Raw genomic sequence first — 54,874 nt, forward strand, 5'->3', positions numbered from 1 at the left:
AGCCCACCCCCGCCGTGCGCGAGCTCTTCGGCCGTACTCCGCTGCTCGCCGACGGAGCCCCCTTCGACCCGGTCTTCCTGCGCATCGAGCCGGAGTTCGTGACCATGCACTGCCTCACCGATGTGCCCGTCTTCCGCTATGCGCACTCCGCGTAAGGCTTTCCGGCTCACCCACTCCGACGGGCGCATTTGATCTAACATCTGGCGCGTGCTGCGCTCATCTGTAGTCCGGACGGCGGCAACGCCCGACAAAGACACCCTCGGATCCCTGCTCCGCCACTACGCCGGCGCCGGTGCGCCACTGTCGTGCGAACCCGTCGCCGAGGGCCTGCTCAACCACGGCTACTTCCTCGCCACCACCCGCGGCCGCTACTTCCTCAAACACCATCTCGACGGCGACCGCGCGGCCCTCACCCGCCAGCACCGCGCCACCCGCAGGCTCGCCGCGCTCGGCCTGCCGGTCGCCCCGCCCGTCGCCGACGAGGACGGCCGGACCGTCACCGTCCTCGACGGCCGCTGCTACGCCCTGCACCCGTGGGTCGAAGGCCGGCACCTGGGCGGCGCCGCACTGACCCGCGGCCAGTCCTGGCAGCTCGGCGCCCTCCTCGGGCTCGTCCACATGGCTCTGGAGCAGGTCATGGCCGACGAGCCGCACCCGCCCAGGCCGCCCTGCGCGGACGCCGGCGCCGACCCCGAGCGGACCTTCGAGACGATCGACGAGCTGCTGGCCCTGGCCCGCGGCGCCCGGCCGCGCACCAGCTTCGACGAACTCGCCGAACACCGTCTGCTGGAGCGCCGGGCCCTGCTGGCACAGCTGGCGCATCACCGTCCGGCCCCCGGCGCGGAGCCGCCGGCCGGCTGGGTGCACGGGGACTTCCATCCGCTGAATGTGCTCTACCGCGACACGGAGCCGACCGCGATCGTCGACTGGGACCGGCTGGGCGTCCACCCCCGCGCCGAGGAGGCGGTGCGCGCCGCCGCGATCTTCTTCGTCCGCCCGTGCGGCACGCTGGACCTGGCGAAGGTGGCGGCGTACGCGGGTGCCTACCGCAGCACCTGCAACGCCGGTGCCGATGAGCTCGCGGCGGCCGTCCACCGGGTGTGGTGGGAGCGGCTGAACGACTTCTGGATGCTCACCTGGCGTTACCAGTTGGGCGACCGCCGCACCGATCCGCAGTTCCCGGCGGCGGCCGCACTGGCCGTGTGGTGGACCCGCGAATACCGGGCCGTACGGAACGCCTTCACCGGCTGAACCGGGAAGGGTGCCGGTTCAGCCTGTCGCACCGAGCGTGGCCCCGCCGTCGGCGCCGTTGCCGGCGGTGGCCCCGCCGTCCGCGCCGGCACTCGCCCCGCCATCGGCGGTACCGCCGTCCGCGGCGCCCCCGTCAGCGGTGCCGTCCGTGGGACCACCGTCGGACGTCCCGCCGGTGTCGGTGGGCGGCGCGGATGTCGGCGGCTGAGACGTCGGCGGCTCCGAGGTGGGCGGCTGCGAGGTCTGCGGCGTGCTGGGCTGCTCGGGCGGCGGCTCGCTGTACGTGCTGTCGCCCTCGCCCGTGTCGCCGGGATAGGTCTCCGCGGTGCTCGGCTCCTCCGAAGGCTGCTCGCTCGCCTTGTCGTCCTTCGTCGGCTTCGGCGACTGCGACGAGGGCGTGTCGTGCTTCTTGCCCTGACCACCGGTGTTCTGCATCGCGAAGGCCACACCCATGGCGATGGCGATCACCGCGAGCGCCGCGATCAGCCAGATCTTGCCGCGACCGCCCTTGGCCGGACGGGGCCCGCCGTCGAAGCCGCCGTCGTCGGCCCGCATACCGGGCGTCAGAATCGGCTGCGCCGTGGTCTGCCCGGCGTCGGAGTGCGGCAGCGCGGTGGTGGCCGCGGCCCCCAGGGACGAGGTGTGACCACCCTCGTGCACCGCGACCGGGCCGGTGCTCCAGGTGCCGGTGTGACCGCCCTGCTCGTGCAGCATCTGCAGCGAGTACTGGACCAGGCCGCGCATCTCCTCGGCGGACTGGAACCGGTCGTCGGGGTCCTTCGCCAGCGACCGCATGACCAGGCCGTCCAGCTCCGGGGGCACCGCGTCGGCGACCTCGGACGGCGCCACCGGCATGTCCTGAACGTGCTGGTAGACGACCGACAGCGGGGTCTCGCCGGTGAACGGCGGCCGCAGGGTCAGGAGTTCGTAAAGCAGGCAGCCGGTGGCGTAGAGGTCGGAGCGGGTGTCGACGGTCTTGCCGAGCGCCTGCTCCGGGGAGAGGTACTGAGGGGTGCCCATGACCATGCCGGTCTGGGTCATGGTGGACGCGGCACCGTGCAGGGCACGGGCGATACCGAAGTCCATGACCTTGACGGCGCCGCTGTTCGTGATGATCACGTTCGCGGGCTTGATGTCACGGTGCACGATGCCGTGCTGGTGGCTGTAGGCCAGCGCCTCCAGCACACCGGAAACGATGATCAGCGCCTGGTCCGCCGGCGGGGCGTCGGCGTTGAGCAGCAGATCGCGGATGGTGTGGCCCTCGACCAGCTCCATCACGATGTACGGCACGGTGTTGCCGCCGACCAGGTCCTCGCCGGAGTCGTAGACCGCCACCACCGCGTGGTGGTTCAGCCCGGCCACGGACTGTGCCTCACGTGTGAAGCGGGCCTTGGAGACCGGGTCCTCGGCGAGGTCGGCGCGCAGCAGCTTCACGGCGACGGTCCGGCCGAGACGTACGTCCTCGGCCGCGAACACCTCCGCCATGCCGCCGCGGCCGAGCCGTCGCGTGAGCCGGTAGCGGCCATCGCCGACCAGCCCGCCGTTGCCCCACATCTCCGGTGCGTCGGGGATATTGGAGCCGGTGGCGTCAGGATCGGACGGGCCCTGGGGGCTCTGCGTCGGTGCCATCGGTCCTCGCCGTCGAATCAATCCGCATGAGAGCGGTAAGGTCATCGGTCTTCGCTAGAGCACGCTACAGGCTCCGCGGCACTCGCCGATCCGTCGCGGACCGGCCATCAAACCTGCCGCGCGCCACTTGCCGCAAGCTCACCTGGGGTAATGAGGCACGGAACAGTCATCGGGCCGTGACGGGATCTTGCACATCTGGTCACGGAACGGGCACACAGCTTGACGTGTCCGAGGCCTGGGGCAGACTTGGCTGCGGAATTCCAGATTTTGATCGCTATACATACGCGTATAGCGCCTAGGGGGAAGCGGAACGATGAGCCAGGACGGCACTCAGGGCCAATTCGAGGGCCGTTCGGTCGGCGGAGGACGTTACCAGCTTCGTGATCTTCTGGGCGCCGGTGGCATGGCCTCCGTGCACCTCGCTTATGACAGCGTGCTGGACCGCGAGGTCGCGATCAAGACGCTGCACACCGAGCTCGGCCGCGAGCAGGCCTTCCGTGAGCGCTTCCGGCGTGAGGCCCAGTCCGTGGCGAAACTCACGCACACCAATATCGTCTCGGTCTACGACTCCGGCGAGGACGAGCTCGACGGCGGCATGGTGCCGTACATCGTCATGGAGTACGTCGCGGGCCAGCCGCTGCGCTCCGATCTGGACAACGACATCGCCCAGCATGGCGCGATGCCGACGGAAAAAGCCTTGAAGATCACGGCCGATGTGCTGGCCGCGCTCGAGGTCAGCCATGAAATGAGCCTGGTCCACCGGGACATCAAGCCCGGGAACGTCATGCTGAACAAGCGTGGCGTGGTCAAGGTCATGGACTTCGGCATCGCCCGCGCCATGCAGTCCGGCGTGACGTCCATGACCCAGACCGGCATGGTCGTCGGCACTCCGCAGTACCTGTCGCCCGAGCAGGCCCTCGGACGGGCCGTGGACGCCCGCTCCGACCTCTACTCCGTCGGCATCATGCTCTTCGAGCTGCTGACCGGTCAGCTGCCGTTCGACGCGGACTCCCCGCTCGCCATCGCTTACGCCCACGTCCAGGAAGAGCCCCCGGTCCCGTCGAGCATCAACAGCTCGCTGCCTCCGGCCGTGGACGCGCTGGTGGCCCGTGCGCTGAAGAAGAACCCCAATGAGCGGTTCCCCACCTCCGAGGCGATGCGGGACGAGTGCCTGCGGATCGTCGGATCCGGGCAGTCCGGTGCGACGCCACTGATCATCGGAGAGGGCCCGCGGGCGCGCGCCAGCGGCGCGTCGGTCTCCTCCGCGGTGTTCCCCACCGCCTCCGGCACCCCGCACACCCCGGCCCCGCCGAGCGTGCAGCAGCCGTATCAGCCGACGCAGGCGGCCGGGTTCGGCCCGTCGACGCCCGCACCGCCGAACAACACCTACCCGACGCCCCCGCCGCCCAACAGCGGCTACCAGACGTCCCCGCTGCCGAACAACGGCTACCAGACGCCCGTGTCGGGTCCCGTTCCGGGGCCGGCGCCCTTCAACTCGGGTGGCTTCCAGCCGCCGTACAGCCCACCGCCCGTGACGGCCTCGATGCCGCCGGCCGGCGGCCCCGCCCCGCGCAAGAACAACAGCGCGGTGATCGTTGTCTCGGCGATAGTCGGCGTGATCGTGGTCACCGCGATCGCGATCGGCATCGGTCTGAGCGCCGGCTCGAGCGAGGTCAGCAGCGGTGACGTCGGCCCGTCCTCGGCCTACTCCGACGACAACGACATCACGACGGCCTCACCGCCCCAGGACGTCAAGCCGGAGGACAAGTCGGCGACGATCCTGATGTCCGAGTGCACCAACCCGAGCAAGAGCTACAGCGAGAAGGGCAAGATTCTCGTCCCTTCGTTCCGCTTCAAGAACCTGGGCTCGGTGAAGAAGTGCATCGAGGCCGCAGGCTGGAAGTACAAGATCGTCTCGCACGAGGACAGCGCGCTCTGGGGTAAGAACACCGTCACCAGTCAGACGCCGGCTGCCTTCAGCTACTGGCTCCCGAGCAAGACCGAGCCCATCGAGCTGACCGTCTCGACCGGCCGCAGCGGCTGACGGCGGTCGCAGTCGGCGACGGCCCGCCGGGGCGTCCCATGGACAGCAAAGGGGCCGGCACGCGCGCAGCGTGCCGGCCCCTTCTGTCTATTCCGCGCGTGGTGCACCGGCTCCGGCGTGGCGGTCCTGGGACAGCGTGAGAAGTACGGCCCGAGTGATGAGCAGTCGGGCACGGGTGAGAAGTGCGACCCGGGTCAGAGGTACGGGCCCGAGCGGGCGCCGCCCTGGCCCGGCTTGGCCTCTTCGCCGTCCATCGGAACGGCGCCGGGCGGCAGCGCGCGGCGCATCGACTCCAGCTGGGCACGGGCGGCCATCTGCTGGGCGAAGAGTGCGGTCTGGATGCCGTGGAAAAGGCCCTCCAGCCAGCCCACCAGCTGAGCCTGGGCGATCCGCAGCTCCGCATCCGTCGGCACCGATTCATCGGTGAACGGCAGCGACAGCCGCTCCAGTTCCTCGACCAGCTCGGGCGCCAGCCCGTCCTCCAGCTCCTTGACCGAGCTGGCATGGATCTCCTTGAGCCGGACCCGGCTCGCCTCGTCCAGAGGCGCGGACTTCACCTCCTCCAGCAACTGCTTGATCATGCTGCCGATGCGCATGACCTTCGCAGGCTGTTCAACCATGTCCGTCACGGGGGTCTCACGGGGCTCGTCGCCTTCGCCCCCGCCGCCGGAGCTGCCGAGTGCCATGCCGTCCGGGCCGACCACCAGGACGTGCGGATTTTCCTGCGACCGTTCATTCATCGGCATATCCATGCCGCCATTCTCTCGTACGAGGGGTCATGAAGGGTGGTGCCCCTGAGAGAAGGTGATCCACCCTTCCGGACGGACTCGGCTGCCGCGGTTTCACGTGAAACAACGGATTCCCACCGTTTCACGTGAAACCGCCGATAAAGCCACGGACAGCCCGCCGACCCAGCGGCCGATATCAGCTCCGGCGCAGCCGTAGAGCGAAGAAGGCCAGACCCAGGCCCGTGAGAGCGAGGCCGGCACCCAGCGGAAGGACCCGCTCGACCGGTGCGTTCGGGGCTTCCATGGCGTAAGGGCTCGCCGTTGCGGCCTCTTCGCCCTCCACGCTTTCCGGTACCGAGCGCGCCTCCTCCGGGGCGGAAGGGGTCGGGAGCGGCGGCAACGCCTCGTAGGGATGCTGAGTGAGCCGGTCGGCGACGTTGAAGCGATGCGAGGGCGACGGCCCTGCCGGGGCGCTCTTCGCCGCATGCGATGCGGACGCGGCGGGCTTGGGGTGCTTCGACACCGGGGTGCGCGGACCGGGCCGGCGGTGCGCACGGTCGGCGTCCGGAGCGTTCGCCCCGGCGGTCGGCCCGTGATGCCCCGCTCCCGGGAAGCCCGCACCGCCGTAGTCAGGCCCCGGGTAGGGGTACGACGGACCGTCCGGCCCGATGAAGGCAGGGCTGAACGGGTGATGCGGGCGCTGGTGCCACCGGCCGGGCACACGAGGGCCACCGAAGTGGCGGTGCGACGGCCGGTGCGGGAAGCGCGGGAAGGCGTCCGGCATCCCGGGGAAGCGCGGCGACAGCTCCGGGAGGCGCGCAGGCGCCCCGGGATGTCCTGGGTGACCATGGTGGCCCCGGCCCGCTCCGTCACCGCGGCCGTCGAACGGACGACGGTCGGCCGCGAAGTCGTCGGGCCCGTACTCGTCGAACCCGTAGTCGTCGGGTCCGGTTTCTTCCTGCGCATAGTCGTCGGGCTGATCGCCCGGGCGGGCGAGGTGCGGGGGGCGGTCGACCGGTGTGCCCCGCCGGTCCGCAGCCGCCGCCGAGGTGGCTCCTATCGGAACGGGCAGGACGACGGCGGCCACCAACAGACCGGTGGCAATGCGCGAACGGAAACCTGGAGCGACCACAGTGCCCCTCCCGTGCCGAGCCGTCGGGTGACCTCCTCAGAGTCACATGTGATGAGATTCACGGCATCTCGGACATATCAGGCGGGTTACCTGACGGGACGCGGGAGGGTCAGCCCCAGGCGGCGCGGGTGAGGGGGTGGCCGGGTCGGCTCAGAGCGTCAGCACGACCTTGCCGACGTGCGCACTTTCCTCCACGATGCGGTGCGCCTCGGCGGCCTCCGGCATCGGGAGCGCACGGTCCACGATCGGCCGCACCTGTCCGTTACCGATCAACGGCCAGACATGCTCCCGGACAGCAGCGACGATGGCCGCCTTCTCGTTCAGCGGGCGGGCACGCAGCCCGGCACCGGTGATCGCGGCGCGCTTCGCCATCAGGGCGGCGAGATTCAGCTCCGCCTTTACCCCGCCCTGCAGCCCGATGACGGCCAGCCGTCCGCTGACCGCCAGCGCCTTGATGTTCCGCTGCAGATATTTCGCGCCGATGATGTCGAGGATGACGTCCGCGCCCGTGCCATCGGTGGCTTTGCGGATCTCCTGGACGAAGTCCTGCTCGCGGTAGTCGATGAGGATGTCCGCGCCCAACTCGGCACAGCGGGCCAGCTTCTCGGGGCCGCCGGCGGTGACCGCGACCCGTGCGCCGACCGCCTTGGCGAGCTGGATCGCCATGGTGCCGATGCCGCTGGCACCACCGTGGACCAGCAGCGTCTCGCCGGGCCGCAGATGCGCGATCATGAAGACGTTCGACCAGACCGTGCAGGTCACCTCGGGCAACGCGGCGGCCGAGACCAGATCCAGGCCGTTCGGTACGGGCAGGACCTGCCCGGCCGGGACAGCGACCCTCTCCGCGTATCCGCCGCCCGCCAGCAGCGCGCACACCTCGTCGCCGACGGCCCAGCCGTGCACGCCGGGGCCGAGCCCGATGATCCGCCCCGCGCACTCCAGCCCCGGATACGGAGAGGATCCCGGCGGCGGGTCGTAGAAGCCCTGGCGCTGGAGCAGGTCGGCGCGGTTCACGGCGCTGGCCACGACCTCGATCAGGACCTCGCCCTCGGCGGGCTGCGGATCGGGCACCTCCGCCCAGACAAGTGCTTCGGGTCCACCGGGCTCCGGGATAGTGATCGCTCGCATGGGCGCGAGGCTACTCGCCGTCCGCGCACAGGGCGACGGTGCGGGGGCCCACACCTACCGCAGGGTCGGCCACCGGCCCCCGGATGACGTGCGGTTATTCCTCCGTCCGGCGCACCCGGGGCGCCCGCTGCCCGCAGCAATGGACGGCTCGGGGGCAGTGCCGGGCGGGCCTGGGGCTGCGGTGCCGGGCGGGCTTGGGACGGCGGTGCCCAGCGGGCCCGTGCGGCGGTGCCGGGCGAGCCTGGGACGGCGCGCCCGGCTACGGTGCGGCGGGCCCCGGCGACAGCGGGTCGGGCCGTAGCGCGGCGGTGCCGGGGGACGGCGAGCGGTGCTGGGGCCACGGCGGGGTGCCGGACCACGGCTGTCTTCCTTCTCTCCGGTACGACTTGCCACTCCACCGGGTGAGCGCCCCGGCATCACCCCACAACCGCCCCGCCGCCGGCGATATCAACGCTCCGTGATCACCACCACAGCTCACCACAGCTCGCACCTTCGCCGGTGTCGCGGAGTTCTGCCGCCGGTTGCCGACTCCCGCCGCGGCCAGGCACGCAGGGTGCCCGGATCAAGGAGCATGGGAGGTATGTCTCCCTCACAGACCGTCTCAGCCCAGGCCGCTCCGGGAGCGCCGGCCGGATGAGCGGCGAGCAGCGACCGCGCCGCGGGACGGGCAGCTCCTCCACTCTCCGCTCCCTCTGGTCCCGTACCCGGACCGAGGCCAAGGACGACACCGAGGCCGGCCGCTCCATCGTGATGCCCGTCCAAGGCATGGCGCCGCCCCTTCAACAGGTCCTGCGGCGACTGGTGATGGCGCTCGGCGTACTGGCCCTCACCACGCTGCTCGTCTGGTTCGACCGCGCCGGATACCGCGACAGCGCCCACGACGACGTCGATTTCCTCGGCGCGGCGTACTACGCGACGGTCACCCTCTCGACCACCGGTTACGGCGACATCACCCCGGTCAGCGATGGCGCACGGCTGACCAACATCCTGGTCATCACACCGCTCCGCGTGCTGTTCCTGATCATCTTGGTCGGCACCACGCTCGAAGTCCTCACCGCGCGCACCCGGCACCAAGTACGCATTCACCGTTGGAGGTCCCGCATGCGAGATCACGTCGTCGTCATCGGGTACGGGACAAAGGGCCGCCACACCATCGAGACGCTGATCGGTCAGGGCGTCCCGAAAGAGCAGATCGTCGTTGTCGACCCGCAGAAGACCGTCGTGGACGCCGCCAGCAGTGACGGCTTCGTGGGCGTTCACGGGGACGCGACCCGCTCCGGCACGCTGACCAGAGCCGAGTTGCAGCGTGCCGCGCGCGTGGTCGTGGCCACCCAGCGCGACGACACCGCGGCCCTGGTGACGCTGACGGCACGACAGCTCAACACGCACGCCTCGATCGTGGTGGCGGTCCGGGAGGACGAGAACGTACCGCTGCTGAAGCAGAGCGGCGCCGACATGGTCATCACGAGTTCCAGTGCGGCGGGGCGGCTGCTCGGTATGTCCATGGCCAGCCCGTACGTCGGCACGGTCCTGGAGGATCTGCTGACCTACGGGAGCGGATTGGATCTCGACGAGCGACCGGTGACGAAGAGCGAGGCGGGCCGCTCGCCCCGGGAGCTCGGTGACCTGGTGGTGGCGGTCGTACGGGGGCACCGGGTACTGAGCTACAGCGATCCGCAGGCCGCGACACTCGAACTCACGGACCGCGTGATCACCATCCGGCAGGCGGTGCCGAGCAGCTGACGTATGCACAGCCCCTGCGCGGCAGGGGTGTGCGCGGCAGAGGTGTGCGCGGCAGAGGGCGAGTGAAGGGGCGGCGGGCCGGGCGAGGCGGCCGGCCCGCCGGAGAGCCGGGACCAGCGGGCGGCGGGCGACGTGACGGCGGGCGGAACCTGCGGTCGGCTCGGCGCCCGTGCCCTACCCGGCGTCCGTGCCCTACCCGGCCCCCGGGGCGGTCCAGCCCGTCGATGAGCCCGGCGACCAGCCCGCGGACGACCCCGCCGACCAGGGAAGTTCCAGGAGTTCGAGCTCGGTTCCGCGCTCCGCGCCACCGGGCGGGACGACGGCCAGCGCATCGGCGGCGGCGATTCCGCGCAGCATGGCAGGGCCGTGGAAGTGCAGCGGCGCCGCCGTCAGGCCGTGCCGTTCGTCCTCGCGGTAGGCCACCGGAACGAGCCGGGTATCCCGCGGATGCCCGTGGACCGGGGCGGCCAGCGGCGTACGGTACGGCGCGGCAGGAGGGCGGGCGGCGAGCGTGCGGAGCAGCGGTTCGGCGAGCGTGACCAGGCCCGAAACAGCGGCGAGCGGGTTGCCGGGCAGGCCGACGAGATGCCGGTGCGGGGCCAGGCGGGCGAGCAGCATGGGGTGCCCGGGGCGTACCGCGACGCCGTCGACCAGCACCTCGGCGCCCAGCCGGTGCAGGGTGGGGTGCACATGGTCGAGGGGGCCCGATGCGGTGCCACCGGTGGTGATCACCACGTCGGCGGCGGACTCCGCAACGGCCGCGTACAGGGTGTCGGCGTCATCGGCGAGGTGGCGTGGCGCGGCCGCTTCGACGCCGAGGGCATGCAGCCACGGCGCGAGCATCGGGCCGAGCGCATCCCGGATCCGGCCGTCCTGCGGCAGGCCGTGGTCCAGCAACTCATCCCCCAGCACGAGGACTTCGGCGCGCGGCCGGCGATACGCGGTCAGCTCGTCGTAACCGGCCGCGGCGGCCAGGCCGAGCACGGCAGGGGTCACCAGGGCACCGGCGGGCAGCAGTTGGTCGCCGCGGCGGCACTCCTGGCCCCGTGGGCGGATGTCCTGACCGGGCGGCGCGGGCTGCGGTGCATACAGCCGCCGTCCGCCGTCACTCAGCTCACGGACCTCGCCGTGCTCGCTGCGCAGTACGGCGGTGGCACCGGACGGCACGCGCGCACCGGTGGCGATCGGGATCGCATGTCCGTCGTGGAGCGCCTGGGCAGGGGCGTGGCCTGCGAGGATGCCGGGAGGGGGGCCGGCCTCTGAGGTGCCGGCGGGGTGGTCGAGACGCCAGGGGCCGGGGCCGGACACCGCCCAGCCGTCCATCGCCGAGGTGTCGAACGACGGCAGATCGGTGAGCGCGGTGAGGGGCGCGGCGAGCGTACGGCCGAGCGCGTCGCCGAGCGCCGAGGTCGCGGGCCCGGGTGGACCGGCCACGGCGCGCTCGGCGATGTCCCGGGCGGTGTGCCAAGGGACGGCGACCGGAGTGGGACGGGAGCCTCGGCCGGTGGGAGGCGGGGGGCTTCCGGGGTCTTCGGGGTCGACGGGGTCGACGGGGTCGACGGGGTCTTCGGGGTCGACGGGGCTGACGGGGCTGACGGGGTCAGAGGCGCGGGATGGCCCGGAGGCGCGGGAAGCGCGGGAGGCACCGTTCCCGGAGGCGGCGGGGTCGTCGAGGGAGAAGGGATCGTCCGGTGTGTAGGGGATGGCGTCGCTGCCCCCGGTGGCGGAGGAGTCGGCTGCCGCGGCCTCGCGGGTGGCATACGGCACCCTGCCGGTCGTGGGCACGGCCCCGCCTGCCTCGGCCCCGGCCCGTGCGCGCGGCGGCACCGGCGCGTTGGCCAGCGCAAGCGCCTCTTCGAACGGGTCGCCACGCCCCTCGTCCGCCGCCGCGCCCCCTGCCCTGCCCACCGTGTCGCGGGGCTCCCCGCCGAAATCCCAGCCGACATCGCCCTCGAAGTCCCCGTCGAAGTCCTTGCCGAAGTCCCTGTCGGTCATTCTGCGGGCTTCGTTTCGGCACCCGTGCCGCCGCCGGCCTCCGCCGAACCGGCGGACTCCTCGGCCTCCGCCGCCCAGCGGTTGGCCAGCGCGGTGGCCCGTTCGGTCAGCTCCTTCACGTCCCGGCCCTGCCGGCCCGCCGCGTAACCGATCAAGAAGGTCGTCAGCGGTGCGGCCGGCCGGGCCACACCGTGCGCCGCGTCCCGCGCAAGATCGAGAAGCGCCGCCGTGTCGACATCGAGCTCGATGCCCAGTTCGGCCTTGACTGCGGTGATCCATTCATCCAACACGTTTCCATGCTCCCTGATACGGGCGCGTGCCGCGCTGAGGTCTTCCCAGGTGTCGCAGTCGAAGGACGCCGTGGCCGTGACGTCCGGGACCCGTTCGAGCCGCAGCCCGTTCACCAGGGCGCGCAGCGGCAGCCCGGCCACAGTGCCGTGCCCGGCCCGTACCCGCGCCAGTTCACGACGCAGCGACTCGGCCCGGTACGCGGCCACCAGCGGCTGGTCCCGTCCCGAGGCGTCCTGGAGCATCGCGCCGTCGCCGTAGGACGGGGCACCGCTGCCGGGCCGCCCTAGGGCACCGCTTCCCGGCCCGGCGGCGGGCGTTCCCGTCGCCGCTGCCAACAGGCCCTGCACGGTCTTGGCGGTCAGGAACGGGAGATCGGCGGAGAGGACGAGCACCGTCGGGGCGGTGGTGTGCCGCAGACCGGCTTCCAGGGCGGCGAGCGGACCGCCGCCCGGCGGGTCCTCCAAGGCTCGGACGACGACGCGGGTGGTCGGGCGGTGCGGGCCGACAACGACGGTGATCGCGGCACCGGGGCAGGCGGCGAGCACCCGGTCCAGGAGGGGGCGGGCGCCGACGGACAGGGCGGGTTTGTCCGCCCCGCCGAGCCGTCGGGCCGCGCCTCCGGCCAGCACGATGGTGTCGTAGTCGGTGAGGGCGTTCACCCCTTGAGTATCGCCGGGGGTGAACGGATCACACGCGACGGTCGCACCGAGGTCACCCACCACACCAGGGTCGCCCGCCCCCCTCCCGAGCTCACAGACTCCGTAGCAACAACGCGGGCTGTTCCACACAGTCGGCCACATGGCGCAGGAAGCCTCCGGCGGTGCCGCCGTCGCACACCCGGTGATCGAAGGTGAGGGAGAGCTGGACGACCTGCCGGACGGCCAGCTCGCCGTCGTGCACCCAGGGTTTGGCGGCTATCCGGCCGACGCCGAGCATCGCCGCTTCGGGATGGTTGATGATCGGCGTGGAGCCGTCGACACCGAAGACCCCGTAGTTGTTGAGCGTGAAGGTGCCATGTGTCAGCTCGGCCAGGGAGAGCCCGCCTCTCCTGGCGGTTTCGGTGAGCCGGGTGATCTCGGCGGACAGCTCCTCGGCCGTACGGGCATGAGCGTCCCGTACGACCGGCACGACCAGACCGCGGTCGGTCTGCGCCGCGAAGCCCAGATGGACGGCGGGCAGCCGGACGATCTCCTGGGACTTGGTGTCGACGGTGGCGTTGAGCTCGGGGAATCGTGCCAGCGCCGCCGTGGTGATCCGGGCCAGCAGCGCGAGCAGCGACACCTTGGGGGCGCCCGCCACATTCATCGCCCTGCGGGCGGCGAGGAGTTCGGTGGCATCGGCGTCCACCCAGCAGGTCGCCTCCGGGATCTCCCGGCGGCTACGGCTGAACTTCTCGGCGGCCGCACCGAGCATCCCCCTCAGCGGGATCCGCTCCTCGTCCGCCGCGGCGCCCGCTCCCGCGGTTTTGAGGGGCGTCACGGCTCCGGCGGCGGACGCGGCCCCCACCACGCCTGTCGCACCGGCGCCGACGATTCCTGCGGCACGGTTCGCCGCCCCGGCACCTGCCGAGGTGACCGCCCCGGCCGTCGCCCTCTCCTGCCGCGCCCGGATCGCGCACTCGACGTCCGTACGGAGAATCAGCCCATCACGCCCTGACCCCGTCAACTCCCTTAGGTCCAGACCGTTTTCCCGCGCCATCCGACGCACCAGCGGAGAAATGACCGCCACCGTACGACTGCCGGCATCCACCACACCGGCCCCGGCCACCTCGGCCACCTCGACCGTCCCGGCCATCCCGGCTTCCGCGGCCGTCCCTTCCGGACCGTCCTCGGTGACGAAGCGTGCCCCGGTCGCCGCCTCGGCATCAGCCGCCCCCGAGCGACCGGGGGCACCATCGGCCACTCCGGCTCCGGCCGAGCCCTCCGCCACTCCTCCGGCCGCCCGCGACACTCCTGCCATGGGGCTTGCCCCGCCCCCCGGCCGGATCCGGCGCCGCCGCGCCGCCGCCGCGCTCGTGCCGTATCCGACGAGCACATTTCCGGACCCGGCATCCGCGGTGCTCCCCTCGGCCGGAGCGACGGCCCCGGGGGAAGGCGGCGCCGAAGCCCCCGCATCAGGCGCACCACCCGCCGCGCCCGCACCGGCGCCCGGCCCCTCCCCAGGGCCTACCCCCGCCAGATCATCGGGCACGGCCCCCACCGCGACCGTCACCAGCGGCGCCCCCACCGGGACTTCCTCCCCCTGTGCTCCGAAGCGGGCGGTCACCACGCCCCCATACGGGCACGGCACCTCCACCATCGCCTTGGCGGTCTCGACCTCCACCACCGGCTGGTCGATGGCCACCACCTCGCCGACCTCGACCATCCAGTGCACGATCACCGCCTCGGTGAGGCCTTCTCCCAGGTCGGGCAGGGTGAATTCGCGGACCACGGCCATCACTCACCACGTCCCTCGGTCCAGTCCGACTCCCACTGGAGACGGGCGACGGTGTCCAGGATCCGGTCCACGCCGGGCAGATGGTGCCGCTCCAGCATGGGTGGCGGATAGGGGATGTCGAACCCGGCGACGCGCAGGACCGGTGCCTCCAGGTGGTGGAAGCAGCGCTCGGTGATCCGTGCGGCGATCTCCCCTCCGGGACCGCCGAACCCGTTGGACTCATGGACGACCACGGCCCGTCCGGTCCGCCGTACCGAGGCGCAGACCGTGTCGTCGTCGAACGGCATCAGCGAGCGCAGATCGACCACTTCCAGGTCCCAGCCCTCGGCACCGGCAGCCTCGGCGGCCTCCATGCAGACCGGCAGCGAGGGGCCGTAGGTGATCAGCGTCGCGCTGCTGCCGCGGCGGCGGACCGCGGCGCGGCCCAGCGGCGCGACCTCGGTCGGCGCATCGGGCGACCAGTCGGCCTTGGACCAGTACAGGCGCTTGGGCTCCAGGAAGACGACCGGGTCGTCGGAGGCGATGGCGGCGCGCAGCAGCCCGTAGGCGTCCTCGACGGTCGCCGGGGTGACGACCTGGAGCCCGGGGGTGGCGAGGTAGTACGCCTCGGAGGAGTCGCTGTGGTGCTCGACCCCGCCGATACCGCCGCCGTACGGGATGCGGATGGTCAGCGGCATCGTCAGCGCGCCGCGGGTGCGGTTGCGCATCCGGGCGACATGGCTGATCAGCTGCTCGAACGCGGGGTAGGCGAAGGCGTCGAACTGCATCTCGACGACCGGTCGCAGCCCGTACATCGCCATGCCGACGGCGGTGCCCAGGATGCCGGCCTCGGCGAGCGCGGTGTCGGTACAGCGGTCCTCGCCGAACTCCTTGGCGAGGCCGTCGGTGACCCGGAAGACGCCGCCGAGGGTGCCGACGTCCTCGCCCATGACATGGACGGACGGGTCGTCGGCCATGGCGTCGCGCAGCGCGCGGGTCAGCGCCTGCGCCATGGTGGCAGGCTTGCGCGCGGTTGCCGGCGCGGCGGTGGTCGTCATGGCCTGGCCTCCTCGGCGGAGCCGTCGGCGCCCGCGGTGTCCTCGGTGTGGCCGTTGGCCTCGGCGTCCAGCTCGGCGCGCAACAGGGCTGCCTGGGCGCGCAGTTGACCGGTCTGCTCGGCGAATACGTGGGTGAACAGGTCCATCGGGTCCAGCTCCGGGTCGGCGTTCATCCGCTCCCGAAGGCCGGCCGCCAGTTGCTCGGCGCCGTCCCGGGTGGCGGCGACGAATTCATCGGTGAGCAGGTCGCGGGCTGCCAGCTCACGCTCCAGAAGCGCTATCGGGTCGTGCGACCGCCAGGTCTCGACCTCGGTATCGCTGCGGTAGCGGGTGGCGTCGTCGGCGTTGGTGTGCGCCTCGATGCGGTAGGTGACGGCCTCGATCAGCGTGGGACCGCCGCCCCTGCGGGCCCGCTGCACGGCCTCGGTCAGCACCTCGTGCATGGCGGGCGCGTCATTGCCGTCGACCAGGCGGCCCGGCATGCCGTATCCGACCGCCTTGTGGGCGAGGGACGGCGCGGCGGTCTGCTTGGCGAGCGGCACCGAGATCGCGAAGCCGTTGTTCTGGACGAGGAAGACCACCGGTGCCTGCCAGACCGCCGCGAAGTTCAGTGCCTCGTGGAAGTCGCCCTCGCTCGTGCCGCCGTCACCCACCATGGCCAGCGCCACCACTTCGTCGCCCTTGAGGCGTGCGGCGTGCGCCAGGCCCACGGCATGCGGGAGCTGGGTGGCGAGCGGGGTGCACAGGGGAGCGATGCGGTGTTCGTGCGGGTCGTATCCGGTGTGCCAGTCACCGCGCAGCAGGGTGAGCGCCTGTACGGGGTCGAGGCCGCGGGCCACGGCGGCGAGGGTGTCGCGGTAGCTGGGGAAGAGCCAGTCCCGGTCTTCGAGCGCCAGCGCCGCGGCGACCTCGCAGGCCTCCTGTCCCGTGGAGGACGGGTAGACCGCCAGGCGTCCCTGCCGGGTCAGGGCCGTGGCCTGGGCGTTGTACCGGCGGCCGCGCACCAGCTGGGTGTACAGCCGGGTCAGCAGTCCGGAGTCGAGCCGGGCCGCGGCATCCGTGCCCAGGAGGCGGTACGGCTCCTCGTCGGGCAGGAGGGGCGCGGGATCGACGCGCGGACGCCAGGCGGGCGGGGGGCCGGCCAGGCTGCTCTTCTTCCTGCTGCTGCCGGGCTGCTCAAGGACCGTCATGCCGAGCACCTCCTCGGATCGAAGGGGTGGCGCGATGCGCCTCATGTGGGTGGTGGGCGAACGGCGGATGGGCAGGATGGATTCGGCCAGGGCGGGTACGCCCTGCCCTACCGATTGTTCGGTCGTTGATGCATTTTGGCTACAGGCGCACTCAGCCTGTGGACAAACGGTTCTCCACAGCTTGAGATGAAGGCAGGGCGTCCACAAAGGGGAGGCGGGACCATATGCCGGGCGAACAGATGGCCAATTCCGACGGGCAGCCGCCAGCGCCACCCGCCGCCACCCCGCCGGCACCCGCACCCCCGGCGCCACCCGCCGCGGCACCGTCACCGGCCCCGGCGCCGGCCGCACGCCCGCTGGACACCATCGACCGCTCCATCCTGCGCATGCTGCAGACCGACGGCAGGGCCTCGATACGCTCCGTGGCCGAGCGGGTGCACGTCTCGCGCGCCAACGCCTACGCCCGGATCAACCGGCTGATCGACGATGGAGTGATCCGCGGCTTCAGCGCCCTCATCGACCAGGAACGCGCAGGTCAGGGCGCTTCCGCATATATCACGCTGAAGATCGTGCAGAACTCCTGGCGGACCGTGCGCAAGCAGCTCACGGCGCTGCCGGGGGCCACCCACATCGCGCTGGTCAGCGGCGATTTCGATGTGCTGCTACTCGTCCACACCAAGGACAACCGCGAGCTGCGGGAGCTGGTCCTCACCCGTATCCAGTCGATACCGGAAGTGCTCAGCACCCGCACCCTGCTGGTCTTCGAGGAGACCGACCTCGGGCCCGAGGAAAACTGATCCGCCCCGGGCGGCCGACACCGGCGCAGAGCAGGCTTGCGCGGGAGCAGAGCCGGCCCAGATCAGGACTTGCGCAGAGCAGGGCCAGCGCAGGTCAGGGCTTGCGCAGGTCAGGCCTTGCGCAGCCCCGCGAACGCCGTACGCACCACGGCCTCGGCAACCTCGTCACGGCTCACCGCACCGCCCCGCCCCGGCCGGTACCACTCCACAATCGAGTTGATCATGCCGAAGAGCAGCCGGGTGGCCAGCCGGATGTCCACGTCGTCCCGGAGGTCACCGTCGGCGGCGGCCTGCTTGAGCAGATCGGAGACCTCGTGGTCGAACTCCCGGCGGCGCTCCATGGCCCACCGCTCGGTGTCCGTATTTCCGCGCACCCGCAACAGCAGCGTCACGTAAGGGAGTTCGTCCATCAGCACCTCGGCCACGCGCCGGGTGACATGCTCCAGCCTCTCGATCGCCCGCCCCTGGAGGGCGCCCGGCTCCTCCAGCACACCGAACAGCCCGCCCAGGGCGCGGCTTATGGCGCGGCGCAGCATCTCTTCCTTGCTGCGGACATGGTGGTAGATCGAGGACTTCGAGATGCCGGCCGCTTTGGAAAGGTGCTCCATGGACGTGCCGTCGTAGCCGCGCTCGATGAACACCTCGACGGCGACCGCGAGCAGCGAATCGGGCGTATAGGTGTCGCGCTTGGCCATGGTCATGATTAGAGCACCTATTCCTCGAGGTCCGCACGGCGCCGTAGCGCCCAGGACGGTACATAGCGTCCGCCGGCGTTCCGGTGGTGCATCGAGTCCAGCAGATCCCACACCCACTGGGCACCGAGCCTCTCGGCCCACTCCATCGGGCCGCCGGGGTAGTTCACGCCCAGCCGCATGGCCGTGTCGATGTCCTCGGGACTCGCGACCCCGCGGTCCGCGGCATCCACGGCGAAATCGATGATCATCGCGATCGTCCGGGCGACGATCATCCCCGGTACGTCCTCGATCACGCTGACCTGCTTGCCCAGGGCCTGGAACAGCCCGACCGCCTCGGCGAGGTCCGCCTCTGAGACCCCCGCCGAAGCCGCCAGGGCAATACGGGTGGCGGCGCGGTAGTCCAGCGAGAGGTCGAAGCGGATGTCCTTCCCGTGGGCGTTCGACGTGGCCGGACAGCCGTTGGTCAGCGCCAGGCAGGCACCGCCGGGCAGCCGCAGGAAACCCTCCGACTCCCCCGGTGCCCGGTCCCGGGTGACCTTGATGCCCGCCTCCTCGATGAGCTCGCACAGCACCACCGCGGGGCCGGCCAGCGTCCCGTGCAGGCCGACGGACGCCGGCGCCGGACAGGGCTCCGCGGTCCGCGGTCCGGGCCGGCGGGCCCCCTCGGAGTAGTCGAACCATCCCCGGCCCGCCTTGCGGCCGTGCAGCCCGGACTCGACCAGCCGGCGCTGCGCCAGGGAGGGAGTGAACTTCGGGTCCTGGAAGAAGGCCTGCCACACGGAGTGGGTGACCGCCTCGTTGACGTCCTGCCCGATGAGGTCGGTCAGTTCGAAGGGCCCCATCTTGAAGCCGGTGCCGTCGCGCAGCACCGCATCGATGGTGGCCGGGTCGGCGACCCGCTCCTCGTAGGCACGCAGGGCTTCGGCGTAGAAAGGGCGGGCGATGCGGTTGACGACGAACCCGGGGGTGTCCGTACAGCGCACCGGCTTCTTGCCCCAGGCCGCGGCGGTGTCGTACGCGGTGGTGGCGGCGCCCTCGTCGGTGGCGAAGCCGCTGATCACCTCGACCAGCGGGAGCAGCGGCGCGGGGTTGAAGAAGTGCATGCCCACACAGCGGCCGGGATGGCGCAGCCGGCCCGCGACCGCGGTCACCGACAGTGAGGAGGTGTTGGTCGCCAGCAAGCAGTCGGCCGCCACGATGTCCTCCAGGGCGGTGAAAAGCTCCTGCTTGGCGGGCAGTTGCTCCAGGATCGCCTCGATGACCAGTGCGGCGTCGGCCAGCTCCGGGAGGGCGGTGGCGGGGGAGAGCCGCCCGCGGGCGGCATCCCGCTCGTCCGCCGTGATCCGGCCTTTTTCGACCAGCCGGTCCAGCCGTCCCACGATCGCCTCGGCGGCTTGTCCGGCACGCCCGGGGGCGGTGTCATGGAGGCGTACGCGATGGCCGGCGACCAGCGCCACCTGCGCGATGCCCTGCCCCATGGTGCCGGTTCCCACCACTGCCACGGTGCTGCTGGTTGCGAGAGCCGTCATGCCAGCTGATCCTCCCCGACCGACTTTTCCACAGGCTGGCCGGGCCCTCTTGCCCCGACCGATCGTTCGGTTACTCTAACTCCGTTGCCCTGTCCGCTCCCAGCCCCTGTCCGCTCCCAGCCCCTATCCGCTCTCCGCCCAGCTCGACGAGGAGTTGGTCATCGATGGCCGCCGAAATGACCGCAGCGCAGTTGATCGAGAAGCACCGCCCGACCCTCGACCAGGCGCTGGAGGCGATCCGCACCCGCGCGTACTGGTCCCCGCACCCCGAGCACCCGAAGGCGTACGGCGAGAGCGCCGCACCCGACGGGCTGGCCGCCTTCGAAGCCCTGCGCGGCCATCGCTTCGAGCTCGACCAGCCCGGCACGGACGACTGGACCGGCGAGGAAGTCTCGCCGTACGGCCTGAAGTTGGACATCAGCTATCCGCACCCTGATGTGGACGTGCTGCTGCCGGCCATGCGCGCCGCGCTCCCCGTCTGGCGGGACGCCGGCCCCGAGACCCGCGCGACGGTGTGTCTGGAGATCCTGGCCCGGATCAGCGCCCGGACCCACGAGTTCGCGCAGGCCGTGATGCACACCAGCGGCCAGGCGTTCATGATGGCGTTCCAGGCCGGTGGCCCGCATGCCCAGGACCGCGGCCTGGAAGCGGTGGCCTATGCGTACGCCGAGCAGGTCCGCATCCCGGAGCGGGCGCCGTGGTCCAAGCCGCAGGGCAAGCGCGACCCGCTCGAGCTGACCAAGAGCTTCACGGCCGTGCCGCGCGGCGTCGCCCTGATGATCGGCTGTAATACCTTCCCGACGTGGAACGGCTATCCGGGCCTGTTCGCCTCTCTGGCGACCGGCAACCCGGTGCTGGTCAAGCCGCATCCGCGCGCCGTGCTGCCGCTGGCGCTGACCGTCAAGGTGGCCCGCGAGGTGCTCGCCGAGGCCGGCTTCCCCGCCGACCTGGTGTGCCTGGCCGTGGACAGGCCGGACGAGGGCCTGGCCAAGACGCTGGCCGTCCGCCCCGAGGTCCGCATCATCGACTACACCGGCTCGACCGCCTTCGGCGACTGGCTGGAGACCCACGCCCGGCAGGCGCAGGTCTTCACGGAGAAGGCCGGCGTCAACACCGTCGTCATCGAATCCACCGATGACTACAAGGGCATGCTCAGCAACCTCGCCTTCTCGCTGTCGCTCTACAGCGGCCAGATGTGCACCACTCCGCAGAATCTGCTGATCCCGCGCGACGGCATCACCACGGACGCCGGCCCGAAGTCGTACGACGAGGTGGTCAGCGACCTCGCGGGCGCGGTGAGCGGCCTGCTGGGTGACGACGCTCGGGCCAACGCCCTGCTGGGCGCCATCGTCAACCCGCAGGTCAAGGAGCGGATCGACGCGGCGGCCGGGCTCGGCGAGGTGGCCCTGGCCTCCCGTGAGGTGCCCAACCCCGAGTTCCCCGGCGCGACGGTCCGCACCCCGGTGATCGTCAAGCTGGACGGCGCCAAGCCGGACTCCGAGGCGGCCTATCTTTCGGAGTGCTTCGGCCCGGTGTCCTTCGCGGTGGCCGTCGGTTCCGCGGCCGACGCGGTGGATCTGCTGCGGCGCACGGTCCGAGAGAAGGGCGCCATGACGGTCGGCGCGTACACCACCTCCGCCGAGGTCGAGCAGCTGGTGGAGGAGGCCTGCCTGGAGGAGTGCGCCCAGCTGTCGCTGAATCTGACCGGCGGGGTCTATGTGAACCAGACCGCGGCGTTCTCGGACTTCCATGGCTCGGGCGGCAACCCGGCGGCCAATGCGGCGCTGTGCGACGGCGCCTTCGTGGCCAACCGCTTCCGGACGGTGGAGGTGCGACGGCCGGCGTGACGGGTGCGGGTGCCGGGTCCCGGTGCGGGGCCCCGGGACCCGGACGTTTTCCCGGGCCCGCGCCTGACACCCGGCGCTGCCCGGGGCCCGTCAGCCGCCGTCCGGCCCCTCGATGCGCGCATGGCGGCCGATCCAGGCGTGCATCGCGATGGCGGCCGCGGCTCCCGCGTTGATCGAGCGGGTCGAGCCGAACTGCGCGATCGAGCAGACCAGTGAGGCATGCCGGCGCGCCTCCTCGGTCAGCCCCGGCCCCTCCTGGCCGAACAGCAGCACACAGCGCCGTGGCAGCGCGGTCGTCTCCAGCGGCACGGAACCGGGGAGATTGTCGATCCCGATGATCGGCAGCTCCTCGGCCGCCGCCCAGGCGGTGAGGTCCGCGGTGTCCGGGTGGTGGCGGACGTGCTGGTAGCGGTCGGTCACCATCGCGCCGCGGCGGTTCCAACGTCGCTGGCCGACGATATGGATCTCCTTGGCCAGGAACGCATTCGCGGTCCGTACGACCGAGCCGATGTTGAAGTCGTGGCCCCAGTTCTCGACCGCCACATGGAAGTCATGGCGGCGGGTGTCGAGGTCGGCGATGATCGCCTCGCGCCTCCAGTAGCGGTAATGGTCGACGACATTGCGGCGGTCACCGTGCGCGAGCAGCTCGGGGTCCAGGCGGTCGTCCTGGGGCCAGGGCTCCGGATGCGGTCCGACGCCGATCGGGGTCCCGTACCCCTCGTCGTACTGAAGGGGCTCGGCGGGGGCGGTTTTCTCGCTGCTCACCCTACGAGCGTATGGCCCCCGTCGCCGTGCCCCGTACGGGCCTCCGGCTCGCCGCCCCCGGCCCCGTCGGCCGGCCGGGCCGCACCGCCACGCGAAAAGAGCCGTTCGCGCAGGCGGGAGAGGCGTGCGGAGACCCAGTTCAGGAAGTTCGTCGGCAGAAAGACCGCGTCCGCGGTGATCATCGCGAGCGAGAAGAACGGCAGTCCGAGCAGAAACGCGATCGAAAGGTGCTCGCAGATCATCGCGACCAGCAGCACATTCTTCAGCCGGCGGTTGAAGACCGTGAACGGGAAGGCGACCTGCACCATCACCGTCCCGTAGGTGATCAGCATGACCATCACGCCGTTGCTGCCCAGCAGCTCGGACAGGGCCGGCCAGGGGGAGAAGTAGTCCAGGTGCATCGGGTAGTAGACCGCGGTGCCGTCCTGCCAGCGTGAGCCCTGGATCTTGTACCAGCCGGCCGTGGCGTAGATCAGGCAGACCTCGACCATGATCACCAGCAGTGCGCCGTTGTGGGCGAGCTTGGTGAGGGTGTCCAGGACGGTGCGCGGCTCGCCGGGCGCGTAGCGCTGTACCGCCCACCACAGACCATGGGCCAGCCACAGGCCCCACAGCACCGGGCTCCAGCCGATGTGCGGGAACGGGCCGCCCTCGGACCAGCCGAGGCCGTAGCTGCCATGGAGCTGGGCGAAGGCCAGACCGAGGCCGAGCACGGCCCACAGGATGATGCCGGGCAGATCGCGGGAGGCGGCAGGTGCACGCCCGGCTTCCTCCCCACCGGAGGCGTACGCGGCGGCCGCCGCGCGCTTCGCACGGCGTGCGTCCAGCGACCAGACCTGCCCGCACCGGGTCAGCACGAGATACATCGACATCAGGTGGATGACGTTGTCGCCGCCGTCGCCTATGAAGACGCTGCGGTTCTGCAGCGAGATCACGCCCACCATGAACAGCACGGACATGGTGCGGGTGCGCCAGCCGAGCATCAGCAGCGCGCCGGCCACGACGGCGGCGAGGTAGACGCACTCGAACCAGCCGCGGCTGTCGGACCAGGGGAGCACCGAGAAGGCGTGGTTGCTGTCCAGGAGCCGGCGGGCCATGTCCAGGTTCCATGGACTGTCGGGCCCGTAGAGCACCGCGCGGTGCGGCCACTCGCGCAGCAGGAACAGCAGCCACGTCGCCGAGAAGCCGATCCGGATCACGGCGGTCTGGTACGGGGCCAGTGCACGGCTGGTGACCAGTCCGAAGCCGCGTCCGATGGCGCGCTCGATGCGGGTCTCCCGGTAGGGGTCGGGCTCCGGGGGCGTCTGTGGCGCCTGGGCTTGCCGCGGCACGTCGGCCGGCTCCGTGGTGTGCGGAGCCTGCTCTTCGCTCGGCGTCTGCTGAGGCTGGTGGGGCGTCGGTGACGTCACTGGCTGTTCGCCCCCTCGGGCAGGTCGTCTGCGGTGACCTGCCACCAGGGCAGCACGCGGTACACGGGCTTCTCGCTGATCTTCTCGGAGCTCCACGGCGGCGGGCGGACCGCCGTCGTCTGCGAGCGGACCTGGACGTGTTCGACGTGGCCGCCGCCCTTGGTCCACTCGCCGTCCATCCGGAGCAGCACGATCCGCCGGATATAGCGCTCGGACAGCTCACCGCGCAGGCCGACGGGGCGGCTCTGCGCGTTGTGGGTGTTGAGGAAGAGCTCCCAGCCGCGGCGCAGTTGGTTCTGCTGGGTGTGGCTGGGCAGCGGGTTGTGAAGGATTGCCTGGCCGTCGCGGGCGGTCAGGTCGGTCCAGCCGGTGGTCCGCGGGGCGCCGCCCTCGGTGCGCAACTGCGCACGGACCTGTACCGCGATGTTCTGCTGCAGCGGATTGGGGGCGAACAGCTTCCAGTTCTGTTCGTACTCGGGGTAGACGTAGTCGCTGATCAGGGCACCCTGCTGCTTGCTGAGCGTGTTCGACGGCGCTACGTGCAAGAACATCATGGCGAGATGAATCGCGACGATGACCGCGAGGGCGCAGGCCGCCACCCCTATGACGATCCGCGAGGGCAGCGAGAGCGCGGACAATGGCCGCGTTTCGTCCCCGTATGACTGCATTCCCGCCCCGTTCCCAGAATCCATGCGGTCGACTCCGCTTCGGAACCGTACCTACGCGGCCGCACCGGGCACACCCTCCCCTGGGTTATCCACAGGCTTGACACCCGTGGCCCGCCCGCTCACCATTGAACCGAACGATCGGTCGGTCGGGAGCGAGGGGGCACCACATGACGACGATCGCGCCGGAAGAAACGGCACGCGAGGCCGTATTCGACGCCACCGTGGCCGCGGACGAACGCATCGAGCCGCGGGACTGGATGCCGGACGCCTACCGCTCCACTCTCGTGCGCCAGATCGCGCAGCACGCCCATTCCGAGATCATCGGCATGCAGCCGGAGGGCAACTGGATCACCCGCGCGCCGTCCCTGCGCCGCAAGGCGATCCTGATGGCGAAGGTGCAGGACGAAGCCGGCCACGGCCTGTATCTCTACAGCGCCGCCGAGACCCTGGGCACCGGCCGTGACGAACTGCTCGACAAGCTGCACTCCGGCCGCCAGAAGTACTCCTCGATCTTCAACTACCCGACCCTGACCTGGGCCGATGTCGGAGCCGTCGGCTGGCTGGTGGACGGCGCGGCGATCACCAACCAGGTCCCGCTCTGCCGCTGTTCGTACGGCCCCTACGCCCGCGCGATGGTCCGTATCTGCAAGGAGGAGTCCTTCCACCAGCGACAGGGCTACGAACTCCTGCTGACCCTCAGCCGCGGCACCGAGGCACAGCACGCCATGGCGCAGGATGCGGTGAACCGCTGGTGGTGGCCGTCACTGATGATGTTCGGCCCGCCGGACGACGAGTCATCGCACTCCGCGCAGTCCATGGCCTGGAAGATCAAGCGGCACTCCAACGACGAGCTGCGCCAGCGCTTCGTGGACATCTGCGTCCCCCAGGCCGAGGCCCTCGGGCTCACGCTCCCCGACCCGGATCTGACGTGGAACGACGAGCGCGGCCACTGGGACTTCGGCCCGATCGACTGGGCCGAGTTCCGCGAAGTCCTCAAGGGCAACGGCCCCTGCAATGAACAGCGGATAAGCCGACGGCGGCAGGCTCACGAGGACGGCGCCTGGGTGCGTGAGGCAGCCGCCGCACACGCGGCCAAGCACGGGGAGGTCACCCGATGACGACACCACGCCCTGCCGAAGCCACCGCGCCGCCGGCCGCCCGGCCCGCCGACTGGCCCCTGTGGGAGGTCTTCGTCCGCAGCCGCCGCGGCCTCTCCCACACCCACGCCGGCAGCCTGCACGCACCGGATGCCGAGATGGCGCTGCGCAACGCCCGCGACCTCTACACCCGCCGCTCGGAAGGCGTCTCCCTCTGGGTGGTGCCCTCCGCGCAGGTCACCGCCTCCTCGCCGGACGAGAAGGACAGCTTCTTCGAGCCGGCCGGTGACAAGCCCTACCGCCACCCGACCTTCTACGAGATCCCGGACGGGGTGCATCACCTTTGATGAACGTCACCGCCACCCCGGCCCTGCCCCTCGGGGACGACGCCCTGATCCTCTCCCACCGCCTGGGCGAGTGGGCCGGGCACGCCCCGGTCCTGGAGGAGGAGGTCGCACTGGCCAATATCGCGCTGGACCTGCTCGGCCAGGCCCGTGTGCTGCTCTCCCTCGCCGGTGATGAGGACGAACTGGCCTACCTGCGCGAGGAGCGGCAATTCCGCAACCTCCAGCTCGTCGAGCAGCCCAACGGCGACTTCGCCCACACCATCGCCCGCCAGCTCTACTTCTCCACCTACCAGGAGCTGCTGTTCGACCATCTCGCCACCGCAGAGAGCGAATTGGCACCGCTGGCCGCGAAGGCCGTCAAGGAGGTCGCCTACCACCGCGACCACGCCCACCAGTGGACGCTGCGCCTGGGCGACGGCACCGACGAGAGCCACGCCCGGATGCAACGTGCCCTGGACACCCTCTGGCGCTTCACCGGCGAGTTGTTCGAGCCGGTGGAAGGCCTGGGAACGGTGCCCTGGCCGGCCCTGCACGACAGCTGGACCGCACGTATCACCGCCACCCTGGAGCAAGCCACCCTCACCGTCCCTGAAGGCCCCCGGCACGGTGCCTGGAAGGCCGGGGCGGGCCGCCAGGGCCTGCACACCGAATCGTTCGGACGGCTGCTCGCCGAGATGCAGCACCTCCACCGCAGCCACCCGGGGGCGGCATGGTGACCACCACCGCCCTCGAAGAGGAACTGCTTGCCCTGGCCGGCTCCGTTCCCGACCCCGAGCTGCCGGTGCTCACCCTCGCCGAACTGGGCGTGCTGCGCGGGGTGCAGCTGACCGGTCCGGGCAGGGTCGAGGTGCGCCTCACCCCCACCTACACCGGCTGCCCCGCCATCGAGACGATGTCGGCCGACATCGAGCGAGTGCTGCACGACCACGGGATACCCGAGGTCGAGGTCCGCACGGTCCTCAGCCCACCGTGGACCACGGACGCGATCACCGCCGAGGGCCGCCGCAAGCTCGCGGAATTCGGTATCGCACCCCCGCGCCCCACGGGACCGGCCGCCGGCCCGGTCGCCGTCGACCTCACCCTCCGCTGCCCGCACTGCGGATCGACCGACACCACCCTGCTGAGCCGGTTCTCCTCCACGGCGTGCAAGGCACTGCGACGCTGTGAGTCCTGCCGCGAACCCTTCGACCACTTCAAGGAGTTGTGATGTTCCACCCGCTCCAGGTCCGGGAGATCGAGCGGCTCACGGACGACGCGGTGGCCGTCACCTTCGCGGTCCCGCCCGAGCTGCGCACGACCTTCCGGCACACTCCCGGACAGCACATCGCCCTGCGCAGAACGGTCGACGGCCAGGAGATCCGCCGTACGTACTCCATCTGCACGCCGGCCACCGACCAGCCCGTACTGCGAGTAGGCATCCGCCTCGTCGAGGACGGCGTCTTCTCGACCTACGCGCTCAAGGAGCTCACCGTCGGCGACACGGTGGAGGTGATGGCCCCGGCCGGCCGGTTCACCCTCGCACCACGTCCAGGACATTTCGTCGCCATCGTCGGCGGCAGTGGCATCACGCCCGTGCTGTCCATCGCCTCCACGCTGCTCGAACGGCAGCCGGACGCCCACTTCTGCCTCATCCGCAGCGACCGCACGGCGGCATCGACGATGTTCCTGGAGGAGGTGGCCGACCTCAAGGACCGCTATCCCCAGCGCTTCCAGCTCATCCACACCCTCTCGCGCGAGGAGCAACAAGCCGGCCTGCCCTCCGGCCGCCTGGACGAGACCCGGCTCCGCTCCCTCCTGCCCGCGCTCCTGAAGACCGACTCCGTCGACGGCTGGTACCTCTGCGGCCCCTACGGCCTGGTCCAGGGCGCCGAACGCGCCCTTCGCGCCCTCCATGTGCCCCGCACCCGCATCCACGAAGAAATCTTCCACGTCGACAACGGCGCCCCGACCGCCCCCGCCACCGCCATCCCTGCGCACAGCACCGTGACCGCGACCCTCGACGGCCGCTCCGGCACCTGGCCGGTCCATGACAGCGAGTCGCTGCTCGAGGCAGTCCTGCGCAACCGCGCGGACGCCCCGTACGCCTGCAAGGGCGGGGTCTGCGGCACCTGCCGCGCCTTCCTGGTCTCGGGCGAGATCCGCATGGACCGCAACTTCGCCCTGGAATCCGACGAGGTCGACGCGGGGTACGTCCTCGCCTGCCAGTCCCACCCGGTCACGGAGAAGGTCGAGCTGGACTTCGACCGATGAACCCGACGAATCCGGTCCGGGCGGACACCACCGCATAGCGCTCGGCAGAGGCCCGACGACGCCACCTCACCCGTCCACCGCCGCCATCCCTACCGCCGCTCCACGGATCCGCCCTTCCGCCCCTTCCAACGACTCCGCCATTCACAATTCCTGGAACATGTTCTACCTTGACGCATCGTCAGTTCGAGGCGCCGCGTGGGAGGACAGTGCAATGGACTTCACCTTCACCGAGGAGCAGCAGGCCGCCGTCGAAGCGGCCAGGGCCGTCTTCGCGGGGGTGGCTCCGGACGGCGTGCCCAGCCCGGCGCTCACCCCCGGTGCGGTCGCCGACGACTTCGACCGCGCTCTGTGGCGCAAGCTCGCCGACGCCGACCTGCTGAGCCTGCCGATCGCGCCCGAGCACGGCGGCGCGGGCCTCGACCCGATCGCGCTCTGCCTCGTACTGCGCGAGTCGGCCAAGGTGCTGGCGCGGGTGCCGCTGCTGGAGGCCGGCGCCGCCGCGCTCACCCTCCAGCGTTACGCGGCCGACGAGTTGTGTGCGCAAGTGCTGCCCCGGATCGCTGCCGGGGAGCTCGTCGTGACCGTCGCCGGCAGCGGGCGCACCGGGCACGAACCGGCCGAACTCGCCGTCGGCGCCCGCCAGGAGGGTGCCGACTGGGTCTTCGACGGGATCCAGACAGCCGTTCCCTGGGCCCAAACCGCGGACCGGATCCTGCTCCCCGCCCACACATCCGAAGGCCACGCCGTACTCGCCCTCGTCCCCCGCACCCAGCCGGGCGTCACACTCGACGACCAGATATCCACCACCGGAGAGCGTCTTGCCGAGGTCCGGCTGGATTCCGTACGCCTCAGCCACCAGGAAACGATCACTGACCCGAACGCCTGGGAGTTGCTGCGCAACGTTCTGACCACCGGTACCTGTGCACTCTCCCTGGGCCTGGGCGAGTGCGTCCTCGCCATGACCGGCGACTACACGAGCAAGCGCGAGCAGTTCGGATTCCCGGTGGCCACCTTCCAGGCCGTCGCGGTCCAGGCCGCCGACCGTTACATCGACCTGCGCGCCATGGAGGCCACCCTCTGGCAGGCCGCCTGGCGCATCACCACCGATGCGGCCGGCCCGCTCCCGCCCGCCGGGGATGTCGCGGTCGCCAAGATCTGGGCCTCCGAGGGCGTACGCCGCGTCGTCCAGACCGCCCAGCACCTTCATGGCGGCTTCGGCGCCGACACCGACTACTCGCTGCACCGCTACCACGCCTGGGCCAAACAGCTGGAGCTCTCCCTCGGCCCCGCCGCCGCCCACGAGGAGGCGCTCGGCGACCTGCTCGCAGCGCATCCGCTGAGCTGAGGCGGGAGAAGGGCGGAACACACAGCGAGTGTCGGTGGCGCAGCACTGAGTTTCCGGTCCGGCTCGGCGGCCACGTACGCCCGGCCGCGGACGGCCGCCCGTCAGAGCCTCCGACACCGAGCAGCCCAACCCGGCCGCCGGACTGCGGCTCCCGGCTCCCGGCTCCCGGCTCCCGGCTCCCGGCTCCCGGCTCCCGGCTAGATAACCGCCCCGGGCCCGCCCTTGCCATCCGACACGGGGCGGCCGGCGGCCTCCCAGGCCTGCATGCCGCCCGCGACATTCACCGCGTCGACGCCCTGCTGGACCAGATACTGCGTCACCTGCGCCGAACGCCCGCCGACCCGGCACAGCACATACACCTTGCCGTCCGCGGGAGCTGCTTCGGTCAGCTCTCCGTAGCGAGCAACGAATTCGCTCATCGGGATGTGCAGCGCGCCCTCGGCGTGCCCCGCCTGCCACTCGTCGTTCTCCCGCACGTCCAGGAGGAAGTCCTCCGGCGTGAGAGCGTCGACATCGACCGTGGGCACAGAACCAAATTGCATGGTGCCGACGCTACCCGACCAGCTGCGCGAGGTACGTCTCGCGTTCCGCAACATCGGCCAGCAGCTTCTCGGCGATCTCGTCCAGGAGTGCGTCAGGGTCCTCCGGCGCCATCTTGATCATCGCCCCGATCGCGCTCTCCTCCAGCTCGGAGGCCGCGGCAGCCAGCAGCTCCTTGCGCTCGGCCAGCCACTCCAGCCGGGCGTACAGCTCCTCACTCTCGCTGAGCCGTTCCTCGGCCGGCGCGGGACCGGCCTCCCATTCCTGTGCCAGCTCCCGCAGCAGGGCCTCGTTACCCTGCCCGTACGCTGCGTTGACGCGCGCGATGAACTCGTCGCGCCGTGCCCGCTCGGCATCGTCCCGCGCCAGGTCCGGATGGGCCTTGCGCACCAGGTCGCGGTAGACCTTGCGGGCCTCCTCGCTGGGCCGCACCTTCTGCGGCGGCTGCACCGACTGCTCGGTGAGCATCGCCTGCGCCTCGGAGAACAGCCCGTCCGAGCCCATCCAGCCGTGGAACAGCTCCTCGACCTCCGGCATCGGCAGTACCGACGCACGCGCCTCCTGCGCCTTACGGACGTCCTCGGGAGCCCCCGTACGCGCCGCCACAGCCTCGGCGATCTGCGCATCGAGCTCGTCCAGCCGCGCGTACATGGGGCCGAGCCGCTGGTGGTGCAGGCGGGAGAAGTTCTCCACTTCCACCCGGAAGGTCTCCACCGCGATCTCGAACTCGATCAGCGCCTGCTCCGCGGCCAGGACCGCCTTCGCCAACCGCCGGGTTGCCTCGTCCTGGGCCGCCTGCTCATCGGGCGCACCGTCCGGCTCGGCACCCGCCCCGGCCTGAGCGGTAGGCGAATCGTCCTGAGCCCCTTGGCCGGCGTCCACCGCCTCGGGGGCCCCGGTCCGGTCTCCCGAGCCGTCGTCCTGCCCGACCTGGACTCTCTGACCGCCGCCGCGGGCGTCCGGTGCCTGCGGCGCGGCCGTGGCGTCCGGGGTACCCGGTACGTCCGGTCGGTGCTGACCGTCCTGCGTGTTCTCCGCGTGCGAGTTCGTCACCCGGTCAGCGTACGGCCCACGCCGGGCCCGGCCCTCCACGGCCATTCCCTCGCTTCCTACCGGGGGCCCTCCCCCCCATCCCACCCACCCCTCACCCGCCCCCAACCCCTCAAGCCGACCGGCTTCTCAGCAGGCCCCTCCGTCGGCACCCCAGCAGCGCTCGACAGCCCTGGGCAGGCCCCAGCTGCCGCGGCAGCCCCGACAGGCCCCAGCTGTCTCAGCTGCCCTCGCTACTCCAATAGCCCGAGCAGGCCCGAGCCGCCCCCCGCGCGCCCCAGGAGCCCCAGGAGCCCCAGGAGCCCTAGCAAGCCGAGGAGCCCCGACAGGCCCGGGAGCCTTGGCAGGCCTGGAAGCTCCGGCAGCCCCCAGCGAACCCCCTCACCAGCCAACGGATCCCCCGGCGTCCCGCCCCACCGGATCAGCATCAGCTGCCTGCTCATCGCCGACCAGGAGGCGCAGACATCCCCGGGCCGGGCCCGGCAGCCGGGGCCACACCGGCCCTCGTAGCAACGGATCAACGGTCCGCAGGCCCGACCTGGCAACGCCGCGACGGCCGGAACGCAAGCCGACCGGCCCGTTCCACGAGAGCCCACACCCGCACACCTGTCCCGGCTGGTCCGGCGGGCCGCCGCCTCGCAGCCCCTCACAGCCCCTGCCCCGGGCAGAGCTCCTTCCTGCTCCACTGCTCCAGCTCCCGAACCCGGCAGTGCCCAAGCGCCCCCGCGCCGGCCCCTCAACGGCCGGGAGCCCGAGCGCCTCCTCCCTCACACCCCCGTCTCCGCCGCAATCCGACCGTTCTTCACCGCTGTGGCCAGCTCCGCATGGTCTGCTTCCGTGCGGTCCGCGTACATGACCGCGAAGTTCGCGATCGCCTCGTCCAGTTCCTCGTTCTTGCCGCAGTAGCCGGCCAGAAGGCGTGGGTCGGCGCTGTGGGCATGGGCTCGGGCCAAGAGAGCGCCGGTCATACGGGCGTAGTCATCCATCTGATCGCCGGACAGCTGCGCCGGGTCCACGCTGCCCTTGCGGTTTCGGAACTGGCGGACCTGGAAGGCCATTCCTCCCCGCCGGCCGTGCCCCTCGGTCGCGCCACCGCCCTGCGACGCCGCACCCTCCACCGTCGTCCAGCCCAGCAGAATGTCGCTGACCACCTGCATCCTGCGTTGCCCGAGCACCACCCGGCGTCCCTCGTGCACCACTTGCGGTACCGGGAAGCCGACCTTCGCCACGAACGGCACCAGCACCGAGGCGCGGGCCTCCTTCACCTGCAGGACAAGCGGCTCGCCCCGGTGGTCCAACAGCAGCACCACATACGACCGCAGCCCCACGCTGCCCGTGCCGACCACTCGGAAGGCCACGTCGTGTACCGCGTGCCGAGCCATCAGGGGCAGCAGATCCTCAGGAAGCGTCTCCAGATAGCCGGTGAGAGACGCGGCCACGGCGGCCGCTTCCGCATCCGGCACCCGTCGCAACACCGGCTGAGCGTCCACGAACCGGCGGCCACCGTCCGGCGTCTCCTCCGTCGCCTTTGCCGCGAACCGCGCGCTGGTGTTCTTGCGCGCCTTGTCCGCTACCCGCTCCAGCGTCCCCACAAGATCCCTTGCGTCAGCGTGCGAGACCAGCGCCTCGTCGGCGATGGCGTTCCACGCCTCGGTCACCGGCAGCTTCGCCAGCAACCGCATCGTGCGCCGGTACGCGCCCGCCGCGTCCTGCGCCGCCTTGCGGCAGTCGTCCTCGCCGGCGCCCGCCTCCCGGCCGGCCAGCACCATCGACGTCGCAAGCCGCTTCACATCCCACTCCCACGGCCCGTACAAGGTCTCGTCGAAGTCGTTGAGATCGATGACGAGCTGGCCGCGGGCGTCGCCGTAGAGTCCGAAGTTGGCGGCGTGGGCATCACCGCAGATCTGCGCGCCGATGCCCGTCACGGGGCTCCCCGTCAGGTCGTACGCCATCAGGCCCGCAGAGCCGCGGAGGAAGGCGAAGGGGCTCGCGGCCATCCGGCCGACCCGTATCGGTGTCAGTTCAGTGAGTCGGCCGGCGTTGGACTGCTCAACCGCCGCAACCGCATCCGGCCGCCCGGCCGTGAGCGACAGCGCGGCCTGCTCGGCACGCGGAACGCGCTTCCGCAGGGCACGCCCGGCGGCCTTGGGCGACGCCCCCCGCTCGTCCACCTTCGCAAACCCCGGTACATACGGCACACGCGGCATAGCGGGCCACCTCCCCCTTCACGACCTGCGTTCTTGTGTCCTCGTCCACTGCGTCCATCAGCCCGCCGAGCGAACCCGGCCTGCCGACGAGCAACGACGTTACCGAGATCCCGTCACAACCTGCAGAGCCTGTGGATAACTCTCCGGATCCCCGAACCACGGAACCCGACCCTGCGGAATCCGCGGACTCTCCGAACATCGAAGCTGAGGATGTCGAACTCTCGGAACGTCGAACTCTTGGCACGACGGAGCCTCAGAACTCGGGACATCCGGGCGCCAAGCACCCCAAGCGCGCCAAGCACCCCAAGTGCTCCGCGCACTTGGGGTGCTTCGAGCGGTGTCCACCGCCTCGTCCTTCTCCTTCTTCTTCGCCCCCAGCCCCGCACCACACCGCCCCGAATCAACCGCTAAACCCCCACGGCCTCCTCCATCTCCATCTCCATCTCCATCTCCATCTCCACATCCACGTTCGCCTCCGCGGCCGCGGCCACAGCCGCAGCGGCAGTCACATCCGCAGCCCCGGCGCCCACTTCCGACTCTGCGCCCCCTGCCGACCGCGCCGTCCGACTTCCCCGCTTCCGCGACGGCTCCGGCTCCCGCTCCGGCACAGTTGCCGCCACTGCGGCGGCCGCCACCGCCGCGGCATTGGCCGCTGCCTCCGTCTCCGCGGTACGCCGCCGCTTCTCGGCCAGCGCCGCCACCCCGATGATCAGCAGGCCGGCGACCAGCCACCCCACCAGCGTCCAGACGTGTCCCGGCAGGCCGTAATTGTCGAAGTAGACGTGGCTGCGGGTGCCCTCCACGAAGCCCGCGCCGTTCCAGAAGGAGTGCAGAGCCGCGAAGAATCCGTTCTGCATCTCCGGACGGAAGATCCCGCCGGAGGACGTGAAGTTGAGCATGACGAAGAGAGCCATCACGCCGAGCGTGGTCCAGCGCTTGAGGAAGGTGTGCAGGCCGGTGCCGATCAGCAGAATGCCGGCGGAGTAGAGCCAGGCCATGCCCCACAGCCCCCTGAGACCGTGGTCGACGAGATGGAAGACCGGACCGGCGAACGCCGCCCCGATGAGGCTGACGACGAAGGACGTCCCGATCGCCAGCGCCGCCCGCAACCGGAGCGGCAGCACGGCCCCGGCACCACCGATCACCGCGACCGAGGCGTACGAGCCGATGCTGATCGCGACCAGCAGGAAGAAGATGCCCTGTCCGGTCGGGTCGTCCTCGGCCGTCGGCGCCACGTCCGTGACCTTCAACGGAGCGCCTTGCTGCGCCGCGATCGGGGTGAAGATCTTCTGTACGACGGAAGCGCTGGTGTCGGATCCGGCAGTCGCCACCAACAGCTCGGGCGCCGCCTGCGCCGAAGCAGCCGCCGTCCCGCCGGCACCTGCCCCTTCCTTCGTCCCCTTCGCCGAACCCTTCTCCGCGCCCTTGGCCGAAGTCTTCTCCGCGCCCTTGGCCGAAGACGTCGTCGCAGCTTCCGACGAAGACTTCGCCGCACCCTGCGCATGGATCACATACGCACCGAAAATCTCCTGGTGCTTGAGCCGGTCGACCGCCGCAGACCGGTCAGCGACGGTCCGCACCTCCAGGTCACCGTCCGCCTTGTCGTTGATCGACTGGGCGAGCAGCTGTGCGCTCCGGCCCGACCCGACGACCGCGACGGGCAGGTGATGCGGTGCGGGGTTCGCGAAGGCACCCAGGTAGGCCAGCCCCATTCCGATGCACATCAGCAGCGGGGTGATCAGGTGCGTCAGCACATGACGCAGCCCGGCGGAGTGGGAGGAGCGCGCGGAACGGTGGCTGCCGTGCTGCTCGCTTCGATGGTCGGGACGCCGGACCGTACTCATGCGTAGCCCTTCTCAGCTCGTCGGATCAGCTGTCGCCGCTACTGACCGAAGACAGTAGTTGGCAAATACAACTCTCAATATGCGTTGTACTATACAACTACCTCTGCGAAAGGCAACTCGTGACCCACCGCGACGACTCCGTCGAGACCATCCAGCAGGAGATGACCGCGTTCGCCCGCCGGGCCCGCGCGACCGCCGCCCGGATGCATCCCGAGCTCTCGCTGGTCTCCTACACCCTGCTGGCACACCTCGATGACCAGCACGGATGCCGCGCCACGGACCTCGCCGCGCACTACCTCCTGGACAAGTCCACGGTCAGCCGGCAGATCGCCGCACTGGAGAAGCTCGACTTCGTCGAGCGCCGCGTCGACCCGGAGGACCACCGGGTCCAGGTGCTGCATCCCACCGAGAAGGGCGCCCAGGTTCTCGCCAACGTCACCGCCAGCCGCCGCAAGGCGTTCCAGGGGCGGCTGGCCGACTGGGACGAGGACGACCTCGACCGCTTCGCCGCCTACCTGCTGCGCTACAACGCCGCCCAGGAACGACTGGGGTAGAACCGCCCCTGGAACTCGGCCCCTTGAAGCTGCCCGCTCCCGGGGCCGCTCACTTCCGGGGCCGCTCACTTCCGGGGCCGCTCACTTCCGGGGCCGCTCACCCACGGAACCGCGGGCCGCTCACATCCGGCACCGGGGGCTACTCACATCCGGAAACGAGGGCTGCTCACTCCCGCAAGCGCGGGCCGCTCACTTCCGGAACCGCGGGCCGCTCACTTCCGGAACCGCTCCGGACACTGCCCGCCATCCGCGAGATAGGTCTCCGCCCAGCGCCCCAGCTCCTTGAGGGCGGGTTCCATCGCGAGACCGGCCTCCGTCAGCCGGTAGGAGACGCGCAGCGGCGGGCCCGGATCCACCTCGCGCACGAGCAGGCCGGCCGCCGCCAGCTCCACGAGGCGGTCGGAGAGCATGCGCTCACTGATACCGGGGATGGCCCGCCTCAGATCGGCGAAGTGCACCGGCGCCGGCATCAAGGTCGCGACGATCAGCCCCGTCCAGCGCTTCCCCAGCAGCTCGAAGACGCGCGTCACACCGTCGTCGACCTGCCTGCACACCGCCTCGCCATGATCCGCCATACAGCCAGGGTACCGCCTTCCCGTTGGCTGCTGCAGAAAAGTAAGTTCCTGTGTTATTAATAGGGACGTACGGAATTCAACCAGTGGTCGCGCACCGCCCGGCCGCCTACCGAAGGACCGATCCCCATGGCCACGCTTCTGCTCATCGACTCCTCGCTCTTCCCCGAGGGCGGCTCCGCCTCCCGCTCGGTCACCGCGGCCTTCCGCAAGGCCTGGGAGGAGCAGCACCCCGACGGCACCGTGATTCACCGCGACCTGGCCGCCGACCCGTTGCCGCACCTCGACGGCATCGGCGCCTCCGCCGGCTTCTCCGATCCGGCCGGCCACACCCCCGAGCAGCAGGCCGCCTTCGCGCTGCGCGTGAAGCTGGCCGAGGAGCTGGAGCAGGCCGACGCGATCGTCATCGGCGCTCCGATGTACAACTTCACGATTCCTTCCACTCTCAAGGCGTGGCTGGACCAGGTGATCCTCATGGGCCGCACCTCGGGCGAGCAGCCGTCCGCCAAGGGCACCCCGGTCACCGTCGTCGCCAGCCGCGGCGGCTCGTACGCGCCGGGCACGCCCCGCGAGCCCTTCGAGTACGTCCAGAACTACCTGGAGGCCGTGCTCGGCGGCGGGCTGGGGCTCGAAGTCGACTTCATCGTCCCCGAGCTGACCATGGCCCCCAACAACCCGGCGATGGCCGAGCTCATCCCGCTGTACGAGACCTCCCGCGACAAGGCCCACGAGGACGCGGCGGCCAAGGCCAAGGCCCTCGTCGCCCGCTTCGCCGCTTGAGACCGCCCGAGAGCCCCCCTTCCGAGGAGAGCCGCTGACGCTGTCTCATCCGGCCTTGGCTGCCTCACACGGCCGATACGACCTCACGGCAGCCCACGGCCTCCCGGCAACCTCACGCGGCCCCGCACGGCCCCACCGGTCCCCCCACCGCCCCACGCGAGGCGGGCGCCCCCACCACGGCGCCCGCCTCGCGGCGTACGCCCCGCCCCTGGCCCCGCCCCCGACTCCCCGGCCTGCGCGGCTCGTTGGCCTGCGCGGCTCGTTGGCCCGTACTTCCCGTACGACCGCGCCGGAAGCCCAGGGGGGACGCCGAGGGACCGGACACCCCAGGGACCGGAAATCACGAACCGGAAATCACGAACCGGAAATCACGAACCGGAAGTCACGAACCGGAGGCCGAGAAAAGGAGGACGAGGAAAAGAGAGGCCGAGGACCGGACGCCGACGAAAGGAAGAGGGCCGGCGCCGACGACGCCCCGAAGGCACAGCCCGGGGCAACTCACCACGAAAGGTGACACCCGCGCCACGAAGTGCCACGGAAGTCACCCCCAACAGACCCACCAGCCACACATGTGACGCACTCCTCAAGCCGGCCCAAGCCCGCCCAAGCCGCCCCGACAAGCGCCCCAACAGGCCGCCTCGAAGCCACCCCAACCCGCCAGGCCCCAACCCGCCAGGCCCCAGCCCGCCCCGCGAACCCACCCCACGGCCCCACCCGCCCCCGTGACATACACGACAACGTGACGAACACAACGAAAGACCCCCGGGTCTCCGGATTTCTCCGGAGACCCGGGGGTCTCATCTGTGCGCGAGGGGGGAGTTGAACCCCCACGCCCTTTCGGGCACTGGAACCTGAATCCAGCGCGTCTGCCTATTCCGCCACCCGCGCATGGGTGCTGCCGTTTGATGCTCTCACATGATCCGGGCTGTTCCGTCCGGGTCTTGTGCGAGCGCCTTCCGACATCCAGAACACTAGCACGCTGTCGGGGGTGCCTTCACGCGCCTTTTCGCCGGTCCCCGCCCTGCGGCAACCCGGAGGCGCACCCCGCCGTGCCTCGGACATTCGCCGACCACCGCCCCGAGGGTTCACACTCGCGGTAGCCGCAACAGAGCGGGGCCGCCCGGCCCGCCTCCGGGCCTGCCGGACAAGGCCGGCGCCTGCGTCACGTCCGACTCCGGCACCCGCCCGGCGAGAGTGCCCGGCGGTTGCGGGACACTGTCCACGGGGCACATCTACGATCGCAGTGCACGAGCAGTGGGCAAGGAGCAAGCAAGCACCGGGCAACCCTGTGAGGGGCGACACTCGTCCTCAAGGCGGGAAAGGGGAACCAGCCGATTTCCCTACGCGTGGATACGATCAGTAAGCAGTATCAGGACGACTCGATCAGGACGACCCCGACGAAGACTGAGGAAGGAGGTGCCCCGTGGGAGTACTGAAGCGTTTCGAGCAGCGTCTCGAAGGTCTCGTCAACGGCACCTTCGCCAAGGTGTTCAAGTCCGAGGTGCAGCCCGTTGAGATCGCCGGCGCGCTGCAGCGCGAGTGCGACAACAACGCCACCATCTGGAACCGCGACCGCACGGTCGTCCCCAACGACTTCATCGTCGAGCTGAGCACCCCGGACTACGAGCGGCTGAGCCCCTACAGCGGGCAGCTCGGCGACGAGCTCTCCAGCATGGTCCGCGACTACGCCAAGCAGCAGCGCTACACCTTCATGGGCTCGATCAAGGTCCATCTGGAGAAGGCCGACGATCTCGACACCGGCCTGTACCGCGTCCGCAGCCGTACGCTCGCCTCCAGCTCGTCCCAGGACCAGCCGGGCCCGGCGGCCGCACAGCGCCCCGCGGCGCCCCGCGGCGGCGGCCACGTGAGCCCGCCCCCCATGCCTTCGTCCCCGCCTCCCGGCGGCGCACAGCCCGTACCTCGTACGGCACCGCCCGGTGCAGGACCGCAGCCCCACGCGCAGACCAGGCGCTGGATCGAGATCAACGGCACCCGCCACCAGATCTCGCGCCCGACGCTCGTGCTGGGCCGCAGCACCGACGCTGACGTACGGATCGACGACCCGGGTGTCTCCCGGCGTCATTGTGAGATCCGGGTCGGAACGCCCCCCACGATCCAGGATCTGGGCTCCACGAACGGCATCGTGGTAGACGGGCAGCACACCACTCACGCTAATCTCCGCGACGGCTCGCGGATTGTCGTGGGCAGTACCACCATCGTTTACCGGCAAGCCGAAGGGTGAAGCGGGGGCAATGTCAGAGCTGACCCTCACGGTCATGCGGTTGGGTTTCCTCGCCGTACTGTGGCTGTTCGTCATCGTGGCCGTTCAGGTCATCCGCAGCGATCTGTTCGGCACGCGCGTCACACAGCGCGGTGCCGCCCGGCGCGGCGGGCAGGAAGCGCGTGCGCAGCGGCAGGCTGCGCCACCGCAGCAGCAGCAGCGCCGCCAGGAAGGCGGCCGCGGCAACAACCGTCAGCGCCGCGGAGCGCCCACCAAGCTGGTGGTCTCCGAGGGCTCGCTGACCGGCACCACCGTCGCCCTCCAGGGCCAGACCATCTCTCTGGGCCGTGCGCACGACTCCACCATCGTGCTGGACGACGACTACGCGTCCAGCAGGCATGCCAGGATCTACCCGGACCGTGACGGCCAGTGGATCGTCGAGGATCTCGGTTCCACCAACGGCACGTACCTGGACCGGACCCGACTGACGACCCCGACACCGATTCCGCTGGGAGCCCCGATCCGCATCGGCAAGACCGTCATCGAGCTGCGGAAGTAGTACGACAATGAGCGAGCGGAGCGAGCGAGCCGCGACGGTCCACTCGGCGGACCCGGGCGTGCTCCCGACCGGAGGGTGGGCAGTGTGGCTCGACGAGACCGGCTGTACCCCGAGCCGACGGGTGAGGTGCACATGAGCTTGTCACTGCGCTTCGCCGCCGGATCGCACAAGGGCATGATCCGCGAGGGCAACGAGGACTCCGGCTATGCCGGGCCACGGCTGCTCGCCATCGCCGACGGCATGGGCGGCCAGGCCGCCGGTGAGGTCGCCTCCTCCGAGGTGATCTCCACGCTCGTCCAGCTCGACGACGACGTCCCCGGCTCCGACCTCCTCACCTCGCTGGGCACGGCCGTCACGCGCGCCAATGACCAGCTGCGGGTGATGGTCGAGGAGGACCCCCAGCTGGAGGGCATGGGCACGACCCTGACCGCCCTGCTGTGGACCGGACAGCGGCTCGGCCTCGTCCACGTCGGTGACTCGCGGGCGTATCTGCTGCGCGACGGCGTGCTGACCCAGATCACCCAGGACCACACCTGGGTGCAGCGGCTGGTCGACGAGGGCCGGATCACCGAAGAGGAAGCCACCACCCATCCGCAGCGGTCGCTGCTGATGCGGGCGCTGGGCAGCGGCGATCATGTCGAGCCCGATCTGTCGATCCGCGAGGTGCGGGCCGGCGACCGGTATCTGATCTGCTCGGACGGACTGTCCGGGGTCGTCAGCCACCAGACGCTGGAGGAGACCCTCGCCAGCTACCACGGGCCGCACGAAACCGTGCAGGAGCTGATTCAGCTCGCCCTGCGCGGTGGCGGACCCGACAACATCACCTGCATCGTCGCCGACGTCCTGGACGTGGACGGCAACGAGGCGATGGCCGGCCGGCTCAACGACACCCCGGTCATCGTCGGCGCCGTCGCGGAGAACCAGCACCAGCTCAGCGACCCGAGCACGCTGCAGACCCCCGCGGCGCGGGCCGCCGAGCTCGGCCGGCCGGGCGGACAGCCGGCCGCGCCCGGTGCCTTCGGGCCGCCCGGCAGCGGTGAGCACGAGGTCGGCGGACCGCCGCAGGGCTCGTTCGGCGCGTTCATCGACGAGGACTTCGTCAAGCCGCGCCGGCGCGGACGGTGGCTGAAGCGGTCGCTGTTCATCGCGCTGGCGCTGGCCATCGTGGGCGGCGGGTGCTACGCGGGCTACAACTGGACGCAGACCCAGTACTTCGTCGGTGCCAAGGACGACCACGTCGCGCTCTACCGGGGCATCAGCCAGGACCTCGCGTGGATAAAGCTCAACGACGTGGACGAGGACCATCCCGAGATCGAACTCAAGTACCTGCCGCTGTACCAGCGCAACCAGGTCAAGGAGACGATCGCGGTCGACAGCCGCACCCAGGCCGGCGAAAAAGTCACCGAACTGAACAACCAGGCCAATGCCTGCCGTAATAAGGAGCAGCGGGAGGCGGCCGAACGCGAGGCGGCGCGGCACCCGGCCAAGAAGGGCCAGGCCGGCACGCCGCCGAAGTCCGGTAGCCCGTCCCAGTCCGGTTCGCCGAGCGCCAAGCCCGGTTCCACCGGCAAGGCGGGCAACGACAGCGGCACCGGCACGGTCGGCACGCTGGCGGCGACCGTGACTCCGAAACCCGGACCCAGCACCAGCCAGGCCGCCCCCTCCGAGGAGCAGAAGCAGCTGGAAAAAAATTGCAGCACCCAGCAGTGAGGGCCTAGGGGGCCGTAGATCTCATGAGCAGCAGCACCACCAACACCACCACCATCGGCACCATCGGAGCCCCGAGCCGCCGCAACACCGAGCTGGCGATGCTCATCTTCGCGGTGCTGATTCCGGTGTTCGCGTACATCAACGTCGGTCTGGCGAAGGACGGTTCGGTCCCCGCCGGCGTGCTGGGCTACAGCCTCGGCCTGGGCCTGCTGGCGGGCGTCGCGCATCTCGTCGTCCGCAAGTGGGCGCCGTACGCGGACCCGCTGATGCTGCCCATCGGCACCCTGCTCAACGGGCTGGGACTGATCTTCATCTGGCGGCTGGACCAGGAGCCCTCCCTGGGCAAGGCGATGGCGCCCAACCAGCTGATGTGGTCGACCCTCGGTGTCGCCTTCTTCCTCGCCATCCTGATCTTCCTCAAGGACCACCGGGTCCTGCAGCGCTACACCTATATCTCGATGGTGGTGGCACTGGTCCTGCTCGTCGCGCCGGTGTTCTTCCCGGGCGTGAACGGCGCGAAGATCTGGATCACGATTCCGGGTCTCGGCTCGCTGCAGCCCGGCGAGTTCGCGAAGATCATCATCGCGATCTTCTTCGCCGGCTACCTGATGGTGAAGCGGGATGCGCTGGCGCTGGCCAGCCGCCGCTTCATGGGGCTCTACCTCCCCCGCGGCCGTGACCTCGGCCCCATCCTCGTCATCTGGGCGCTCAGCCTGATGATCCTGGTCTTCGAGACCGACCTGGGTACCTCGCTGCTGTTCTTCGGCCTGTTCGTCGTGATGCTGTACGTGGCCACCGAGCGCACCAGCTGGATCGTGTTCGGTCTGCTGCTCAGCGCCGGCGGCGCGGTCGCGGTGGCGACGTTCGAGTCGCACGTCCAGACGCGTGTCCACAACTGGCTCAACCCGCTGGAGCTGGCCAACGGCGGTGTCACCGAAACCGCCCAGGCGATGTATTCCTTCGGCTCCGGCGGCATCCTCGGCTCCGGTCTGGGACAGGGCTACTCCCGCCTCATCCTGGGTATCGCGCCGAAGAGTGACTACATTCTCGCCACGGTCGGCGAGGAGGTCGGGCTCGCCGGGCTGATGGCCATCCTGCTGCTGTACGGCCTGCTGATCGAGCGCGGTATCCGCACGGCGCTGGCCGCCCGCGACCCGTTCGGCAAGCTGCTGTCGATCGGCCTGTCCGGCGCCTTCGCGCTGCAGGTCTTCGTCGTCGCCGGTGGTGTGACGGGCCTCATCCCCCTGACGGGTATGACGATGCCGTTCCTCGCCCAGGGTGGCTCGTCCGTGATCGCCAACTGGGCACTGGTCGCGATCCTGCTCCGGATCAGCGACACCGCGCGCCGTCCGGCGCCGGCTCCCGCCCCGTCCACCGACGCCGAGATGACCCAGGTGGTCCGCCCGTGAACAAGCCCCTGCGCCGGGTCGCGATCTTCTGCGGCCTGCTCGTCCTCGCTCTGCTCGTCCGCGTCAACTGGGTGCAGTTCGTCCAGGGTGACGCGCTCAAGAACGACCCGCACAACCGCCGGGTCGCCATCGAGCGCTACAGCACACCGCGCGGCAACATCATCGTCGACGGCAAGGCCATCACCGGCTCCACGACCACCGACAGCGGCGACTTCAAGTACAAGCGCACGTACAAGAACGGCAAGATGTGGGCGCCGGTCACCGGCTACGCCTCACAGGCCTTCGACGCCAACCAGCTCGAGAAGCTGAACGACGGCATCCTCAGCGGCACCGACGACAGGCTCTTCTTCAGCCGCACGGTCGACATGTTCACCGGCGGCAAGCAGAAGGGCGGCAACGTGGTGACCACCCTCGACGCCAAGGCCCAGAAGGCCGCCTACGACGGCCTCGGCAAGCAGAAGGGCGCGGTCGCCGCGATCAACCCGGAGACCGGCGCGATCCTGGCCCTGGCCAGCACCCCGTCGTACGACCCCTCGACCTTCGCGGGGATGAGCAACAAGGACGCCGAGGCGTACAACGCGCTGCAGAAGAAGAACGACGCCGACGAGCCGATGCTCAACCGGGCGCTGCGCCAGACCTACCCGCCCGGCTCCACCTTCAAGGTCGTCACGGCCTCGGCGGCACTGCAGAACGGGCTCTACCACGACGTCGACGCCCACACCGACTCGCCGCTGCCCTACACGCTTCCCGACACCTCGGGCCTCCCGCTGAACAACGAGGGCAACATCCCGTGCAAGGACGCTTCCCTGCGTGAGGCGCTGCGCTGGTCCTGCAACACGGTCTTCGGCAAGATCAGCGCGGACCTCGGCAACAAGAAGATGAAGGCCGAGGCGGAGAAGTTCGGCTTCAACGACCCGGGGATCAACACTCCGGTCCGCGCCTCGGAGAGCATCTACCCCACGGACAACCGGCCGCAGAACGCCATGGCGGGCATCGGCCAGGCCTCCAACCGTGCCACGCCGCTGCAGATGGCCATGGTCGCCTCGGCGGTCGCCAACGGCGGCAAGCTGATGAAGCCGTACATGGTCGACCAGCTGGTCGCGCCGAACCTCAATGTGGTCCAGAAGCACACGCCGCAGGAGATGAACCAGCCGCTCAGCGCGGAGAACGCCCAGAAGGTGCAGAGCATCATGGAGACCGTGGTCCAGAAGGGCACGGGAACCAGCGCCCAGATCCCCGGCGTCACAGTCGGCGGAAAGACCGGTACCGCCCAGCACGGCGAGAACAACAAGGACAACCCGTACGCCTGGTTCATCTCCTACGCGAAAACCGACAAGGGCACCCCCGTCGCGGTCGCGGTCGTCATTGAGGGATCCGACACTCTTCGCGACGACATCGCCGGCGGAAAGCTTGCAGCCCCTGTCGCGAAGCGCGTCATGCAGGCGGTACTCGAAGGCGAGAAGTGACCCGGGTCATGCCCGTACCGGTCACGTATCAGGTTGCGGCTCCGGCCCGGTCCGGTACGGCGTGCCGGGTACGGTATGCCCGGACAGCACACCGCCGGACCACACACCGGTGCGGTCGGGACTGACGGAGAGGGCTGGAGAAGCTTATGGAAGAGCCGCGTCGCCTCGGCGGCCGGTACGAGCTGGGCTCGGTGCTCGGCCGCGGTGGCATGGCCGAGGTGTACCTCGCGCATGACACCCGCCTGGGCCGCACCGTAGCTGTGAAGACGCTGCGGGTGGACCTCGCCCGTGACCCGTCCTTCCAGGCCCGGTTCCGCCGTGAGGCCCAGTCGGCCGCCTCGCTGAACCATCCGTCGATCGTCGCGGTCTACGACACCGGCGAGGACTACGTCGACGGTGTCTCGATCCCGTACATCGTCATGGAGTACGTCGACGGCTCCACGCTGCGTGAGCTTCTGCACTCCGGAAGAAAGCTGCTGCCCGAGCGGTCGCTGGAGATGACCACCGGCGTCCTCCAGGCGCTGGAGTACTCCCACCGGGCCGGCATCGTCCACCGCGACATCAAGCCGGCCAACGTCATGCTGACGCGCACCGGCCAGGTCAAGGTCATGGACTTCGGCATCGCCCGGGCCATGGGCGATGCCGGTATGACGATGACGCAGACCGCGGCGGTCATCGGCACCGCGCAGTACCTCTCTCCCGAGCAGGCCAAGGGCGAGCAGGTCGACGCCCGCTCCGACCTGTACTCCACCGGCTGTCTGCTCTACGAGCTGCTGACCGTCCGGCCGCCGTTCGTCGGTGACTCACCGGTCGCGGTGGCCTATCAGCATGTCCGCGAGGAGCCCCAGAAGCCCAGCAACTTCGACCCCGAGATCACGCCGGAGATGGACGCCATCGTCCTGAAGGCGCTGGTCAAGGACCCCGACTACCGCTACCAGTCAGCCGACGAGATGCGCGCCGACATCGAGGCGGCGCTGGACGGACAGCCGGTGGCGGCGAGCTCCGGCATGGGCGCGGGCGGCTACGACCAGGACCAGCCGACCACCATGCTGCGGCCGCAGGACCCGGCCGGCCAGACCTCCATGCTGCCGCCGATGAGCCCGGACGACGGGGGCTACGGCTACGACGACCGCGGCGACCGGCGCCGTGGTGGCGGCCAGAAGAAGAGCAACACCTCGACGATCCTGCTGGTGCTGGCGGCCGTCCTCGTCCTGGTCGGTGCGATCTTCATCGGCAAGGCGATGTTCACCGGCCACAACAACGGCGGCGGCACCACGCCGGTGCCCAACCTCGTCGGCAAGACCCTCAAGGAAGCCAAGTCGTTCGGCAGGAACGGCAGCTTCAAGGTCGCCGAGGAGGGCCGCAAGGCCTGCGACAACGTCAAGAAGGGCCAGGTCACCGAGCAGGATCCGAAGCCTGGCAAGGACATCGACAAGAACGACACCATCAACGTCACGCTGTGCACGGGCCAGGAGAAGATCTCGGTGCCCAGCGTCACGGGTCTGACCGAGGCCCAGGCGCGCTCGGAGCTCGAGGAAAAGGGCTTCACCAACGTCAACAGCAAGCCCCTGATCTCCGACCGGGACCCCGGCACCGTCGCGGAGCAGGATCCGAAGCCGAACTCGCAGCGGACCAAGGACACCAAGATCACGCTGTCCATCGCCACGGAGAGCCCGAAGAAGCAGGTCCCTGACGTCAAGGGCCAGGACTTCGCCGCGGCCCAGAAGCAGCTGAAGGACCTGGGCTTCGAGGTCTCCAAGAGCGAGCGGGAAGTCGCCGACCCCAACCAGGTCGGCAAGGTGCTCGACCAGAGCCCGGCGGGAAACACCGAGGCCAAGGTGAACTCCACCGTGACCCTCACAGTCGGCAAGGCGGGCGCTCAGACACCGGTTCCGGGTGTGATCGGCCAGCCCCTGAAGGAGGCGAAGAAGCTGCTCCAGCAGGCCGGCTTCACCAACCTCCAGCTCACCGGCAGCAGCCCGCAGGACGACACCGCCCGTGTCATCGACCAGGACCCGAAGCCCAACACCCCGTCCGATCCCAAGACCACCACCGTGACGCTGACCACCATCGGTGGTGGCGGCAACGGCGGCGATAACGGCGGTGGCGGGATCTTCGGCGGAGCATTCGGCGGCAACCACTAGCGGTCCCTGCGACGAGTAAGCACGGAGCCCCGGCACCCTGGGAAGGGTGCCGGGGCTTCTTCGTCGTCCGCACCGCACACCGGGTGCCGCGAGGGAGCGCCCCTGGGGGCCGCGCAGGTCCTCGGGCGCCTGGGGGCCTGTCAGGTCCGGGCAGGACCGGGCAGGACCGGGCAGGACCGGCTAGCGGAGTTCCTTCGGGGGTGTGCGGTCCGCGTCGACCTTCTCGGTGCGCTCCAGCTCGCCCCAGACGATGAAGCGGTAGTTCGAGGTGTAGACCGGGGTGCAGGTCGTCAGGGTGATGAAGCGGCCCGCCTTGTGCTTGCCGGACTCCTTCGGGATGTCGTCGAGGACGTCCACGTTGTACTTCGAGGTCTCGGGCAGCGTCGCGAACACCTTGTAGACGTACCAGGTGTCCTTCGTCTCGAAGCCGATCGGGTCGCCGTCCTTGAGCTTGTCGATGTTGTGGAACTTCGCGCCGTGGCCGTCACGGTGCGCGGCGAGGGTGAAGTTGCCCTTCTTGTCCTCCGGCAGCTCCGACTTGACCGGCTTGGTGTAGTAACCGGCCACGCCCTCATTCAGGATCTCGGAGTCGGTGCCCTTTTTGACCAGGACCTCGCCGTTGTCCATCGCCGGTACGTGCAGAAAGCCGATGCCGTCCTTGGTGTCCAGCTTGCCCGGGCCCTTGGGGCCGTTGCTCGCCCAGTGCTTGCGGACCTGGTCGCCCTGCTGGTGCGCGGCGCGGTCGGCGAGGACATTGGTCCACCACAGCGAGTAGGCGACGAACAGGCCCAGGATGACCCCGGCCGTGATCAGCAGCTCACCGATGACGCTGATCACGGCGGCGATGACCCTGCGCACCCGGCGCGGCTCGGGTGGTGGCGCGGACCGGTCGCATTTCTCGTCGGTTCCGGTTGCAGTCACCGCGCAGCACCCCTCTTATGTTCGCTCAGCCGGCGAGCGCATCCGGTTTGCCCTTGCTCCGCGGCCGCTCGTCGACCATCTTGCCCCAGACGATCATCCGATAGGTACTGGTGAACTCCGGGGTACAGGTCGTCAGGGTGATGTAGCGGCCGGGTCCGGTGAATCCCGACCCTGGCGGCACGGGGCCGATCACGCTGGTGTTGCTCGGAGACGTCTGCGGGAGGATGCTCTCCATCTCGTAGGTGTAGTACGAGCTCTTCGTCTCGACGACGATCTTGTCGCCCTTGGTGAGCCTGTTGACGTAGCGGAACGGCTCGCCGTGCGTGTTGCGATGCGCCGCCACCGCGAAGTTGCCCTTCTTGTCCCAGGGCATCGCCGTCTTGATCCCGCTGTTCTTGTCGTAGTGACCGATCATGCCGTGGTCCAGCACACGGTGCTTGTCGATGCCCTCGGCTATCGGGGCCTTCACATCCAGCTTCGGGATGTACATGATCCCGAAGCGCTCACCGTCCGCGAGATTCTTCTTCTCGCCGCCGCCCTTGTCCCACTCGTGCTGCAGGTTGCTGGCGGCGCCGCCCGCCTCCTGCTCGGCCATCACATTCGTCCACCAGAGCTGATAGGTGACGAACAGCAGCATCAGCACGCCGAGGGTGATGAACACTTCGCCCAGCGCGCGGCTGGCGATCAGGCTGGGGCTGTCCTTGGCCGCGCGCGCGGCCTGCCGGGCCTCCAGCCGGGACATGGGGGCGGACGCCGCTTCAGAGGCGGTCGCGGCGGCTGCCGTGGCGGCGGCCGCGCCGCTGTGGCGCCCGCGCCGGCCTCCCCGCTTGGCGGCCTCCTGAGCGGCCTTCCGCCGGGCCGCTCGGCCGCCGGATGCCGAGGTCTCGGTTTCACGTGAAACCGAGGTGTCCGTTTCACGTGAAACGGCCTCATCGTCGGGCTTCTCCGCCTGACGCAGCGCCATGGTCTCGTTGTCGCCCTGCCATGGTGTGGCGGCGGCCGGCACGGTCGGTGCGGGGCGCGCGGCAGGCGTGGAACCGACGGTCGGCGCGGGGCGCGCGGCCGGTGCGGGGGCAGGCGGTACCGGTGTCTCCGGCGTGGCATACGGCCGGGATATCGAGTCGGTCGCCGCGGGGCGCGGAGCGTGGCCGGGGCCACGACCGGACCCCTGGCCGGAGGGGGCCGTCCCGGCGCCGTACGACTGCCCGCCCGGCCGGGACGGCCTTTCCGGCTCCAGATGCGGGCGGAACCACGGTGAACCCTGGCTCTCGCCCTCCTGAGCCGCCTTGCCCCGTCGCCGCCCCCGGCCCGGCTGCCCGTACGGAGCGGGCGCGGGTGCCGGTGGTGCCGCCTGGCCCGGCAGCGGATCGTTCAGCGGGTCGTCCAGCTGCTCCACCGCCGCCTCGAACGCATCGGGATACCCGTACGGATCCTGTGATCCCTGCGGTTCCTGCGGTCCGTACGACTGCCGCGGTCCGTACGACCGCTGCGAACCGTCCGGCTCGTAGGACCTCCCTTCACGCCCGGGGCGCGGGTCGGTCACGCGCCGGCCTTGCCGACCACCGGGGCCAGCCCCGTGGAGCGCTCCACCGCCCCCTCGTCGCCGCATTCGACGAGCCAGTTGGCCAGCATCCGGTGCCCCCACTCCGTCAGCACCGACTCGGGGTGGAACTGCACGCCCTCGACCGGTAGTTCGCGGTGCCGCAGACCCATCACGATCCGCCCGCCGGGAACGTCCTCGGCCTCCGTCCAGGAGGTGACGACCAGTTCGTCGGGAACGGTGTCCGGTTCGACGGCCAGGGAGTGGTAGCGGGTGGCGGTGAACGGGGAGGGCAGGCCGGCGAAGACCCCGGCGCCCTCGTGGAGGACGGGCGAGGTCTTGCCGTGCAGCAGCTCGGGCGCCCGGTCCACCACGCCGCCGTAGGCGACCGCCATCGACTGCATGCCCAGGCACACCCCGAAGACCGGGACGCCGGTGTCCGCGCAGTGCCGGACCATGTCGACGCAGACGCCGGCCTGCTCGGGGGTACCGGGGCCGGGCGACAGCAGCACGCCGTCGAAGCCGTCCCGCGCATGCCGCGGCTCGACCTCGTCGTTGCGCAGCACCTCGCATTCGGCACCCAGCTGGTAGAGGTACTGGACGAGGTTGAAGACGAAGCTGTCGTAGTTGTCGACGACGAGAATCCGTGCGGTCATCGGACGGCTGCCATCCCTTGGTCGACAGTGACGTCATTGAAGGGGAGCAGCGGCTCCGCCCACGGAAAGACGTACTGGAAGAGTACGAAGACGACCGCCAGCGCGAGCACCAGGGAAATCAGTGCCTTCACCCAGGTGTTGCCCGGCAGATGCCGCCAGATCCAGCCGTACATGCTGTCGCTGTCCCCTTGCCGATGCCGATGACGATGACGATTGCGACACCAGAGTAAGGGGCGAGGGCGGGCACAGGTGGGTCAGCCGGTCAAAGCCGATGGCCTTCCCTGTGCCACGGGTTGGGTGGAATCCAGGTGTCCCCAGGCGATCAGCCGGTGGCTGTGGCCCCATTCCGGCTCGCAGGTCGTGAGCGTGAGATAGCGGCCGGGGCCGTGGAATCCGGACTTCGGCGGTACGGGGTCTATCACGCCGGTGTCGCCGGGCAGCGTCGTATAGGGAGGGCGGTCGATGCGGTAGGTGTACCAGGTCGCGCCGTCGGTCAGCACCACGGCATCGCCGGGGCGCAGCCGTGGGAAGTCCTTGAAAGGGTCGCCGTACGTGCGGCGGTGGCCGGCGACGGAGAAGTTGCCGGTCTCCCCGAGGCGCGCGGTGCGGTCGTAATGACCCAGGCCACGCTTGAGGACGTCGGTCTCGGTGCCTTCGAGCACGGGCTTGGCCCAGTCGGCGCCCAGGCGCGGGATGTACATCACGGCGAAGGAAGCGCCCGGTGCGTAGCGGCGGGGCCGCGCGTCGGGGGCGCGCGTGCGGCCGGGGGCAGACTTCCCGCCGGGAGCCGGTGTGCCGCCGGGGCCGGTGACCGGGTCCGTGGACCACTGGTGCCGGAGCTTGCCGATCTCGCCTTCCATGGCGCTGTCGGCCCGTACGCCGGTCCAGAAGAGAACGTAGACCACGAACAGCACGATCAGCGCGCCGACGGTGACGCAGATTTCGCTGAGCGTCCACACGATCCACCGCACCGCCGTCCGGCCCCGCAGCGTCATCCGGCCCCCGCCCCTCCCGCCGCCCCGCGGCGTGCGGGCTACGACTTCACAGGCTGTGCGTAGTGCAGATCCACTGTGCCGGAGTAGCCGGGAAGAGTCACCGCCTCGTGCTGGTCGACTTTCCAGCCCAGGCCGTAGGCGTTCACGTACTGGAGGTAGTTCTGGATGGCGGGGGAGGCGGTCAGCGCGTTGGTGAGGGCTTCGCGGTTGCCGACGGCGGTGACCTTGTACGGCGGGGAGTAGACCCGGCCCTGGAGGATCAGGGTGTTGCCGACGCAGCGCACCGCACTGGTGGAGATCAGCCGCTGGTCCATCACCTTGATGCCCTTGGCGCCGCCCTGCCACAGGGCATTCACCACGGCCTGCAGGTCCTGCTGGTGGATGACCAGGTCGTTGGGCTGCGGCTGGGGCACCCCGGGGATCTTGGCGGTGGCGTTCGGCGGGGCGTCGGTCAGAGTGACCGTCACGCCCTGGCCCTTCAGCGGCTTGGTGCCGGCGTTCTTCTCCAGCGCCTTGACCTTGGCTTCCTCGGCCTTGGAGTTGCCGTTGTCGCGCCGCGCGAGGGCGTCGACCTCCGCGCGCAGAGTGGCGTTGCGGTCGTCCTGGGCGCCGTTCTTGTGGCTGCGCTCCTGGATGAGGTCGGACAGCCGCAGCATCGAGTCGTCCGAGCGCAGATTCGTGCCGCGGGCGGTGTCGAAGCTCAGCCAGAACAGCAGCCCGGCGAGTGCGAACACGATGAGGGTGAGAAACCGCACGGGCCGCAGGCGGGGGCGAGGGGGGCGGTGGGGGGAGTCAGCGGAATTGCTCAACGTACCCTTACTCCTTACGGCGCCGCGGAAGCACTACGCTAACGGACGCCCGGGAAAAGGAATCCGCTCCCCACCGCGTCCGTGCCCCGGCGCACCCCTCGTACCCTCCCCCGCGGACGGGGCACCGCCCGCTGGAGCCCGGCAGAGAGCGGGGGAGCAGCGCATCGACAGGAGAGTTCCTCGTGCCGAAGTCACGGATCCGCAAGAAGAAGGACGACTTCACGCCGCCGCCGGCGAAGACCACCAACCTGAAGATGAACTCAGGGCGCGGTTGGGTGGCGCCACTGATGCTGGCGATGTTCGTCATCGGGCTGGTGTGGATCGTGATGTTCTACGTGTCCGAGGGCGATCTGCCGATCGCCGCGATGGGCAACTGGAACATCGTGTGCGGCTTCGGCTTCATCGCGGTGGGCTTCGGCGTATCCACTCAGTGGAAGTAGCACAAGCCCTGCCCAAGGCCATCCACACGGTTATCCACAGCCGGGGAAAACTTCAGAAGATCTGTGGATAACCTTCCGGAGGTTGACGCCGGTGTGATCGGCGGCACCCTCTCCCGGTCTGCGTCTCCCCGCATCCTTACTGGGGAAACGCAGGTCAGGCGGGCCCGAACAAGGGTTTCGCACAGCATGCACAAGATCGGCCACGCACTGTGGACAACGTGCCGGGACGGGCTCGTCAGCCCAGCAGCTGAAGGGTCCGTACCCACACCACCGCGACGATCGCGAGCAGAGCGGCCACACAGGTCGCGGTGTGCACCAGGGTCCGGCGGTCCCGCGGCGCATGCACCATCCCGAACGCCACCGCGGCGCCCACCACCAGGCCGCCGACATGGGCCTGCCAGGAGATGTTCGGCCACAGGAACGTGAAGACCAGGTTGAGGCCGAGCAGGATCAGCACCGGCTTCATGTCGTAATTCAGCCGCCGCAGCAGCACCGCGGTCGCACCGAGCAGCCCGAAGATCGCGCCGGACGCACCCAGCGAGGGCTGGTTCTGCGCGGCGAGGAGGTACGACAGGGCGCTGCCGCCCAGGCCGGCGAGCAGATAGAGCGCGGTGAACCGCAGCCGGCCGAGCGCCGCCTCCAGCGGGGGCCCCAGCCACCACAGCGAGAGCATGTTGAACGCGATGTGGGCGATCTGCTGGTGCAGGAACATCGCGGTCAGCAGGCGGTACCACTGGCCCTCCGCGACCCCGACCAGCTGGAACTGGCTCGGGTCGGCGGCGAGCCCCACCAGGTCGAGACGGCTGAGCAGCGGGCTGGCTTCGCCGCCGGTCGCGTAGACGGCGAGGAAGACCGCGGCGTTCAGGCCCAGCAGGATCTTGGTGATCAGCCGCGGATCGGCCGCGACGGTGCTGCCCGCGAGGGTGCGCGGAGCCGTCGCGCCCGGCGGGTGGCCGGTGCCGCTGCCGGCGCGGACACACGTCGGGCACTGGAAGCCGACCGAGGCGCTGACCATGCACTCCGGGCATATCGGCTGCTCACAGCGGGTGCAGCGGACGCCGGTCGGGCGGTCCGGGTGGCGAGAGCAGCCGGGCAGGCCGTCGTCACCCTGAGCGTCCTGCGGCGTGTGCGGGCTGCCTGGCACCTGGGTCATCCGTCCCTCGTCCTCTTCTCCGTCCGGGCGCGTCCACGCGTCCCCCCGCCCGGCCCCGTCCCGGACGAGCCTCGCGCCCCGCCTGAAGTACGACCGGGCGGGGCGCAATGGTTCCCCGGACCCGGCCGGGGCGCACGACGCGGCTCAGCGGGTCTCGACGGCCACCGACTCGATGACGACGTCCTTGAGGGGACGGTCGGTGCTCGGGTTGGTCTGGGTGCCGGCGATGGCGTCGACGACCTTCTTGCTCGCCTCGTTGCTGACCTCACCGAAGATGGTGTGCTTGCCGGTCAGCCACGCCGTCGCGCCGACGGTGATGAAGAACTGCGAGCCGTTGGTGGCCGGACCGGCGTTCGCCATGGCCAGCAGGTACGGCTTGTTGAAGGCCAGGTCGGGGTGGAACTCGTCCCCGAACTCGTAACCGGGGCCACCGGTGCCGTTGCCCAGCGGGTCGCCGCCCTGGATCATGAAACCGCTGATCACCCGGTGGAAGACGGTGCCGTCGTACAGCGGGTCCGTGGACTTCTTGCCGGTCGCCGGGTGGGTCCACTCCCGCTCGCCCTTGGCGAGTTCGACGAAGTTCTTGACCGTTTTGGGGGCATGGTTCGGCAGGAGCCGAATCTCGATGTCGCCCTGGTTGGTCTTCAGGGTGGCGTAGAGCTGCTCAGCCACGATCTACCTTCCATAAGTCTTCGCTGACGGTTCCCGATCCTCCCATGGACCGGCCCTCCCAGGGCTGGACCGCGGCCGCTCACCGCGCTGCGCGCCGCGGTGCGGCACCGCCCGGCCACGGCCCTTCCACGGCCCTCGCGCCACGTCGTGCGGGCCCTTTGGCCGTCGCCGCTGACGCTCTTCGTACGGATTTCCTGCGCCCGGAGGGGAAATTCGTGGCATTGTCGTCCACAAGGCTCCGGAAGGTCTGCAATGACCCGGATGCCCGCTCGCACATGCCGTACGACGCATGAGCGGGCATGATCTTCAAACGGGTGGACAGGCGATACAGCAGACACGGGGGACCAGCCCCCAAGCCCCGGATACGCCACCGAGGAGGAGGATCCCGTGACCCGCAAGGACAGCGTGCGCGCCGCGACCGGTACGGCCAAGGACAGCGTGCGGCACGCCGCGGAGGTGGTAGCTCCTTATGCCGGTACGGCCAAGGACGCCGCCGTGCACTTCGCTCACGAGGCGCGGACGCGAGCGGCTCCCAAAGTGGCCGAGGCCGCCCACCAGGCACGTACGCAGTACGACGCCCATCTGCACCCCCGTATCGAGCACGCCCGTGGCACCCTGCCGCCCAAGGTGGACGCGGCGGCGACCCGGGCGGCCTGCCGTACCCGCAAGGCGGCCCGCCAGGCGGCCGATTACACCGCGCCGCGGCTGGAGAACGCCGTGACCCACGCGCGTGCCGCGGCAGAACCGGTACGCGACGAAGCCCTCGCCCGTGGCACCGCCGCGCTGGCCGCCCTCCGCGGCCAGGTGACCGCCGCCGAGATCGCCAAGCTCCAGAAGAAGCACAGCCGGCGGGCCAAGTGCGGCAAGCTCGCCAAGCGCCTTGCCGTGCTGGGCATCCTGGCCGGCGGCGCGGTCGCCGCCTGGAAGTGGTGGGACAAGCAGGCCAACCCGGACTGGCTGGTCGAGCCGCCGGCCCCCACCGAGGTCAGCGACCGCGAACGGCTGAGCTCGGTCGACGGCAGCGAGGGCGCCTCGCTCGACCCGGAGATCCAGGCCAAGCAGGACGAGGCCGACGAGCGGCACGGCGGCGGCAACACGGCCTGACCACCGGCCACGGGCACCGGTCACGACCACCGGCCACGGGCACCTCAACCGGGCCGTGGGGCCCCCCCCCCGGGGGGGGGCCCCCCCCCGGGGGGGGGGGGCGGGGGCGGGGGGGCCCCCCCCGCCCGCCCCGGGGCGGGGGGGGGGGGCCCCCCCCCCGGGGGGGGGGCCGCCC

General features: G+C 70.5%; 49 protein-coding genes and 1 tRNA gene (1 of these 50 only partly in view). 22 read left to right on the top strand and 28 right to left on the bottom strand.

Annotation, left to right across the window (positions count from 1 at the left end; translation table 11 throughout):
- Both ACGFR7_RS10840 and ACGFR7_RS10845 read left to right on the top strand, forming a co-directional pair.
- Positions 1-155: the end of a pyridoxamine 5'-phosphate oxidase family protein gene (locus ACGFR7_RS10840; protein ID WP_350252003.1), read on the top strand. 262 nt of this gene lie to the left of the window's left edge; 155 of the gene's 417 nt are visible here — the last part of the coding sequence; the start codon falls outside the window, past its left edge; the stop codon is at positions 153-155.
- Positions 156-207: 52 nt separating this feature from the next.
- Positions 208-1,251, top strand: coding sequence for a phosphotransferase (locus ACGFR7_RS10845; protein ID WP_393316069.1), 1,044 nt, complete (start codon positions 208-210; stop codon positions 1,249-1,251).
- A gap of 18 nt (positions 1,252-1,269) precedes the next feature.
- On the opposite strand, the gene ACGFR7_RS10850 is transcribed toward ACGFR7_RS10845, so the two are convergent.
- The gene (locus tag ACGFR7_RS10850) at positions 1,270-2,880 is read right to left on the bottom strand and encodes a protein kinase (RefSeq protein WP_393316072.1); all 1,611 of its coding nucleotides are present in this window, start codon (positions 2,878-2,880) and stop codon (positions 1,270-1,272) included.
- Between the two features lie 313 nt (positions 2,881-3,193).
- Here ACGFR7_RS10850 and ACGFR7_RS10855 point away from each other — a divergent pair, with 313 nt between their 5' ends.
- On the top strand, positions 3,194-4,924 hold the full coding sequence (locus tag ACGFR7_RS10855) for a protein kinase (protein WP_393316075.1): 1,731 nt from the start codon (positions 3,194-3,196) through the stop codon (positions 4,922-4,924).
- Between the two features lie 194 nt (positions 4,925-5,118).
- On the opposite strand, the gene ACGFR7_RS10860 is transcribed toward ACGFR7_RS10855, so the two are convergent.
- The 3 genes from ACGFR7_RS10860 to ACGFR7_RS10870 form a co-directional block, all read right to left on the bottom strand.
- Positions 5,119-5,676 carry a bacterial proteasome activator family protein gene (locus ACGFR7_RS10860; RefSeq protein ID WP_311623100.1) on the bottom strand — a complete coding sequence of 186 codons (558 nt, stop codon included), beginning with the start codon at positions 5,674-5,676 and terminating at the stop codon, positions 5,119-5,121.
- 172 nt (positions 5,677-5,848) lie between these two features.
- Positions 5,849-6,784 (bottom strand): hypothetical protein, encoded by a 936-nt coding sequence (locus tag ACGFR7_RS10865; RefSeq protein ID WP_393316078.1) that lies wholly within the window; start codon positions 6,782-6,784, stop codon positions 5,849-5,851.
- 150 nt (positions 6,785-6,934) lie between these two features.
- Positions 6,935-7,912 (bottom strand): NAD(P)H-quinone oxidoreductase, encoded by a 978-nt coding sequence (locus ACGFR7_RS10870; protein ID WP_393316081.1) that lies wholly within the window; start codon positions 7,910-7,912, stop codon positions 6,935-6,937.
- Between the two features lie 633 nt (positions 7,913-8,545).
- Here ACGFR7_RS10870 and ACGFR7_RS10875 point away from each other — a divergent pair.
- Positions 8,546-9,655 carry a potassium channel family protein gene (locus ACGFR7_RS10875; RefSeq protein WP_393316084.1) on the top strand — a complete coding sequence of 370 codons (1,110 nt, stop codon included), beginning with the start codon at positions 8,546-8,548 and terminating at the stop codon, positions 9,653-9,655.
- A 192-nt stretch (positions 9,656-9,847) separates the two neighbouring features.
- Here the strand turns inward: ACGFR7_RS10875 and ACGFR7_RS10880 are convergent, their stop codons facing one another.
- From ACGFR7_RS10880 to pdhA, 5 genes are all read right to left on the bottom strand, one after another.
- Entirely contained in the window at positions 9,848-11,650 is a 1,803-nt protein-coding gene (locus tag ACGFR7_RS10880) for a molybdopterin molybdotransferase MoeA (RefSeq protein WP_393316086.1), read from the bottom strand.
- Entirely contained in the window at positions 11,647-12,600 is a 954-nt protein-coding gene (locus ACGFR7_RS10885) for a DUF6457 domain-containing protein (RefSeq protein ID WP_393316089.1), read from the bottom strand. The genes ACGFR7_RS10880 and ACGFR7_RS10885 overlap by 4 nt, the downstream gene beginning before the upstream one ends.
- A 91-nt stretch (positions 12,601-12,691) precedes the next feature.
- Positions 12,692-14,377: a dihydrolipoamide acetyltransferase family protein gene (locus tag ACGFR7_RS10890; RefSeq protein WP_393316091.1), complete on the bottom strand. Its 1,686-nt coding sequence runs from the start codon at positions 14,375-14,377 to the stop codon at positions 12,692-12,694.
- Positions 14,377-15,414, bottom strand: a complete 1,038-nt coding sequence (locus tag ACGFR7_RS10895) for an alpha-ketoacid dehydrogenase subunit beta (protein WP_328385766.1) — start codon at positions 15,412-15,414, stop codon at positions 14,377-14,379. Before ACGFR7_RS10895 ends, ACGFR7_RS10890 begins: the two co-directional genes overlap by 1 nt.
- Positions 15,411-16,604, bottom strand: coding sequence for a pyruvate dehydrogenase (acetyl-transferring) E1 component subunit alpha (gene pdhA / locus ACGFR7_RS10900; protein ID WP_393316094.1), 1,194 nt, complete (start codon positions 16,602-16,604; stop codon positions 15,411-15,413). Before pdhA ends, ACGFR7_RS10895 begins: the two co-directional genes overlap by 4 nt.
- A 224-nt stretch (positions 16,605-16,828) precedes the next feature.
- Here pdhA and ACGFR7_RS10905 point away from each other — a divergent pair, with 224 nt between their 5' ends.
- The gene (locus ACGFR7_RS10905) at positions 16,829-17,401 is read left to right on the top strand and encodes an Lrp/AsnC family transcriptional regulator (RefSeq protein WP_393316097.1); all 573 of its coding nucleotides are present in this window, start codon (positions 16,829-16,831) and stop codon (positions 17,399-17,401) included.
- Positions 17,402-17,511: 110 nt separating this feature from the next.
- Here ACGFR7_RS10905 and ACGFR7_RS10910 read toward each other — a convergent pair whose 3' ends face one another.
- Both ACGFR7_RS10910 and ACGFR7_RS10915 read right to left on the bottom strand, forming a co-directional pair.
- Positions 17,512-18,102 (bottom strand): TetR/AcrR family transcriptional regulator, encoded by a 591-nt coding sequence (locus ACGFR7_RS10910; protein ID WP_393316100.1) that lies wholly within the window; start codon positions 18,100-18,102, stop codon positions 17,512-17,514.
- An 11-nt stretch (positions 18,103-18,113) separates the two neighbouring features.
- Positions 18,114-19,625 carry a 3-hydroxyacyl-CoA dehydrogenase gene (locus ACGFR7_RS10915; RefSeq protein WP_393316103.1) on the bottom strand — a complete coding sequence of 504 codons (1,512 nt, stop codon included), beginning with the start codon at positions 19,623-19,625 and terminating at the stop codon, positions 18,114-18,116.
- 164 nt (positions 19,626-19,789) lie between these two features.
- Between ACGFR7_RS10915 and paaN the strand changes: the two genes are divergently transcribed.
- Positions 19,790-21,472 (top strand): phenylacetic acid degradation protein PaaN, encoded by a 1,683-nt coding sequence (gene paaN, locus ACGFR7_RS10920; protein ID WP_393316106.1) that lies wholly within the window; start codon positions 19,790-19,792, stop codon positions 21,470-21,472.
- Positions 21,473-21,562: 90 nt separating this feature from the next.
- Here the strand turns inward: paaN and ACGFR7_RS10925 are convergent, their stop codons facing one another.
- Genes ACGFR7_RS10925 through ACGFR7_RS10935 form a run of 3 tightly spaced genes read right to left on the bottom strand, consistent with a single transcriptional unit; the run spans position 21,563 to position 24,314 of the window.
- Complete coding sequence (locus ACGFR7_RS10925; RefSeq protein ID WP_393316109.1) at positions 21,563-22,237, bottom strand: TrmH family RNA methyltransferase; 675 nt, start codon at positions 22,235-22,237, stop codon at positions 21,563-21,565.
- Positions 22,234-23,646, bottom strand: a complete 1,413-nt coding sequence (locus ACGFR7_RS10930; protein ID WP_393316112.1) for an HTTM domain-containing protein — start codon at positions 23,644-23,646, stop codon at positions 22,234-22,236. Before ACGFR7_RS10930 ends, ACGFR7_RS10925 begins: the two co-directional genes overlap by 4 nt.
- On the bottom strand, positions 23,643-24,314 hold the full coding sequence (locus tag ACGFR7_RS10935; protein ID WP_393316115.1) for a DUF5819 family protein: 672 nt from the start codon (positions 24,312-24,314) through the stop codon (positions 23,643-23,645). The genes ACGFR7_RS10930 and ACGFR7_RS10935 overlap by 4 nt, the downstream gene beginning before the upstream one ends.
- A 167-nt stretch (positions 24,315-24,481) precedes the next feature.
- Between ACGFR7_RS10935 and paaA the strand changes: the two genes are divergently transcribed.
- The 6 genes from paaA (at position 24,482) to ACGFR7_RS10965 (ending at position 29,353) form a co-directional block, all read left to right on the top strand.
- Entirely contained in the window at positions 24,482-25,432 is a 951-nt protein-coding gene (gene paaA, locus ACGFR7_RS10940; RefSeq protein ID WP_311623115.1) for a 1,2-phenylacetyl-CoA epoxidase subunit PaaA, read from the top strand.
- Positions 25,429-25,758 (top strand): 1,2-phenylacetyl-CoA epoxidase subunit PaaB, encoded by a 330-nt coding sequence (gene paaB / locus ACGFR7_RS10945; RefSeq protein ID WP_393316117.1) that lies wholly within the window; start codon positions 25,429-25,431, stop codon positions 25,756-25,758. Before paaA ends, paaB begins: the two co-directional genes overlap by 4 nt.
- Positions 25,758-26,474 carry a 1,2-phenylacetyl-CoA epoxidase subunit PaaC gene (gene paaC / locus ACGFR7_RS10950; protein WP_393316120.1) on the top strand — a complete coding sequence of 239 codons (717 nt, stop codon included), beginning with the start codon at positions 25,758-25,760 and terminating at the stop codon, positions 26,472-26,474. Before paaB ends, paaC begins: the two co-directional genes overlap by 1 nt.
- Positions 26,468-26,965, top strand: coding sequence for a 1,2-phenylacetyl-CoA epoxidase subunit PaaD (gene paaD / locus ACGFR7_RS10955; protein ID WP_393316122.1), 498 nt, complete (start codon positions 26,468-26,470; stop codon positions 26,963-26,965). The genes paaC and paaD overlap by 7 nt, the downstream gene beginning before the upstream one ends.
- Positions 26,965-28,008, top strand: a complete 1,044-nt coding sequence (paaE, locus tag ACGFR7_RS10960) for a 1,2-phenylacetyl-CoA epoxidase subunit PaaE (protein ID WP_393316125.1) — start codon at positions 26,965-26,967, stop codon at positions 28,006-28,008. The genes paaD and paaE overlap by 1 nt, the downstream gene beginning before the upstream one ends.
- Positions 28,009-28,219: 211 nt before the next feature.
- Entirely contained in the window at positions 28,220-29,353 is a 1,134-nt protein-coding gene (locus ACGFR7_RS10965; protein WP_393316128.1) for an acyl-CoA dehydrogenase family protein, read from the top strand.
- Between the two features lie 197 nt (positions 29,354-29,550).
- On the opposite strand, the gene ACGFR7_RS10970 is transcribed toward ACGFR7_RS10965, so the two are convergent.
- The 4 genes from ACGFR7_RS10970 to ACGFR7_RS10985 form a co-directional block, all read right to left on the bottom strand.
- Positions 29,551-29,895 (bottom strand): rhodanese-like domain-containing protein, encoded by a 345-nt coding sequence (locus tag ACGFR7_RS10970; protein WP_393316131.1) that lies wholly within the window; start codon positions 29,893-29,895, stop codon positions 29,551-29,553.
- 10 nt (positions 29,896-29,905) lie between these two features.
- Positions 29,906-30,946, bottom strand: coding sequence for a J domain-containing protein (locus ACGFR7_RS10975; RefSeq protein ID WP_393316133.1), 1,041 nt, complete (start codon positions 30,944-30,946; stop codon positions 29,906-29,908).
- 764 nt (positions 30,947-31,710) lie between these two features.
- Positions 31,711-33,150 carry a DUF2252 domain-containing protein gene (locus ACGFR7_RS10980; protein ID WP_393316136.1) on the bottom strand — a complete coding sequence of 480 codons (1,440 nt, stop codon included), beginning with the start codon at positions 33,148-33,150 and terminating at the stop codon, positions 31,711-31,713.
- Between the two features lie 407 nt (positions 33,151-33,557).
- Entirely contained in the window at positions 33,558-34,994 is a 1,437-nt protein-coding gene (locus ACGFR7_RS10985; RefSeq protein ID WP_393316139.1) for an ABC transporter permease, read from the bottom strand.
- Positions 34,995-35,113: 119 nt separating this feature from the next.
- On the opposite strand from ACGFR7_RS10985, the gene ACGFR7_RS10990 reads away from it, so the two are divergent.
- Positions 35,114-35,548, top strand: coding sequence for a MarR family winged helix-turn-helix transcriptional regulator (locus ACGFR7_RS10990; protein WP_393316142.1), 435 nt, complete (start codon positions 35,114-35,116; stop codon positions 35,546-35,548).
- 212 nt (positions 35,549-35,760) lie between these two features.
- Here the strand turns inward: ACGFR7_RS10990 and ACGFR7_RS10995 are convergent, their stop codons facing one another.
- The gene (locus ACGFR7_RS10995) at positions 35,761-36,123 is read right to left on the bottom strand and encodes a winged helix-turn-helix transcriptional regulator (RefSeq protein ID WP_393316144.1); all 363 of its coding nucleotides are present in this window, start codon (positions 36,121-36,123) and stop codon (positions 35,761-35,763) included.
- Positions 36,124-36,249: 126 nt separating this feature from the next.
- Here ACGFR7_RS10995 and ACGFR7_RS11000 point away from each other — a divergent pair, with 126 nt between their 5' ends.
- Complete coding sequence (locus ACGFR7_RS11000) at positions 36,250-36,900, top strand: FMN-dependent NADH-azoreductase (RefSeq protein WP_393316147.1); 651 nt, start codon at positions 36,250-36,252, stop codon at positions 36,898-36,900.
- Between the two features lie 804 nt (positions 36,901-37,704).
- Here the strand turns inward: ACGFR7_RS11000 and ACGFR7_RS11005 are convergent.
- Positions 37,705-37,788: transfer RNA gene (locus ACGFR7_RS11005), tRNA-Leu, on the bottom strand.
- 535 nt (positions 37,789-38,323) lie between these two features.
- On the opposite strand from ACGFR7_RS11005, the gene ACGFR7_RS11010 reads away from it, so the two are divergent.
- The 6 genes from ACGFR7_RS11010 (at position 38,324) to pknB (ending at position 46,409) form a co-directional block, all read left to right on the top strand.
- Complete coding sequence (locus tag ACGFR7_RS11010) at positions 38,324-39,142, top strand: FhaA domain-containing protein (protein ID WP_393316150.1); 819 nt, start codon at positions 38,324-38,326, stop codon at positions 39,140-39,142.
- 10 nt (positions 39,143-39,152) lie between these two features.
- Positions 39,153-39,680 carry an FHA domain-containing protein gene (locus ACGFR7_RS11015; protein WP_393316153.1) on the top strand — a complete coding sequence of 176 codons (528 nt, stop codon included), beginning with the start codon at positions 39,153-39,155 and terminating at the stop codon, positions 39,678-39,680.
- Positions 39,681-39,812: 132 nt separating this feature from the next.
- Positions 39,813-41,390: a PP2C family protein-serine/threonine phosphatase gene (locus ACGFR7_RS11020; protein WP_393316536.1), complete on the top strand. Its 1,578-nt coding sequence runs from the start codon at positions 39,813-39,815 to the stop codon at positions 41,388-41,390.
- Positions 41,391-41,413: 23 nt separating this feature from the next.
- Positions 41,414-42,799, top strand: coding sequence for an FtsW/RodA/SpoVE family cell cycle protein (locus ACGFR7_RS11025; protein WP_393316156.1), 1,386 nt, complete (start codon positions 41,414-41,416; stop codon positions 42,797-42,799).
- A complete protein-coding gene (locus ACGFR7_RS11030) occupies positions 42,796-44,265 on the top strand; it encodes a peptidoglycan D,D-transpeptidase FtsI family protein (protein WP_393316159.1) in 1,470 nt (489 codons plus the stop codon). The genes ACGFR7_RS11025 and ACGFR7_RS11030 overlap by 4 nt, the downstream gene beginning before the upstream one ends.
- A 146-nt stretch (positions 44,266-44,411) precedes the next feature.
- Entirely contained in the window at positions 44,412-46,409 is a 1,998-nt protein-coding gene (pknB, locus tag ACGFR7_RS11035; RefSeq protein ID WP_393316162.1) for a Stk1 family PASTA domain-containing Ser/Thr kinase, read from the top strand.
- A gap of 180 nt (positions 46,410-46,589) precedes the next feature.
- On the opposite strand, the gene ACGFR7_RS11040 is transcribed toward pknB, so the two are convergent.
- From ACGFR7_RS11040 to ACGFR7_RS11065, 6 genes are all read right to left on the bottom strand, one after another.
- On the bottom strand, positions 46,590-47,330 hold the full coding sequence (locus tag ACGFR7_RS11040; RefSeq protein WP_393316165.1) for a class E sortase: 741 nt from the start codon (positions 47,328-47,330) through the stop codon (positions 46,590-46,592).
- 25 nt (positions 47,331-47,355) lie between these two features.
- Positions 47,356-48,873 (bottom strand): class E sortase, encoded by a 1,518-nt coding sequence (locus tag ACGFR7_RS11045; protein ID WP_393316167.1) that lies wholly within the window; start codon positions 48,871-48,873, stop codon positions 47,356-47,358.
- Positions 48,870-49,526 (bottom strand): aminodeoxychorismate/anthranilate synthase component II, encoded by a 657-nt coding sequence (locus tag ACGFR7_RS11050; RefSeq protein ID WP_393316169.1) that lies wholly within the window; start codon positions 49,524-49,526, stop codon positions 48,870-48,872. The genes ACGFR7_RS11045 and ACGFR7_RS11050 overlap by 4 nt, the downstream gene beginning before the upstream one ends.
- Complete coding sequence (locus ACGFR7_RS11055) at positions 49,523-49,699, bottom strand: hypothetical protein (protein ID WP_006604449.1); 177 nt, start codon at positions 49,697-49,699, stop codon at positions 49,523-49,525. The genes ACGFR7_RS11050 and ACGFR7_RS11055 overlap by 4 nt, the downstream gene beginning before the upstream one ends.
- Positions 49,700-49,780: 81 nt before the next feature.
- A complete protein-coding gene (locus ACGFR7_RS11060; protein WP_393316172.1) occupies positions 49,781-50,521 on the bottom strand; it encodes a class E sortase in 741 nt (246 codons plus the stop codon).
- 38 nt (positions 50,522-50,559) lie between these two features.
- Complete coding sequence (locus ACGFR7_RS11065; protein ID WP_393316175.1) at positions 50,560-51,330, bottom strand: DUF881 domain-containing protein; 771 nt, start codon at positions 51,328-51,330, stop codon at positions 50,560-50,562.
- Positions 51,331-51,512: 182 nt separating this feature from the next.
- On the opposite strand from ACGFR7_RS11065, the gene crgA reads away from it, so the two are divergent.
- Positions 51,513-51,770: a cell division protein CrgA gene (crgA, locus tag ACGFR7_RS11070; RefSeq protein WP_393316178.1), complete on the top strand. Its 258-nt coding sequence runs from the start codon at positions 51,513-51,515 to the stop codon at positions 51,768-51,770.
- A gap of 235 nt (positions 51,771-52,005) precedes the next feature.
- Here crgA and ACGFR7_RS11075 read toward each other — a convergent pair whose 3' ends face one another.
- Entirely contained in the window at positions 52,006-52,923 is a 918-nt protein-coding gene (locus ACGFR7_RS11075) for a rhomboid family intramembrane serine protease (RefSeq protein ID WP_393316181.1), read from the bottom strand.
- A gap of 144 nt (positions 52,924-53,067) precedes the next feature.
- Entirely contained in the window at positions 53,068-53,595 is a 528-nt protein-coding gene (locus ACGFR7_RS11080) for a peptidylprolyl isomerase (RefSeq protein WP_393316184.1), read from the bottom strand.
- A gap of 387 nt (positions 53,596-53,982) precedes the next feature.
- On the opposite strand from ACGFR7_RS11080, the gene ACGFR7_RS11085 reads away from it, so the two are divergent.
- The gene (locus ACGFR7_RS11085; protein WP_393316187.1) at positions 53,983-54,699 is read left to right on the top strand and encodes a DUF5324 family protein; all 717 of its coding nucleotides are present in this window, start codon (positions 53,983-53,985) and stop codon (positions 54,697-54,699) included.
- The last annotated feature ends 175 nt before the right edge of the window (positions 54,700-54,874 follow it).

Origin of the sequence: Streptomyces sp. NPDC048516 (genome assembly GCF_043199875.1) — a bacterium.
In the GTDB taxonomy this organism is placed as follows: domain Bacteria; phylum Actinomycetota; class Actinomycetes; order Streptomycetales; family Streptomycetaceae; genus Streptomyces.

What these genes read in the sequence shown, in the direction of transcription:
- ACGFR7_RS10910 (WP_393316100.1), bottom strand. Translation starts at nt 18,102, where the DNA reads ATGACCATGGCCAAGCGCGACACCTATACGCCCGATTCGCTGCTCGCG.
- ACGFR7_RS11000 (WP_393316147.1), top strand. Translation starts at nt 36,250, where the DNA reads ATGGCCACGCTTCTGCTCATCGACTCCTCGCTCTTCCCCGAGGGCGGC.
- ACGFR7_RS10995 (WP_393316144.1), bottom strand. Translation starts at nt 36,123, where the DNA reads ATGGCGGATCATGGCGAGGCGGTGTGCAGGCAGGTCGACGACGGTGTG.
- ACGFR7_RS11020 (WP_393316536.1), top strand. Translation starts at nt 39,813, where the DNA reads ATGAGCTTGTCACTGCGCTTCGCCGCCGGATCGCACAAGGGCATGATC.
- pknB (WP_393316162.1), top strand. Translation starts at nt 44,412, where the DNA reads ATGGAAGAGCCGCGTCGCCTCGGCGGCCGGTACGAGCTGGGCTCGGTG.
- ACGFR7_RS10850 (WP_393316072.1), bottom strand. Translation starts at nt 2,880, where the DNA reads ATGGCACCGACGCAGAGCCCCCAGGGCCCGTCCGATCCTGACGCCACC.
- paaD (WP_393316122.1), top strand. Translation starts at nt 26,468, where the DNA reads ATGGTGACCACCACCGCCCTCGAAGAGGAACTGCTTGCCCTGGCCGGC.
- ACGFR7_RS10855 (WP_393316075.1), top strand. Translation starts at nt 3,194, where the DNA reads ATGAGCCAGGACGGCACTCAGGGCCAATTCGAGGGCCGTTCGGTCGGC.
- ACGFR7_RS10915 (WP_393316103.1), bottom strand. Translation starts at nt 19,625, where the DNA reads ATGACGGCTCTCGCAACCAGCAGCACCGTGGCAGTGGTGGGAACCGGC.
- ACGFR7_RS10965 (WP_393316128.1), top strand. Translation starts at nt 28,220, where the DNA reads ATGGACTTCACCTTCACCGAGGAGCAGCAGGCCGCCGTCGAAGCGGCC.
- paaA (WP_311623115.1), top strand. Translation starts at nt 24,482, where the DNA reads ATGACGACGATCGCGCCGGAAGAAACGGCACGCGAGGCCGTATTCGAC.
- ACGFR7_RS10985 (WP_393316139.1), bottom strand. Translation starts at nt 34,994, where the DNA reads ATGAGTACGGTCCGGCGTCCCGACCATCGAAGCGAGCAGCACGGCAGC.
- ACGFR7_RS10980 (WP_393316136.1), bottom strand. Translation starts at nt 33,150, where the DNA reads ATGCCGCGTGTGCCGTATGTACCGGGGTTTGCGAAGGTGGACGAGCGG.
- ACGFR7_RS10860 (WP_311623100.1), bottom strand. Translation starts at nt 5,676, where the DNA reads ATGGATATGCCGATGAATGAACGGTCGCAGGAAAATCCGCACGTCCTG.
- ACGFR7_RS11050 (WP_393316169.1), bottom strand. Translation starts at nt 49,526, where the DNA reads ATGACCGCACGGATTCTCGTCGTCGACAACTACGACAGCTTCGTCTTC.
- ACGFR7_RS10890 (WP_393316091.1), bottom strand. Translation starts at nt 14,377, where the DNA reads ATGGCCGTGGTCCGCGAATTCACCCTGCCCGACCTGGGAGAAGGCCTC.
- ACGFR7_RS11055 (WP_006604449.1), bottom strand. Translation starts at nt 49,699, where the DNA reads ATGTACGGCTGGATCTGGCGGCATCTGCCGGGCAACACCTGGGTGAAG.
- ACGFR7_RS11075 (WP_393316181.1), bottom strand. Translation starts at nt 52,923, where the DNA reads ATGACCCAGGTGCCAGGCAGCCCGCACACGCCGCAGGACGCTCAGGGT.
- ACGFR7_RS11060 (WP_393316172.1), bottom strand. Translation starts at nt 50,521, where the DNA reads ATGACGCTGCGGGGCCGGACGGCGGTGCGGTGGATCGTGTGGACGCTC.
- ACGFR7_RS11025 (WP_393316156.1), top strand. Translation starts at nt 41,414, where the DNA reads ATGAGCAGCAGCACCACCAACACCACCACCATCGGCACCATCGGAGCC.
- paaN (WP_393316106.1), top strand. Translation starts at nt 19,790, where the DNA reads ATGGCCGCCGAAATGACCGCAGCGCAGTTGATCGAGAAGCACCGCCCG.
- ACGFR7_RS10870 (WP_393316081.1), bottom strand. Translation starts at nt 7,912, where the DNA reads ATGCGAGCGATCACTATCCCGGAGCCCGGTGGACCCGAAGCACTTGTC.
- pdhA (WP_393316094.1), bottom strand. Translation starts at nt 16,604, where the DNA reads ATGACGGTCCTTGAGCAGCCCGGCAGCAGCAGGAAGAAGAGCAGCCTG.
- ACGFR7_RS10875 (WP_393316084.1), top strand. Translation starts at nt 8,546, where the DNA reads ATGAGCGGCGAGCAGCGACCGCGCCGCGGGACGGGCAGCTCCTCCACT.
- ACGFR7_RS11015 (WP_393316153.1), top strand. Translation starts at nt 39,153, where the DNA reads ATGTCAGAGCTGACCCTCACGGTCATGCGGTTGGGTTTCCTCGCCGTA.
- ACGFR7_RS10935 (WP_393316115.1), bottom strand. Translation starts at nt 24,314, where the DNA reads ATGCAGTCATACGGGGACGAAACGCGGCCATTGTCCGCGCTCTCGCTG.
- paaB (WP_393316117.1), top strand. Translation starts at nt 25,429, where the DNA reads ATGACGACACCACGCCCTGCCGAAGCCACCGCGCCGCCGGCCGCCCGG.
- ACGFR7_RS10905 (WP_393316097.1), top strand. Translation starts at nt 16,829, where the DNA reads ATGCCGGGCGAACAGATGGCCAATTCCGACGGGCAGCCGCCAGCGCCA.
- paaC (WP_393316120.1), top strand. Translation starts at nt 25,758, where the DNA reads ATGAACGTCACCGCCACCCCGGCCCTGCCCCTCGGGGACGACGCCCTG.
- ACGFR7_RS10880 (WP_393316086.1), bottom strand. Translation starts at nt 11,650, where the DNA reads ATGACCGACAGGGACTTCGGCAAGGACTTCGACGGGGACTTCGAGGGC.
- paaE (WP_393316125.1), top strand. Translation starts at nt 26,965, where the DNA reads ATGTTCCACCCGCTCCAGGTCCGGGAGATCGAGCGGCTCACGGACGAC.
- ACGFR7_RS10970 (WP_393316131.1), bottom strand. Translation starts at nt 29,895, where the DNA reads ATGCAATTTGGTTCTGTGCCCACGGTCGATGTCGACGCTCTCACGCCG.
- ACGFR7_RS10895 (WP_328385766.1), bottom strand. Translation starts at nt 15,414, where the DNA reads ATGACGACCACCGCCGCGCCGGCAACCGCGCGCAAGCCTGCCACCATG.